The sequence below is a fragment of the Planococcus sp. TJ-201 genome (genome assembly GCF_058268495.1).
This window is the reverse complement of record NZ_JBZDOG010000002.1, coordinates 343,249-400,332: the sequence shown is the minus strand read 5'-3', so window position 1 is coordinate 400,332 and position 57,084 is coordinate 343,249. Positions and strand designations below refer to the sequence as shown.

At 44.5% G+C, this 57,084-nt stretch carries 63 protein-coding genes (1 of these 63 only partly in view); 54 read left to right on the top strand and 9 right to left on the bottom strand.

Annotated features, from left to right (window positions below; all coding sequences use genetic code 11):
• Nucleotides 1–21: 21 nt before the first annotated feature.
• The 5 genes from AC4EG4_RS07735 (at nt 22) to mtnN (ending at nt 3,504) form a co-directional block, all read left to right on the top strand.
• A complete protein-coding gene (locus AC4EG4_RS07735) occupies nt 22–627 on the top strand; it encodes an O-methyltransferase (protein ID WP_490978689.1) in 606 nt (201 codons plus the stop codon).
• 34 nt (nt 628–661) lie between these two features.
• Nucleotides 662–1,285 (top strand): uridine kinase, encoded by a 624-nt coding sequence (gene udk / locus AC4EG4_RS07730; RefSeq protein WP_490978688.1) that lies wholly within the window; start codon nt 662–664, stop codon nt 1,283–1,285.
• Between the two features lie 76 nt (nt 1,286–1,361).
• Nucleotides 1,362–1,838 carry a transcription elongation factor GreA gene (gene greA, locus AC4EG4_RS07725; protein WP_215098774.1) on the top strand — a complete coding sequence of 159 codons (477 nt, stop codon included), beginning with the start codon at nt 1,362–1,364 and terminating at the stop codon, nt 1,836–1,838.
• A gap of 131 nt (nt 1,839–1,969) precedes the next feature.
• Nucleotides 1,970–2,728, top strand: coding sequence for a DUF1510 family protein (locus tag AC4EG4_RS07720; RefSeq protein WP_490987449.1), 759 nt, complete (start codon nt 1,970–1,972; stop codon nt 2,726–2,728).
• A gap of 71 nt (nt 2,729–2,799) precedes the next feature.
• Nucleotides 2,800–3,504 (top strand): 5'-methylthioadenosine/S-adenosylhomocysteine nucleosidase, encoded by a 705-nt coding sequence (mtnN, locus tag AC4EG4_RS07715; RefSeq protein ID WP_490987448.1) that lies wholly within the window; start codon nt 2,800–2,802, stop codon nt 3,502–3,504.
• Between the two features lie 51 nt (nt 3,505–3,555).
• Here the strand turns inward: mtnN and pssA are convergent, their stop codons facing one another.
• A complete protein-coding gene (gene pssA / locus AC4EG4_RS07710; RefSeq protein ID WP_490978685.1) occupies nt 3,556–4,095 on the bottom strand; it encodes a CDP-diacylglycerol--serine O-phosphatidyltransferase in 540 nt (179 codons plus the stop codon).
• A 95-nt stretch (nt 4,096–4,190) separates the two neighbouring features.
• Here pssA and AC4EG4_RS07705 point away from each other — a divergent pair, with 95 nt between their 5' ends.
• The 12 genes from AC4EG4_RS07705 (at nt 4,191) to AC4EG4_RS07650 (ending at nt 13,619) form a co-directional block, all read left to right on the top strand.
• A complete protein-coding gene (locus AC4EG4_RS07705; RefSeq protein WP_490987447.1) occupies nt 4,191–4,964 on the top strand; it encodes a phosphatidylserine decarboxylase in 774 nt (257 codons plus the stop codon).
• Nucleotides 4,965–5,002: 38 nt separating this feature from the next.
• A complete protein-coding gene (locus AC4EG4_RS07700) occupies nt 5,003–5,524 on the top strand; it encodes a YqeG family HAD IIIA-type phosphatase (protein WP_490978683.1) in 522 nt (173 codons plus the stop codon).
• Complete coding sequence (gene yqeH, locus AC4EG4_RS07695; RefSeq protein ID WP_490978682.1) at nt 5,521–6,624, top strand: ribosome biogenesis GTPase YqeH; 1,104 nt, start codon at nt 5,521–5,523, stop codon at nt 6,622–6,624. The genes AC4EG4_RS07700 and yqeH overlap by 4 nt, the downstream gene beginning before the upstream one ends.
• An 11-nt stretch (nt 6,625–6,635) precedes the next feature.
• Nucleotides 6,636–7,463, top strand: a complete 828-nt coding sequence (gene aroE / locus AC4EG4_RS07690; protein ID WP_490987446.1) for a shikimate dehydrogenase — start codon at nt 6,636–6,638, stop codon at nt 7,461–7,463.
• A complete protein-coding gene (yhbY, locus tag AC4EG4_RS07685; RefSeq protein ID WP_142827770.1) occupies nt 7,450–7,749 on the top strand; it encodes a ribosome assembly RNA-binding protein YhbY in 300 nt (99 codons plus the stop codon). Before aroE ends, yhbY begins: the two co-directional genes overlap by 14 nt.
• The gene (locus AC4EG4_RS07680) at nt 7,746–8,324 is read left to right on the top strand and encodes a nicotinate-nucleotide adenylyltransferase (RefSeq protein ID WP_490987445.1); all 579 of its coding nucleotides are present in this window, start codon (nt 7,746–7,748) and stop codon (nt 8,322–8,324) included. The genes yhbY and AC4EG4_RS07680 overlap by 4 nt, the downstream gene beginning before the upstream one ends.
• The gene (yqeK, locus tag AC4EG4_RS07675; RefSeq protein ID WP_490987444.1) at nt 8,302–8,877 is read left to right on the top strand and encodes a bis(5'-nucleosyl)-tetraphosphatase (symmetrical) YqeK; all 576 of its coding nucleotides are present in this window, start codon (nt 8,302–8,304) and stop codon (nt 8,875–8,877) included. The genes AC4EG4_RS07680 and yqeK overlap by 23 nt, the downstream gene beginning before the upstream one ends.
• Entirely contained in the window at nt 8,874–9,212 is a 339-nt protein-coding gene (gene rsfS, locus AC4EG4_RS07670; protein ID WP_142827773.1) for a ribosome silencing factor, read from the top strand. Before yqeK ends, rsfS begins: the two co-directional genes overlap by 4 nt.
• The gene (locus tag AC4EG4_RS07665) at nt 9,209–9,934 is read left to right on the top strand and encodes a class I SAM-dependent DNA methyltransferase (protein WP_490987443.1); all 726 of its coding nucleotides are present in this window, start codon (nt 9,209–9,211) and stop codon (nt 9,932–9,934) included. The genes rsfS and AC4EG4_RS07665 overlap by 4 nt, the downstream gene beginning before the upstream one ends.
• A 201-nt stretch (nt 9,935–10,135) precedes the next feature.
• Nucleotides 10,136–10,693 (top strand): helix-hairpin-helix domain-containing protein, encoded by a 558-nt coding sequence (locus AC4EG4_RS07660; RefSeq protein ID WP_490987442.1) that lies wholly within the window; start codon nt 10,136–10,138, stop codon nt 10,691–10,693.
• Nucleotides 10,694–10,773: 80 nt separating this feature from the next.
• Complete coding sequence (locus AC4EG4_RS07655; protein ID WP_490978676.1) at nt 10,774–11,346, top strand: ComE operon protein 2; 573 nt, start codon at nt 10,774–10,776, stop codon at nt 11,344–11,346.
• An 83-nt stretch (nt 11,347–11,429) separates the two neighbouring features.
• Nucleotides 11,430–13,619: a DNA internalization-related competence protein ComEC/Rec2 gene (locus AC4EG4_RS07650; protein WP_490987516.1), complete on the top strand. Its 2,190-nt coding sequence runs from the start codon at nt 11,430–11,432 to the stop codon at nt 13,617–13,619.
• A gap of 77 nt (nt 13,620–13,696) precedes the next feature.
• Here AC4EG4_RS07650 and AC4EG4_RS07645 read toward each other — a convergent pair whose 3' ends face one another.
• Nucleotides 13,697–13,831, bottom strand: a complete 135-nt coding sequence (locus AC4EG4_RS07645; RefSeq protein WP_006828710.1) for a YqzM family protein — start codon at nt 13,829–13,831, stop codon at nt 13,697–13,699.
• A 157-nt stretch (nt 13,832–13,988) separates the two neighbouring features.
• On the opposite strand from AC4EG4_RS07645, the gene holA reads away from it, so the two are divergent.
• Nucleotides 13,989–15,017, top strand: a complete 1,029-nt coding sequence (holA, locus tag AC4EG4_RS07640; RefSeq protein WP_490987441.1) for a DNA polymerase III subunit delta — start codon at nt 13,989–13,991, stop codon at nt 15,015–15,017.
• A gap of 53 nt (nt 15,018–15,070) precedes the next feature.
• On the opposite strand, the gene rpsT is transcribed toward holA, so the two are convergent.
• Nucleotides 15,071–15,319 (bottom strand): 30S ribosomal protein S20, encoded by a 249-nt coding sequence (gene rpsT, locus AC4EG4_RS07635; RefSeq protein ID WP_006828708.1) that lies wholly within the window; start codon nt 15,317–15,319, stop codon nt 15,071–15,073.
• A gap of 216 nt (nt 15,320–15,535) precedes the next feature.
• Here rpsT and lepA point away from each other — a divergent pair, with 216 nt between their 5' ends.
• The 21 genes from lepA to recO all read left to right on the top strand — a co-directional run bounded on the left by lepA (nt 15,536) and on the right by recO (nt 35,876).
• The gene (lepA, locus tag AC4EG4_RS07630) at nt 15,536–17,365 is read left to right on the top strand and encodes a translation elongation factor 4 (RefSeq protein WP_490978673.1); all 1,830 of its coding nucleotides are present in this window, start codon (nt 15,536–15,538) and stop codon (nt 17,363–17,365) included.
• Nucleotides 17,366–17,424: 59 nt separating this feature from the next.
• On the top strand, nt 17,425–18,564 hold the full coding sequence (hemW, locus tag AC4EG4_RS07625) for a radical SAM family heme chaperone HemW (RefSeq protein WP_490987440.1): 1,140 nt from the start codon (nt 17,425–17,427) through the stop codon (nt 18,562–18,564).
• A 90-nt stretch (nt 18,565–18,654) separates the two neighbouring features.
• Complete coding sequence (gene hrcA / locus AC4EG4_RS07620; RefSeq protein WP_490987439.1) at nt 18,655–19,689, top strand: heat-inducible transcriptional repressor HrcA; 1,035 nt, start codon at nt 18,655–18,657, stop codon at nt 19,687–19,689.
• 17 nt (nt 19,690–19,706) lie between these two features.
• A complete protein-coding gene (grpE, locus tag AC4EG4_RS07615; protein WP_490987438.1) occupies nt 19,707–20,306 on the top strand; it encodes a nucleotide exchange factor GrpE in 600 nt (199 codons plus the stop codon).
• A 21-nt stretch (nt 20,307–20,327) separates the two neighbouring features.
• Nucleotides 20,328–22,154 carry a molecular chaperone DnaK gene (gene dnaK / locus AC4EG4_RS07610; RefSeq protein WP_490987437.1) on the top strand — a complete coding sequence of 609 codons (1,827 nt, stop codon included), beginning with the start codon at nt 20,328–20,330 and terminating at the stop codon, nt 22,152–22,154.
• Nucleotides 22,155–22,267: 113 nt separating this feature from the next.
• Nucleotides 22,268–23,377, top strand: a complete 1,110-nt coding sequence (dnaJ, locus tag AC4EG4_RS07605; protein ID WP_490978668.1) for a molecular chaperone DnaJ — start codon at nt 22,268–22,270, stop codon at nt 23,375–23,377.
• A 127-nt stretch (nt 23,378–23,504) separates the two neighbouring features.
• Nucleotides 23,505–24,446 (top strand): 50S ribosomal protein L11 methyltransferase, encoded by a 942-nt coding sequence (gene prmA / locus AC4EG4_RS07600; RefSeq protein ID WP_490987436.1) that lies wholly within the window; start codon nt 23,505–23,507, stop codon nt 24,444–24,446.
• A gap of 12 nt (nt 24,447–24,458) precedes the next feature.
• The gene (locus AC4EG4_RS07595) at nt 24,459–25,196 is read left to right on the top strand and encodes a 16S rRNA (uracil(1498)-N(3))-methyltransferase (RefSeq protein WP_490987435.1); all 738 of its coding nucleotides are present in this window, start codon (nt 24,459–24,461) and stop codon (nt 25,194–25,196) included.
• 121 nt (nt 25,197–25,317) lie between these two features.
• A complete protein-coding gene (gene deoC / locus AC4EG4_RS07590; RefSeq protein WP_490987434.1) occupies nt 25,318–25,986 on the top strand; it encodes a deoxyribose-phosphate aldolase in 669 nt (222 codons plus the stop codon).
• 95 nt (nt 25,987–26,081) lie between these two features.
• The gene (gene rpsU, locus AC4EG4_RS07585) at nt 26,082–26,255 is read left to right on the top strand and encodes a 30S ribosomal protein S21 (RefSeq protein ID WP_008431605.1); all 174 of its coding nucleotides are present in this window, start codon (nt 26,082–26,084) and stop codon (nt 26,253–26,255) included.
• A gap of 329 nt (nt 26,256–26,584) precedes the next feature.
• Nucleotides 26,585–27,910: an NfeD family protein gene (locus AC4EG4_RS07580; protein WP_490987433.1), complete on the top strand. Its 1,326-nt coding sequence runs from the start codon at nt 26,585–26,587 to the stop codon at nt 27,908–27,910.
• Between the two features lie 4 nt (nt 27,911–27,914).
• Complete coding sequence (gene floA / locus AC4EG4_RS07575; protein WP_490978663.1) at nt 27,915–28,901, top strand: flotillin-like protein FloA; 987 nt, start codon at nt 27,915–27,917, stop codon at nt 28,899–28,901.
• A gap of 30 nt (nt 28,902–28,931) precedes the next feature.
• Entirely contained in the window at nt 28,932–29,426 is a 495-nt protein-coding gene (locus AC4EG4_RS07570) for a YqfB family membrane protein (RefSeq protein WP_490987432.1), read from the top strand.
• Nucleotides 29,427–29,465: 39 nt separating this feature from the next.
• Nucleotides 29,466–29,660 (top strand): hypothetical protein, encoded by a 195-nt coding sequence (locus AC4EG4_RS07565; protein WP_490987431.1) that lies wholly within the window; start codon nt 29,466–29,468, stop codon nt 29,658–29,660.
• Entirely contained in the window at nt 29,657–30,616 is a 960-nt protein-coding gene (locus tag AC4EG4_RS07560) for a PhoH family protein (protein ID WP_490978661.1), read from the top strand. Before AC4EG4_RS07565 ends, AC4EG4_RS07560 begins: the two co-directional genes overlap by 4 nt.
• Before the next feature lie 227 nt (nt 30,617–30,843).
• The gene (locus AC4EG4_RS07555; protein WP_490987515.1) at nt 30,844–32,913 is read left to right on the top strand and encodes an HD family phosphohydrolase; all 2,070 of its coding nucleotides are present in this window, start codon (nt 30,844–30,846) and stop codon (nt 32,911–32,913) included.
• Between the two features lie 14 nt (nt 32,914–32,927).
• Nucleotides 32,928–33,410, top strand: a complete 483-nt coding sequence (ybeY, locus tag AC4EG4_RS07550) for an rRNA maturation RNase YbeY (RefSeq protein WP_490987430.1) — start codon at nt 32,928–32,930, stop codon at nt 33,408–33,410.
• Nucleotides 33,397–33,750 carry a diacylglycerol kinase family protein gene (locus tag AC4EG4_RS07545; protein WP_490978659.1) on the top strand — a complete coding sequence of 118 codons (354 nt, stop codon included), beginning with the start codon at nt 33,397–33,399 and terminating at the stop codon, nt 33,748–33,750. The genes ybeY and AC4EG4_RS07545 overlap by 14 nt, the downstream gene beginning before the upstream one ends.
• A gap of 19 nt (nt 33,751–33,769) precedes the next feature.
• Entirely contained in the window at nt 33,770–34,180 is a 411-nt protein-coding gene (locus AC4EG4_RS07540) for a cytidine deaminase (RefSeq protein ID WP_308788035.1), read from the top strand.
• Nucleotides 34,164–35,081, top strand: coding sequence for a GTPase Era (era, locus tag AC4EG4_RS07535; RefSeq protein WP_490978658.1), 918 nt, complete (start codon nt 34,164–34,166; stop codon nt 35,079–35,081). The genes AC4EG4_RS07540 and era overlap by 17 nt, the downstream gene beginning before the upstream one ends.
• A 12-nt stretch (nt 35,082–35,093) precedes the next feature.
• A complete protein-coding gene (gene recO / locus AC4EG4_RS07530) occupies nt 35,094–35,876 on the top strand; it encodes a DNA repair protein RecO (RefSeq protein WP_490978657.1) in 783 nt (260 codons plus the stop codon).
• 338 nt (nt 35,877–36,214) lie between these two features.
• Here recO and AC4EG4_RS07525 read toward each other — a convergent pair whose 3' ends face one another.
• Entirely contained in the window at nt 36,215–37,591 is a 1,377-nt protein-coding gene (locus tag AC4EG4_RS07525) for a glycine--tRNA ligase (protein ID WP_490978656.1), read from the bottom strand.
• 324 nt (nt 37,592–37,915) lie between these two features.
• Between AC4EG4_RS07525 and ccpN the strand changes: the two genes are divergently transcribed.
• The 8 genes from ccpN (at nt 37,916) to AC4EG4_RS07485 (ending at nt 46,364) form a co-directional block, all read left to right on the top strand.
• Nucleotides 37,916–38,554 carry a transcriptional regulator CcpN gene (gene ccpN / locus AC4EG4_RS07520; RefSeq protein ID WP_490978655.1) on the top strand — a complete coding sequence of 213 codons (639 nt, stop codon included), beginning with the start codon at nt 37,916–37,918 and terminating at the stop codon, nt 38,552–38,554.
• Nucleotides 38,555–38,564: 10 nt separating this feature from the next.
• Nucleotides 38,565–39,371 (top strand): pyruvate, water dikinase regulatory protein, encoded by an 807-nt coding sequence (locus AC4EG4_RS07515; RefSeq protein ID WP_490978654.1) that lies wholly within the window; start codon nt 38,565–38,567, stop codon nt 39,369–39,371.
• A gap of 198 nt (nt 39,372–39,569) precedes the next feature.
• Nucleotides 39,570–41,369 carry a DNA primase gene (dnaG, locus tag AC4EG4_RS07510; RefSeq protein WP_490987429.1) on the top strand — a complete coding sequence of 600 codons (1,800 nt, stop codon included), beginning with the start codon at nt 39,570–39,572 and terminating at the stop codon, nt 41,367–41,369.
• A 34-nt stretch (nt 41,370–41,403) separates the two neighbouring features.
• On the top strand, nt 41,404–42,558 hold the full coding sequence (rpoD, locus tag AC4EG4_RS07505) for an RNA polymerase sigma factor RpoD (RefSeq protein ID WP_480334763.1): 1,155 nt from the start codon (nt 41,404–41,406) through the stop codon (nt 42,556–42,558).
• A 149-nt stretch (nt 42,559–42,707) separates the two neighbouring features.
• Nucleotides 42,708–43,847 carry an acyl-CoA dehydrogenase gene (locus tag AC4EG4_RS07500; RefSeq protein WP_490978652.1) on the top strand — a complete coding sequence of 380 codons (1,140 nt, stop codon included), beginning with the start codon at nt 42,708–42,710 and terminating at the stop codon, nt 43,845–43,847.
• A gap of 249 nt (nt 43,848–44,096) precedes the next feature.
• Entirely contained in the window at nt 44,097–44,489 is a 393-nt protein-coding gene (gene cccA / locus AC4EG4_RS07495; RefSeq protein WP_490978651.1) for a cytochrome c550, read from the top strand.
• A gap of 62 nt (nt 44,490–44,551) precedes the next feature.
• Nucleotides 44,552–45,265 carry a tRNA (adenine(22)-N(1))-methyltransferase gene (locus AC4EG4_RS07490; protein ID WP_490987428.1) on the top strand — a complete coding sequence of 238 codons (714 nt, stop codon included), beginning with the start codon at nt 44,552–44,554 and terminating at the stop codon, nt 45,263–45,265.
• Nucleotides 45,252–46,364 (top strand): Nif3-like dinuclear metal center hexameric protein, encoded by a 1,113-nt coding sequence (locus AC4EG4_RS07485; RefSeq protein WP_490978649.1) that lies wholly within the window; start codon nt 45,252–45,254, stop codon nt 46,362–46,364. The genes AC4EG4_RS07490 and AC4EG4_RS07485 overlap by 14 nt, the downstream gene beginning before the upstream one ends.
• A 184-nt stretch (nt 46,365–46,548) precedes the next feature.
• On the opposite strand, the gene AC4EG4_RS07480 is transcribed toward AC4EG4_RS07485, so the two are convergent.
• Complete coding sequence (locus AC4EG4_RS07480) at nt 46,549–46,815, bottom strand: SunI/YnzG family protein (protein WP_490987427.1); 267 nt, start codon at nt 46,813–46,815, stop codon at nt 46,549–46,551.
• A gap of 166 nt (nt 46,816–46,981) precedes the next feature.
• Entirely contained in the window at nt 46,982–47,962 is a 981-nt protein-coding gene (locus AC4EG4_RS07475; protein ID WP_490978647.1) for a 4-hydroxy-3-methylbut-2-enyl diphosphate reductase, read from the bottom strand.
• Between the two features lie 130 nt (nt 47,963–48,092).
• Here AC4EG4_RS07475 and AC4EG4_RS07470 point away from each other — a divergent pair, with 130 nt between their 5' ends.
• The 5 genes from AC4EG4_RS07470 (at nt 48,093) to AC4EG4_RS07450 (ending at nt 52,517) form a co-directional block, all read left to right on the top strand.
• The gene (locus AC4EG4_RS07470) at nt 48,093–49,388 is read left to right on the top strand and encodes a DEAD/DEAH box helicase (protein WP_490978646.1); all 1,296 of its coding nucleotides are present in this window, start codon (nt 48,093–48,095) and stop codon (nt 49,386–49,388) included.
• Nucleotides 49,389–49,400: 12 nt separating this feature from the next.
• Nucleotides 49,401–50,300: a deoxyribonuclease IV gene (locus AC4EG4_RS07465; RefSeq protein WP_490978645.1), complete on the top strand. Its 900-nt coding sequence runs from the start codon at nt 49,401–49,403 to the stop codon at nt 50,298–50,300.
• Between the two features lie 191 nt (nt 50,301–50,491).
• Nucleotides 50,492–51,259: a metal ABC transporter ATP-binding protein gene (locus AC4EG4_RS07460; RefSeq protein ID WP_490978644.1), complete on the top strand. Its 768-nt coding sequence runs from the start codon at nt 50,492–50,494 to the stop codon at nt 51,257–51,259.
• A complete protein-coding gene (locus AC4EG4_RS07455) occupies nt 51,256–52,110 on the top strand; it encodes a metal ABC transporter permease (protein WP_490978643.1) in 855 nt (284 codons plus the stop codon). Before AC4EG4_RS07460 ends, AC4EG4_RS07455 begins: the two co-directional genes overlap by 4 nt.
• Complete coding sequence (locus tag AC4EG4_RS07450) at nt 52,107–52,517, top strand: Fur family transcriptional regulator (protein WP_490978642.1); 411 nt, start codon at nt 52,107–52,109, stop codon at nt 52,515–52,517. Before AC4EG4_RS07455 ends, AC4EG4_RS07450 begins: the two co-directional genes overlap by 4 nt.
• Nucleotides 52,518–52,550: 33 nt before the next feature.
• Here the strand turns inward: AC4EG4_RS07450 and AC4EG4_RS07445 are convergent, their stop codons facing one another.
• The 3 genes from AC4EG4_RS07445 to AC4EG4_RS07435 all read right to left on the bottom strand — a co-directional run bounded on the left by AC4EG4_RS07445 (nt 52,551) and on the right by AC4EG4_RS07435 (nt 54,976).
• Entirely contained in the window at nt 52,551–53,141 is a 591-nt protein-coding gene (locus tag AC4EG4_RS07445; protein WP_490978641.1) for a hypothetical protein, read from the bottom strand.
• Nucleotides 53,142–53,154: 13 nt separating this feature from the next.
• The gene (gene ispG / locus AC4EG4_RS07440) at nt 53,155–54,276 is read right to left on the bottom strand and encodes a flavodoxin-dependent (E)-4-hydroxy-3-methylbut-2-enyl-diphosphate synthase (protein ID WP_142827814.1); all 1,122 of its coding nucleotides are present in this window, start codon (nt 54,274–54,276) and stop codon (nt 53,155–53,157) included.
• A 181-nt stretch (nt 54,277–54,457) separates the two neighbouring features.
• The gene (locus AC4EG4_RS07435) at nt 54,458–54,976 is read right to left on the bottom strand and encodes a DUF1189 family protein (RefSeq protein ID WP_490978640.1); all 519 of its coding nucleotides are present in this window, start codon (nt 54,974–54,976) and stop codon (nt 54,458–54,460) included.
• A 168-nt stretch (nt 54,977–55,144) separates the two neighbouring features.
• Here AC4EG4_RS07435 and AC4EG4_RS07430 point away from each other — a divergent pair, with 168 nt between their 5' ends.
• The gene (locus AC4EG4_RS07430; RefSeq protein WP_490987426.1) at nt 55,145–56,776 is read left to right on the top strand and encodes a Na/Pi cotransporter family protein; all 1,632 of its coding nucleotides are present in this window, start codon (nt 55,145–55,147) and stop codon (nt 56,774–56,776) included.
• A 128-nt stretch (nt 56,777–56,904) separates the two neighbouring features.
• Nucleotides 56,905–57,084 carry the 5' end (the start) of a DUF456 domain-containing protein gene (locus AC4EG4_RS07425; RefSeq protein ID WP_490978638.1) on the top strand. Its footprint extends 300 nt past the window's final position, so the window shows 180 of its 480 coding nt (coding positions 1–180); its start codon is at nt 56,905–56,907; the stop codon falls past the right edge of the window.

Sequence of the window (57,084 nt, the reverse complement as noted above, 5' to 3'; positions counted from 1 at the left end):
GCCGAAAAGGAGCACTGCAGTATGGTGAACGAACAATTATTAGCGACGCTCGAAGCGATTCGAGCATATGCTGTTGAACAACACGTACCGATTATGGAAGAACAGGGGATTCATGAACTGATTGAGCTGCTTAAAGTACAACAGCCAGAAAAAATTCTGGAAATCGGATCGGCTATTGGCTTTTCAGCAATTAAGATGGCTGAAGCACTGCCAGCAAGCGCAATAGACACGATTGAACGTGATGACTCCCGGTACCAAAAGGGAGTGGAGTTTATCGGACAATCAGGACTTGGCCATCGAATCCGCATATTTCATGCAGACGCCCTAGAGCTTTCGCTGGCTGATTTGAAGAAACAGTATGATGCTATCTTTATCGACGCAGCAAAAGGACAATACGAACGCTTTTTTGACAAATACGAAGAACTTTTGCCGGTAGGTGGAATCATCTATTGCGATAATATGGCCATGCATGGGCTTTCAGATTTGCCGTTATCGGAAGTGCCGAGAAGAAAGCGGACCATGATCCGCAACTTGGCGGCCTTTAAAGAGCATATGCTCAACCATCCTCGTTATGATACGGAATTATTGTCATCGGGAGACGGCATTATGATCTGCAAAAAGAAATGAAACACCAAAAAGAGGTTGCAAGGAGCTAAACAACATGTCTAAAAAACGGCCGGTCGTTATTGGGATCGCAGGGGGTTCGGGCTCGGGGAAAACGAGTGTTACGAATTCCATTTATGAAGTATTTAAAGAAAACTCGGTGGTAGTGATTGAGCAGGACTATTATTACAAAGACCAAAGTCATTTGGCTTTTGATGAGCGTCTGGAAACGAACTACGACCACCCATTGGCATTTGATACGGATTTGCTGATTGACCATATCAACAAACTGATTGATCGTCAGCCGATTGAAAAACCGGTCTATAATTACGCTGTACATACGCGTGCAGAAGAAACTGTATTGATTGAGCCCAAAGACGTTATTATCCTGGAAGGGATTTTGGTGCTTGAAGATGTTCGTTTGCGCGAATTGATGGACATCAAACTATTTGTCGATACAGATGGTGATTTGCGCATAATTCGCCGACTGCTGCGCGATATTAACGAACGGGGACGGACCATCGATTCAGTTATTGAACAATATTTGACTGTCGTCCGTCCCATGCACAACCAATTTATTGAGCCGACTAAACGCTATGCGGATGTTATCATCCCTGAAGGCGGCCAAAACGAAGTAGCAATTGATTTGATGGTTACAAAAATCAAAACAATTCTTGAATAGATTGCCAGATTATAATATGATGATACGAGACTGACGGATGCAGGCATCCAGGTCAGCAGTTGAAGGAGTGGGAACAATGGCTAACGAAAAACAATTTCCAATGACAGCTGCAGGAAAGCAGAAGTTAGAGGATGAACTAGACTTTCTGAAAACGATTAAACGAAAAGAAGTGGTTGAACGAATTAAAATCGCACGTGATTTCGGCGATTTGTCTGAGAACGCTGAGTACGACTCTGCAAAAGAAGATCAGGCTTTCGTAGAAGGCCGCATTTCAACACTTGAATCGATGATCCGTAACGCGGTAATCATAAATGAAAATGAATCCAATAAAGACATCGTTCGCTTAGGAACGACGGTTACATTTATAGAAGTTCCAGATGGCGATAAAGAATCATATACAATCGTTGGGTCTGCGGAAGCCGATCCATTAGAAGGCCGCATTTCAAATGATTCTCCAATTGCGAAAAGCATGATCGGCCGTACGATTGGCGAAAACGTCAAGGTTCTGACACCAGGCGGAGAAATGGAAATTAAGATTCTTTCAATCACGTGATCAAGCGGCCATTCTATTAAAAGGATGGCCGTTTCTCTTTAATCCGACTTTTAATGAAACGAAAATATCGCTGAAACGTCAAATTTGTCATACTGGATTTATGGTAAACTATTGAGAAAGGGGGACATTACATGTCTAACGAAGAAAAACCGTATCCCTCTCGTTTGAAAAAAAAGAAAAACCGGTCTAATTCCATTTTGAATATTATGATCGGCTTGGTATTTGCATTGATTCTCATCATAGGGGTATCGATGTTGTTTAGTGGAGGGGACGATCAGGCTCAAGATCCTGAGGCAGTCACAATTTCACCTGAAACCGAAGACCAAACGAGCGGTTCGGAAGACAGTGAAGGCGAAAGTGCCAACACTGAAGAACAACCAGAAGAAGATGCTGAATTTTCTGATGAAGAACTAGCGGCAGCAGAAAAAGCTGAAAAAGAAGCTGAAGAAGCAAAAAAAGCTGAAGAAGAAAAAGCTAAAGCAGAAAAAGCTAAAGAAGAAAAGGCTAAAGAAGAAAAAGAAGGATCTGTCACAAAAGGCGGAACCATTACACGTGAAGACTCGAATGATCCAATCGTGGAAGAAACAGTCATCAACACGAGCTGGGAACCGGTCGGCACGAAACAAAAAGGCGATCACGTCTCTGTCTACCAGAAAGATTCGGTAGATTGGAACGAAAAGGTCAATGCTGTTTCCTATGCGACTGGCCTGGATGCCAATAATATGTATGTCATGATGATTAAAAATGGCGGGGGTCCGCAAAAATCAATTGCGACTGTCCAGTCTAAAGATGAATCCGAAAAATACCGTGTCCACATGGAATGGGTAGATGGCGAAGGCTGGAAGCCAGTGAAGATGGACGTGCTAAACACGCTGCAAGGCGCCTATTGATAGAGGCGTCTTTTTCTTTGATATAAACTGAAACAGTGAAGCTAACTGACTATGGAAAGAGGAATGACAAAATGAAAATCGGTGTAATTGGTGCGATGGAAGAAGAAGTTCAATTGTTGAGAGGCAGACTGGAAAATCCTCAGACAGAAGAAATAGCAAAATGTGAATTCACAATGGGTACATACGAAGGGCAGGAAATCGTTCTGCTGAAAAGTGGCATTGGCAAAGTGAATGCAGCTATGTCAACGACGATCCTTCTTCAGCATTATAAACCGGATATTGTCATTAACATTGGTTCTGCAGGTGGTTTTGATGAAGAGCTTGAAGTGGGAGCAGTGGTTATATCAGACGAAGTTCGCCACCATGACGTGGATGTCACCGCCTTTGGTTATGAAATGGGTCAAGTTCCTCAGTTGCCAGCAGCGTTCACTTCTAACGAAGAATTGATTGAACTGGCAGTCAAAGCTGTCAAAGAAATGGGTCAGCATGAATACGCAGTCGGCTTAATTGCTACTGGAGATTCTTTTATGAACGACCCGGTGCGCGTAGCTCGTGTACGTGAACATTTCCCAACGATGAAAGCAGCTGAAATGGAAGCAGCGGCGGTTGCGCAAGTTTGCTATCAATTTGACGTTGCATTCGTTGTGATCCGTGCGTTATCGGATATTGCCGGGAAAGAGTCTTCTGTATCGTTTGACGAATTCTTGCCAATCGCTGCACAGCATTCAACTGAGATTGTCTTTAACGTAATCAGCCAGTTGGCAGCACGTATTTAACCGGCAGCAAACAAAAAAGCTGAGTGACGTTTTTCAACGTTCCTCAGCTTTTTATACTTTTTTTAAGGTGAAGGTACTGACCATTAGCAGCGAACAAATCACGAATAGGAACATATAAACGACCGGTGAAAGAATCGGCAGTCCGAAGTATGAAAGCGTAATGATTGTTCCTGCTGCAGTGATGGGCAAACCGGTAAAATACCCGGTGGCATCTGAGATATTGAAGCGAGCCAGCCGAAATCCTCCACATGAAATATAAAGGACAGTAAAAACCATGCCGATAAATCCGAAGTCTGTCAGAACAAGCTGGTATATTAAAATTGCGGGTGCGACACCGAATGACAATATGTCACTCATCGAATCGAGCTGTTTTCCTAAAGCGGATTCCTGATTGAACTTTCTTGCCACCATACCGTCAAAGCGGTCCAGAAAAGCCGCGATAAATATAAATAGCACGCTATAGCTATAAGATTCATTTAAAGTGGCCATAAGAGAAGCACCGCCAAACAGCATATTGCCGATTGTGAGGGTATTAGCGGTCTGTGACCTCAGCTTTTTGATGGTGTGATCCATTCTTTCTGTAATTAACAATGGAAAACACTCCTTCTTTTTTGTAAACTTGTTCACTCTAGTATACTGTGAAAGGTAAAAAAATGGTAGACTATTTTAGCGACGGAGGCTGTACTATGAAAAAATACCTGTACCAACGTTCAATCGAATTGACGAACGGAGCTTTCACTTCGAATTTGATCCGACAATTTGCTCAATCCAAAAGCAGCCGCAGGTTCATACCCGGCTATATTAAAGCCTATCAGATTTCAGTAGATGAAGTCGAAGAACCAGTAGCATCTTTTCCAACTCTTCATGAATTTTTTGTCCGAAAATTGTCGGAGTCCAGTCGGCCTGTTTCTCATGCACCAATAGTTTCTCCCGTGGATGGAAAAATTGAGATCATCGGCGACCTGAAAGAAGGCACGCAATTTCTAGTGAAAAACCAATATTATTCGTTGGAAGATTTGTTGGGCAATAGAGATTTGGCTAAGCGGTTCGAGGCTGGCACATATGCAGTGCTCTATTTATCACCTGCTGATTACCACCGAATCCACAGTCCGGCTGACGGCAAAGTGAAAAACCAATATGTCCTTGGAAAAAAATCCTATCCGGTTAACGCGGCTGGTCTGCAGTATGGCAAAGCGCCCATCAGCGGAAATTACCGCATGATTACAGAGTTGGAAACACCATCTGGCAGAATGCTGGTCGTCAAAGTCGGCGCGATGTTCGTGAATTCCATCCAACTGACTGAAACTGGAGATAACTGGAAAAAGGGAGCTGAAGTAGGCTATTTCAGTTTTGGCTCCACCGTTGTTTTGTTTTTTGAGAAGAATTCCATCAAGTTTGTCGAAGATATGTCTGCAGGACAGCGGATCAAGGTGGGAGAAGCATTAGGAAATATGATATAATCAATAGCATTAAGTTCGGGAAACAGGAGTGAGTTGTATTGTATCAAAATTTTGTACCAAGCCAATATGTAAAAGAAGTTTTTGACATTAAGCCGGAGATGCTGATCGAAAAAAATATTAAAGGCATTATCACGGATTTGGATAATACCCTCGTGGAATGGGATCGCCCAGACGCGACGCCAAAATTGATTGAGTGGCTGAAATCAATGAAGGATGCGGGCATCCAAGTCGTGATCGTTTCCAACAACAAGGAACTGCGGGTCAAGTCATTCGCAGATCCTTTAGGAATTCCGTTTATCCACCAGGCACGCAAACCGATGGGACGGGCTTTCCGCAAAGCGCTTCGGATCATGGAAGCAAAGCGCGAACAAGTGGTAGTAATTGGTGATCAGATGCTGACGGATATTTTCGGCGGCAACTTGAACAAGATGCACACAATCCTCGTGTTGCCGGTAGCTCAGTCAGATGGTTTTTTCACGCGATTTAACCGGAGAGTGGAACGCAGAATCATGAAGAGATTGAAAGATAAAGGACAATTGATGTGGGAGGAAGAAAAGTGAGTGAAATGCCAACTTGCATCGGATGCGGTGTACAGATTCAAACTGAAAACAAAGAAGAGGTAGGGTATGCTCCACCATCTTCATTGGAAAAAGAAGAAATTATTTGCCAGCGCTGTTTCCGCCTAAAAAACTACAATGAACTTCAGCCCGTATCTTTAACGGATGACGATTTTCTTCGTATTTTAAATGGTCTTGGGGAACGCGATGGCCTGATTGTGAAAATTGTCGATATTTTTGATTTTAACGGCAGCTGGCTTCCGGGCCTTCACCGTTTTGTCGGAAACAACGACATCTTGTTGATTGCCAATAAAGCCGATTTGCTGCCAAAATCGGTCAAACAGCATAAATTGATTCATTGGATGAAGCAAGAAGCCCGCAAACTGGGGTTGCAGCCGATTGATATCTTGACAGTCAGTGCGCACAAAGGAACGGGAATTGCAGAAGCCATGGAAGCAATTGAAAAATACCGCAAAGGCAAAGATGTCTACGTGGTCGGCTGTACAAATGTCGGCAAATCGACGTTCATCAACCGCGTGATTAAACAGGCCACTGGACAAGCAGATGTTATCACAACATCGCATTTTCCAGGAACAACATTGGACATGATTGAAATTCCGTTGGATGACAAACGTTCATTGTTCGATACACCGGGCATCATTAATCACCATCAATTAGCACACCATCTTCAAACGGCAGATTTAAAACAGATCATGCCTAAAAAAGAAATCAAGCCGCGGGTATTCCAATTGAATGCAGAACAAACGCTGTTCGTTGGCGGCTTAGCTCGTTTTGACTTTATCCAAGGAGAGCGCTCATCATTTACTGTCCACATCGCGAATGATCTGCCGATTCACCGAACTAAGCTGGATAACGCAGATGCCTTGTATGAACAGCATTTGGGTGATATGCTGGCACCGCCTTCAGCTGAGTACAAAGATGATTTCCCTGAGTTGGTGCGCCATGAGTTCAGCATCAAAGACGCAAAGACCGATATCGTTTTTTCTGGACTTGGCTGGATTACCATTCAACACGGCAATGCTGTCATAGCTGCCCATGCACCTAAAGGTGTAGAAGTCATAGTTCGCCCATCTTTGATCTAGGAGGTTTTTGGATGAAGAAATGGTACGCGGTGATCGGTGATCCGATTGCCCATTCCTTATCCCCATTTATGCATGAATCATGGTTTGACGAGCACGGTATCGATGCTGCTTATATTCCGATTCATGTGGAACCGTCTCAGTTGAAAAAATCATTTGATGCGATGAAGACTTTAGGTATCAGCGGCTTTAATATTACGCTTCCGCACAAGCAGTCCATTGTGCCGATTCTTGGCAAATTGGAAGAAAGCGCGATGCAGATGAATGCTGTCAATACGGTGAATTTTGATGGTACGCACTACAGCGGTTCGAATACGGATGGTGATGGTTTTGTACGTTCTATGCTCGTGTATAACGTGGAAAAAACATCAAAAGTATTGCTTATCGGAGCTGGTGGTGCAGCGAGAGGCATCGCTTTTGCTTTAAAACGGGCAGGATTCACGGATGTGACCATCACCAACCGGACTTTCCGCCGGGCAGAAGAACTGGCTGCTGAAACCGGCAGCTCGGCCATAACGCTCGCGTCTTCAGAAGAGAGCCTGTCCGAATTTGCGGTTGTTATTCAAACGACATCTGTTGGTTTGGCTAAGGATGAAGCATTGCCAATTTCTCTGGAGCTAGTAAAGCCCGGAACTTTAGTGGCGGATATTATTTACAATCCGCTCGAGACACCCTTTTTGAAAAAGGCCAAAGAGAAAAAATGCGTGACATTAAACGGTGTTGGCATGTTTGTTTATCAAGGTGCAATTGCCTTTGAAAAATGGACAGGCGTACAGCCGGATACTGAAAAAATGATCCGATTGATCACAGAAAAACTAGGAGGCACTTATGTTAACAACTAAACAAAAAAGCTTTTTGAGAAGCGAAGCGCATCATCTTGATCCAATTTTTCAGGTAGGCAAAGGCGGCGTCAATGAAGCCATGCTCGTGCAGATCAAAGAAGCATTGGAAAAACGTGAGTTGGTCAAAATCAGCATTCTTCAAAACAACGAAGACGGCAAAGATGAAGTAGCAAAAGCTTTGGCCAAAGGCACAAAATCACAATTGGTTCAATTGATTGGCCACACTGTGATTCTGTACAAGCAGTCAGTCAACAACAAAAAAATCGAGTTGCCGGTCAAAAGATGAAAAAAGTAGGGATATTGGGCGGAACTTTTAATCCGCCTCATCTCGGCCATTTGATTATGGCTAATGAAGCGTACTATTCAGCTGAATTGGACGAAGTGCGCTTCATGCCTAACTTTATTGCACCTCACAAAGAAGTAGAAGGAGCCAGTGCCCAACAGCGATTGATGATGACCCAACTGGCGATTTCAGGACATCCGCATTTTAAGGTGGAAGAATTTGAAATTAACAGTGGCGGGGTATCCTATTCTTTCGATACGCTGACAAAGCTGATTGAACAGGAACCTGACACAGAGTTCTTTTTCATTATTGGTGGAGATATGGTGGAGGGGTTGCCTACATGGCATCGGATTGACGATTTAGTGAAGTGCATTCGCTTTATCGGAGTTAAACGGCCGGGGCATAATACAGAAACACCTTACCCGGTCATGATGATCGACTCGCCTGAATTGCTGCTGTCATCGACCATGTTGAGACAACGCGCTGCCACTGACCGTCCACTCACTTTTTTGGTGCCGGAACAAGTGGAAAGGTTTATTCGAAAGGAGCGTTTGTATGGATCACAGCCAAATGCTTGAAATGGTTAAAGAACGGCTTCCTGAAAAACGCTTTACGCATGTGCTTGGCGTCGTGGACACGGCAATTGAGCTGGCAAGGGAATTTCATGTTTCCGAAGACCATGCAGAAGTTGCGGCAATTCTACACGATGTCGCCAAGTTTTCAGATCGGGACTGGATGAAGTCCGTTATTGTTGCTGAAAAGATGGATCCGCTATTGCTTGCGTATCATTCAGAACTTTGGCATGCCCCGGTTGGCGCGTATTTAGCGAAAACTGAGTTTGGCGTAGCAGATGAAGATGTTCTGAATGCCATTCGTTACCATACGACTGGACGTGAGGGCATGTCCGATTTGGAAAAAGTGGTGTATATTGCCGATTTGATCGAACCCAACCGCAAGTTTTCAGGTGTTGAAGAATTGCGACAATTAAAAGAACGGGGATTGGATGTTATGATGGAAGCCTCGGTCAAACATTCCATCGAATTTTTAGTATCGAAAAATCAACCGGTATTTCCGGATTCACTGAAGTGCTACAACGACTTCGTGCAACAGAAAGGGAAAGTGAAAGAATGACTAAAGAAACTTTACTACAAGTGGCGTATAACGCTGCAGAAGATAAAAAAGCAGAAGACATTGTTGTCTTGAATATGGAGGGAATTTCGCTGTTGGCTGACTTTTTCGTTATCTGCACAGGAAACTCCGATCGCCAGGTTCAATCAATTGCCAAAGAAATTATGGACAAAGCCCATGAAGAAGGCCATGAAGTGAAAAGTGTTGAAGGATTTGATTCGGCACGCTGGATCCTTGTCGATCTTGGCGATGTAGTGGCACACGTTTTCCATAAAGACGAACGCTCATACTACAACCTTGAACGCCTGTGGAGAGAAGCTCCGCAAATGGAAATATGAAATACGGAAAATTTGCCGCGGTCTATGATGGACTGATGGAAGATATTCCTTATGAAAAGTATGTGGAGTGGGTCGCTTCCCATGTCACATCCGGCAAATTGCTGGATGTGGCGTGCGGAACCGGCACATTGTCACAGCTTTTTGCTGAAATGGGCTATGACGTGACCGCCAGTGATTTATCAGAAGACATGCTGACGGTTGCCAATCAACGTTTCCAGGAAGCGAATCAATCGATTCCGGTGCTTCAATTGTCTATGGACAACTTGGAGGGGCTGGAAGGATTTGATATTGTCACCATTGCGATCGATTCGTTGAATTATTTGCAGAGCGGCCAGCAGGTCCAGCAGACATTCAAAGAAGTTTGCGGTGCATTAAACTCAGGCGGCCATTTTTTCTTTGATGTGCATTCTGTTTTTAAAGTGGATGTGCTTTACATGGATAGCCCGTTTGTCTATGATGCCGAAGAAATCGCGTATATTTGGCATACTGAGCCAGGGGAAGCGGAACACAGCGTAATTCATGACATGACGTTTTTCGTTCGCCATAATGAGTTGTTCGAACGCTTTGAAGAAACGCATGAGCAGCAGACCTTCCCGGTCGAAGTTTATGTGAAATGGCTTGAAGCTGTCGGATTTTCTGTGGAGTCGATTACCGCAGATTTTTCAGATGACGTTCCGGATGAAGAAAGTGAACGTATCTTCTTTCATGCCAGAAAAAAATAAAATTAGCCTAAACCATCTGCATATTGCAGGTGGTTTTTATGTATTTAAAAATGATGGACAAGCATCTTCTAATTATTATATAATTCAAACAGCTTCTATTTAATTGCCTTCTGAAGAAATGAGGAATGCCAGCTGAAACTTTCCGATCTTCAGAACAAACCCGCGTGGCTGCTGATCCCCGCTGCTGCCATTGCGCTGCTGTTGATTTACTTCTTCTTTCCACAAGAGAAGCCGGAGACAACTCCTGCTGCTTCGCTCGAATTGATCAACGCTGAATCCCCTCAGCAGACAGAAACCCCTGAACCCGAAAATCCCGAAATAGCTGCAACATTGATGATCGATATAAAAGGCCAAGTGGCAAATCCGGGTGTTTATGAACTCCCGGCAGGATCCCGCATGCAAAATGCCATTGATGCCGCAGGTGGATTTACATCTGAAGCAGACAGCCGTGCCATCAATTTGGCATTGATTGTCATGGATGAAACGAGTCTATATGTGCCTGCAGTTGGAGAAGAAGCCGTTGCGCCCGCTGCTGCAGCTCAAACGGCCTCAGCAGGCGGCAGCGCCCTGATCAACATCAATGTGGCAACAGAAACTGAGCTAATGGAACTGCCAGGCATTGGCCCGTCGAAAGCCGCAGCCATTCTTGCGTACAGAGAAGAAGCCGGAAAATTTAAAACACCCGAAGAACTGATGGAAGTGTCCGGAATTGGCGATAAAACGTTTGAACAATTAAAAGATTTGATCACAGCCAAATAAAAAGAGTAGAACAAAAGACGGTTGACGAAAACCTTGCCTCTGCTACACTTATTTTAACTACACAAGCAGGAGGCAATTAAATGAAGCGAATAACTTGGGACCAATTCTTCATGGCGCAAAGCCATTTACTGGCACTTAGAAGCACTTGCACACGCTTGGCTGTCGGAGCGACCATTGTGCGTGACCGGAGAATTATGGCGGGCGGCTACAATGGATCCATCTCCGGAGGCGACCACTGCATCGACAAAGGCTGCTACGTAGTCGATGGGCATTGTGTCCGAACAATTCATGCAGAAATGAATGCATTGCTGCAATGTGCAAAATATGGCGTCAGCGTCAGCGGGGCCGATATGTATGTCAGCCATTTTCCATGCCTCCAGTGCACAAAATCAATCATTCAGGCAGGCATTTCCCGGTTGTACTATGCCACCGACTACAAAAATCATGAGTACGCCATTGAGCTCTTGGAACAGGCAGGGGTAGAAGTGGTGCAAGTGGTATTCGATGAGCGGAAAATCGACTTTTTAAGTGTTGAAAAGTCGGCTCTTTACATCGAACTGTTAGAAAAATTGCGAGAAAAAGGCGGCAGCGAAGAAGAATTGGCCTATTACAATGAACGGGTGAGCCAATTATTCGGAGAAATCGAAGTGTAACAGCCACACATTTTTTATATGTGGCAACGGCAACAGCTCTTGCCACATATGCAGCGCATGAAACAGCGGTTCAACTCGTGTTCATGTTGCTGCTTTTTTGTTGGATGGGCTGGAAAAAAGAACGTATTCCGGTGATAATGGGCATTTTTATAATTGCTTGTGCAGTTTATTTGGTGCAGGATTTCCGAAGCCAAGACCATTTTGATTATTCACAGCCCTATTCCGGTCAACTGATATTTCGAGCAGGCGCAGTTATTGACGGTGACAGCTTAAGAGGGTTTGCAGCGTTGGCAGATGGAACGATTGTTTATGCCCGCTACCGTGTAAGCTCAAAGGAAGAAAAGGTAGTAATGGAAAAATTAGTAGATCAATCAATATTTCAAGTGTCAGGCATTTTCGAAGAGCCGTCTCCACCCTCACACCGCTACGCATTTCATATGGCCGACTACTTGAAACACAATGGTGCTGCCTCGTTATTGGCGATTCAGTCGATTGATGGTGCAAAGGCGAATAATACGTGGACCAATCAATTGTTGAGCAGACGGGATGCTTTAAAGCATCATATTCGAGCGCATTTTCCTGAAAGCCTTGCCGCAGAAGCGGAAGCTTTGCTGATTGGGGAGCGGGAAGATATGGATCCAGAAGATCAGCGGGTGCATCAAACACTTGGCATCTCTCATTTATTCGCGATATCCGGTTTGCATGTAGGAATAGCGTCAGGCTTGCTGTATGTAATTCTTATCCGTTTCCATGTCCGAAAAGAGACAGCGATTGTCGTTTTGCTTATAGTTCTGCCGCTTTATGCGGTAATAGCGGGAGGTGCGCCTTCTGTTTGGCGAGCGGTCAGCATGGTTTCTGTAGTATTGGCAGGCAAGCTATTCGGTTTTAAGTTGCCTATTGCTCCTATTATGTTAACTAGTATGATCGTTTTTATGCTATGGAATCCGTACGCCATGTACAAAATTGGTTTTCAGCTGTCTTACGGCGCGACATTTGGCATTATATACTCGTTAAAGTTTCTGGCAGGCATTCAGTCTTCTGTGAAAACAGGATTTATCATTACCTTCATTTCGCAAATGACTTTGTATCCTTTGCTGCTGTTTCACTTTTATGAGTTGTCGTTGTCGGCATTTGTGGTCAACAGCATATTTGTTCCTTTATTCACATTGCTGATCTTGCCAGCCAATTTTTTGCTGCTTTTTCTGACGGTATTATTTCAGCCGGCTGCAGACTTTGTGTTTTATTTTTATGAACCATTGCGGGGAGAAATCGATCGTTTTATGAGTTGGCTGGCTGAATTGCCCTATCAATTATGGAATCCTGGCAAACCTGATTTCTTTATGGCAGCGTTGCTGACAGCAAGCGTCTATTTGTTTTATTGTGCTGCTGAACGGCAATTCCGTCTGCGGCAGCTGCTGATTCTTTTGGTGCCGGCTATCGTGTTTTCGGCATTGCCTTATCTGGATCCACGCTTGAAGGTAACTTTTATAGACGTTGGCCAGGGGGACAGTGCGCTGATCGAAATGCCATACCGAGAGGCGGTTTACTTGATTGATAGCGGAGGGGTGCTAAGATTTGATACGGAAGCTTTCAAAGAGAGGAAGCAACCTTATGAAATCGGGCGTCAGGTTGTGGCACCCTATTTGAAAGGCAGTGGCATTTCGTCGATCGATACGTTTATTATTTCCCACCCGGATGCGGATCATGCCGAAGGGGCGGAGGAGATTTTCCGGTTATTTTCGGTAAATGAACTCCATTTGACACCGGGGTCTGCATCAAATGCATTAATGGTGGAGCTCACCCCTGATGCTGTTGAAGCCGAAGTGGCTTTTCCAGGTGCGGGATCAAATTGGACGATTGGAGACACACAGTTTACTTATTTGTCTCCTCTGGATGCGGAATATGAAGGAAATAATGATTCGCTTGTTCTGTTGATGAAAACCAGGGATTATCGTGTTTTATTCACGGGAGATTTGGAAGCGGATGGCGAGAAAGAGCTGCTTTCGCCTTATGGCAATGAACTTGCCGGACTGACGGTATTGAAAGTGGGACATCATGGCAGCAAGACTTCCAGCAGCGAAGAGTTTTTAAGGCTTCTGGAACCCAAACTTTCAATTTTTTCCACAGGTGCAGACAATCGTTATGGCCATCCGAGTGCAGAAGTCGTGGAACGGTTTGGTAAGCTTCAGCTGAATACGCTAAACACGGCAGAAAATGGGACCATCCAGCTGCTTTACGAAAAAGGAAAAATTGAACTTGAGACCATGAGATGATAGAAGAGAAGTTTGTCTTGATATAAGCAACAAAAAAAGGTTCCACGTCGTTAGACATGGAACCTTTTTTGATTTAATTACCGTGCTGCGAATTGTACAACTCCAGCAATGATAAAGATAAGGGCGAAAAATCCAAAGGATACGACAAAGCCCATACCTGCGTCAATTGCATCGTTACGCTTGGACTGTACATTCTGTTCAAATTCATTCATTGAAATCCCTCCTAATTCCTTCTAATTATAAGCGAAGCCAACGCAAAAATCTAGATTGAAGTAAACATAAAGAGGGGAATTTACGTGCCGACACATAACTGTCAAATACCCAAAGCGGTAAAAATCCGATATAGTAGAGAGAAGGGAGGCTGATACGATGATTACTTCCGTGTGGAAATCTATACGCAGCGGACAAATAGACCCTGTTTATCTCATTGTAGGAACAGAAAGCTATTTTATTGAAAAAACCTTGGACTTATTAAAAGATAAATTAACAGATGGCGGCGAACTGGAACTGACTTTTTTTGATTTGGATGAAGTCCCTGTTGAACATGTCATCGACGAAGCGGATACCATCCCTTTTTTCAGCGACCGCAAGCTGATCATTGCGCGGAATGCGTCGTTTCTGAAAGCGGCAGAACGCGGCAAAGAAAAAATTAACCATGATTTGAAAGCGCTGGAAGCTTGGCTGGAACATCCGCCGGGAAGTTCGGTGACGATTTTCGTGGCGCCTTATGAGAAGCTGGACGAACGAAAAAAAGTAACCAAACTGATCAAGCAACATACTGTATTGGTGGAAGCTAAACCGCTGCAGACAAATGACTTGGAAAGTTGGCTGATGCACGAAGCAAAAAGTTTTGGCAAAGGCATTGACCTGAAGGCGGCTCAGAAGCTCATGGAGATGGCTGGCACCAACTTGACGCTGTTGTCGTCGGAAATTGAGAAGATGTCTCTATACCTGGGATCTGCAGAGGAAGACATTACGGTTGAGCTTGTGGAAAACATGACGGCTCGGACACTCGAACAGGATGCTTTTAAAATGCTGCAATCATATCTCGACGGCAATATTAGCGGAGCGCTCAGCGTGTATTATGGCCTGCTGCGGCAAAAAGAAGAGCCGGTTGCATTGACAGCCTTATTGGCATCGCAGATTCGGTTTATGATCCAAGTGTATTATTTGCAGAAAAAAGGCTATCACGCACAGCAAATCTCCAAACAATTAAAAGCCCATCCATACCGTGTCAAGTTGTTGGTGGAAAAACGCCAGCAGATTTCTGAGAAACGATTGTTGCAAGTGCTCGGTGATTTGGCTGAAATTGATTTGCAGCTGAAAACACTCAGCGGCAATCGCGACCGCATTCTGGAATTTTTTCTGATGAAGCGCGGCGGGCAAGCGCAGCGTTAAAAAAGTATAGAAAAAAGCCGGTTCCCTTTAGAGGAACCGGCTTTTTACATGTTTTACGCTTGTTTCATCAAGCGAGCTTTTTTACGAGCTGCAGTGTTTTTATGGATCAAGCCTTTAGAAGCCGCTTTTTCCACCTGTTTAATCGCCGCTTTTACAGTATCGCTAGCGTTATCGTCTTTGTTAGTCAAAGCTGTTTCAGCTTTCTTAATAGAAGAACGCATTGCTGATTTTACATGTGAGTTTTGAGCGTTTTTAGTGTCGTTCGTGCGCACACGTTTGATTGCAGATTTAATGTTTGGCATATCTTTCACCTCCTAGACAAGTAAGAAAGAGAAGAAATCATTTCAACTCTTTAATGTCTCTATACAACAACAGTTATTTTATCAAATCGGGGGAAGGAATGCAATAGATACATGCAAAGAAGTTTTCCTTGACAGTTAAATGATTTCAGGAGCTTTCATTGCTCAATGTCTGCTGTACTGCTATAATTCATAGTAGTTTATATAGGAGTGAAGAGAATGAATAATGAGGAAAGATTATCCCGGCAAAGCAAAATCCGCAACTTCTCGATTATTGCGCACATTGACCATGGTAAGTCTACGCTTGCAGACCGAATTTTAGAAATGACGGAAGCACTAACTTCCCGAGAAATGAAAGCACAGTCACTGGATTCCATGGATCTTGAACGGGAACGTGGCATTACCATTAAATTAAATGCCGTTCAGCTTAATTACAAAGCGAAAGACGGAGAAATCTATATTATGCATTTGATCGACACACCGGGACATGTCGACTTCACTTACGAGGTATCACGAAGCCTTGCTGCTTGTGAAGGCGCTGTACTCGTTGTCGATGCAGCCCAAGGAATTGAAGCGCAGACACTGGCAAACGTTTACTTGGCTTTGGATAACGATTTGGAAATTCTGCCGGTTATCAACAAAATTGATTTGCCTGCAGCCGATCCGGAACGTGTCCGCCACGAGATTGAAGAAGTTATCGGGCTGGATGCTTCTGAAGCCGTATTGGCATCTGCAAAAGCGGGAATCGGCATTGAAGATATTCTGGAACAGATTGTTGAAAAAGTTCCAGCGCCAACGGGTGATCCGAACGCACCGCTAAAAGCGTTGATCTTTGATTCTCTTTACGATCCGTACCGTGGCATTGTCGCATATATCCGCATTGTTGAAGGAACTGTGAAACCTGGAGACCGCATCAAAATGATGGCTTCCGGAAAAGAATTTGAAGTCATTGAAGCAGGAGTTTTCACCCCGCATGCCATTTTGCGTGACGAATTGACGGTTGGCGACGTTGGTTTCCTGACAGCGGCCATTAAAAATGTTGGCGATTCAACAGTTGGTGATACGATTACACTGGCTAACAACCCTGCAACAGAAGCATTGCCGGGCTACCGCCGTTTGAATCCGATGGTTTATTGCGGTCTGTACCCAATTGACACCTCAAAATACAACGATTTGCGTGATGCACTGGAAAAACTGGAATTGAACGATGCCGCACTTCAGTTTGAACCGGAATCTTCCCAGGCACTTGGTTTTGGCTACCGTTGCGGTTTCCTTGGCCTGTTGCATATGGAGATTATCCAGGAGCGCATTGAGCGTGAATTCAATATTGATTTGATTACAACTGCACCAAGTGTAATTTATGATGTCCACATGACAGACGGGGAAGTTTTGAAAATCGATAACCCTGCCATGATGCCGGATGCACAAAAAATCCAGATGGTTGAAGAACCTTATGTTAAGGCCACTGTTATGGTGCCGAATGATTATGTCGGTGCAGTTATGGAAATCTGCCAGAAAAAACGCGGCAATTTCATGACCATGGATTATGTTGATGACAGCCGTGTCAGCATCATTTATGAGCTGCCGCTTGCTGAAATCGTTTATGATTTCTTTGACCAGTTGAAATCAGGCACAAAAGGCTACGCTTCATTTGACTACGAACTGATCGGCTACAAAGAATCCAAGCTCGTGAAGATGGATATTTTGTTGAACACCGAGCAAGTGGATGCGCTGAGCTTTATTGTTCACCGTGACTTTGCCTATGAACGAGGAAAAGTAATTGTTGATAAATTAAAAAACTTGATTCCGCGCCAGCAGTTTGAAGTGCCAATCCAAGCCGCTATCGGACAGAAGATTGTGGCTCGACAAACCATCAGTGCCATGCGCAAAAACGTTCTTGCCAAATGCTACGGTGGAGATATTTCCCGTAAACGGAAACTTCTCGACAAGCAAAAAGAAGGCAAGAAACGGATGAAGCAAGTTGGATCTGTTGAAGTACCTCAAGAAGCATTTATGGCGATCCTGAAAATGGACGACCAATCAAAATAAACGAAAAAAAGGAGGCGGGAATTTCAGCCTCCTTTTCTTATTAGAAAAGAGGAAATAAAATGGTTAAAGGATTGTATATCCATATTCCATTCTGCCACCAAATTTGTTTTTACTGCGATTTCAATAAAGTGTATTTCAAAGATCAGCCGGTAGATGCTTATATTGATTCCGTAGGCAAAGAGCTGGCGCTATGGAAACAGCAAGGGGCGCTCGATCATCCGCTGGAAACCATCTTTTTGGGAGGCGGAACCCCGACTTCTCTAACTCCTGCACAATTGGAGAAGTTGCTGGGCTATATTCATCGCTACGTACCGATGGCGGCAAACCTCGAGTGGACGTCGGAAGCAAATCCGGACGAATTGACGAAAGACAAAATGCAAGTGTTGTTTGACGGTGGCGTCAACCGCCTGAGTATGGGTGTCCAGTCGTTCGATGAGGATCTGCTGAAACGATTGGGGCGTACCCACAGCAATTCAGACGTGAAACGCGCCGTCGATTCAGCCCGTCTGGTCGGTTTCGAAAATTTGAGCTTTGACTTAATGTACGGATTGCCTGGGCAAACGATGCAGCAATGGGACGATACGCTTGAGCGAGCCTTTGCATTTGACCTGCCGCATTTTTCTGCCTATTCGCTGATCATCGAACCAAAAACCGTGTTTTATAATTTGATGACAAAAGGCAAGTTGAATACGGTGACAGAAGATCTGGAAGCCGATATGTACGACAAGCTGATGAATGAAATGGACATCCGCGGGTTGAAACAATATGAAATTTCCAACTTTGCGCGTCCTGGACTCGAATCGCACCACAACCTTTTGTATTGGGACAATGTCGAATACATCGGTGTTGGAGCCGGAGCACACGGCTATGTGGATGGCGTCCGCTATTCAAATGCCGGGCCATTGAAAAAATATATGGCACCGTTAGACGCAGGTGAGCGGCCAATTTTGAATACGCATGAAGTGCCGGTTCATGAAAAAATGGAAGAAGAAATGTTTCTGGGTCTGCGAAAAACTTCGGGTGTGTCGCTCATTCATTTTCAGGAAAAATTCCAAAAGCCGATACAGGATGTTTATGGCAACATACTCGATAAAGAAATATCCAAGGAAAACTTGGAGATCTCGGAAGGCTTTGTTCGTTTGACCAAGAAAGGCCGATTTGTCGGCAATGAAGTGTTTGAACAATTTTTATTGGCTTAAAGCACTTCCGTTGACAAGGGTCATTATATTTGTTAATTTTAATGTAGTATTAGCACTCGGGTACGTAGAGTGCTAACAGAGGTGATGATCATGTTAACAGAACGGCAACTGCTCATCTTAAAGGTGACGGTAGATGATTACATTCAATCAGCGCAGCCGGTAGGATCGAACCAACTCTCCAAAAAAGCCGGAATTTCGTTTAGTCCGGCGACCATCCGCAACGAAATGGCGGATTTGGAAAGCATGGGCTTTCTGGAAAAAACCCATACGTCTTCCGGACGCATTCCTTCAGAGAAGGGATACCGTTATTACGTCGACCACCTGCTGACACCAAGGCCTTTGCCACAGCAGGACATTGTGCAATTGCGCTCGGTTTTTGAGGAGAAATTGACAGAGACGGAGCAAGTCATCAAACGCTCTGCAATGATTCTTTCGGAACTGACCAATTACACGTCCATTTTATTGGGTCCTGATGTGCGCCGGCACATTGTCAAAAAGCTGTCGATTGTTCCTTTGGCGCAAGACACGGCGGTTGCAATCATCGTAACCGATTCAGGGCATGTGGAAAATCGTGTGTTTTCCATTCCGCCGGGCCTCAATCCGTCGGATATTGAGAAAATGGCCAATATCCTCAACGAAAGGCTTGTCGGCGTGTCGCTGAACAACTTGCACTTGCGGCTAGAACAAGAGACGCTGACCATTTTAAAACAGCACGTTGAGCGTTACGGTGAATTGTTCCATACTTTCAGGAATGCGGTATTGCTGCCGCATGACGACGAAAACATTTATTACGGCGGCAAGCTGAACATCCTGAAGCAGCCGGACTTCCATGATCTTCAAAAAATCAGGGATTTGATGGATGTCATGGAAGAAGCCAAGCACATTCCGCTGATCTTGCCAGTAGGAAGCCAAGGCCTCCATATTCGCATCGGCTCGGAAAACGCGCTGTCGGCAATGGAAGATTGCAGTGTCATTACGGTATCGTATAATATCGGTGAAGAACAGACAGGGTCAATCGCCATCATCGGTCCGAAACGAATGGATTACAAACGCATCGTTTCGATATTGGATTTATTGAGCGGCGATTTGTCGAAAGAACTGACCCGTATGTTTAAAGGAACGTGAACAAAGGAGGAATAGATTTGCCTAAAAAAAATAAATCCCTAAAAACTGAAGAACAAACAGCGGCTGATCAAGTTGAAGCAACAGAGCCTGTCTTGGAAACAGAAGAGCAGGCAGAATTTGCGGATACAGAGACACCAGAAGTTGGCGTTACAGCCGAAGAGGAAGCTGTTGATGAAACTGAAGAGCTTCGCAAGCAGCTTGAAGCTGAACAAAACAAATATTTGCGCCTTTTGGCTGACTATGATAATTTCAAACGGCGTACTCAAAAAGACAGAGAAATCGCCAATAAATTCCGTTCTCAATCCTTATTGGCGGATCTTCTTCCAGTGCTGGACAACTTTGAGCGGGCATTATCGCTTCAAACAACCAGCGAAGAGTCGGCTTCCTTGCTAAAAGGTGTCGAAATGGTACAAAAATCCTTGACTGAAGCTGTAAGCCGTGAAGGACTTGAAGAAATTAAAGCGGTTGGCGAACCCTTCGACCCGAATTTCCACCAAGCCGTCATGCAGGAAAAAGATGATTCTGCTGAAGCGGGAACAGTCCTGCAAGAATTGCAAAAAGGCTACATCCTAAAAGGCCGCGTTCTTCGTCCGGCTATGGTAAAAGTAAACGAATAAAAATATTGGAGGAATTTAATCATGAGCAAAATTATCGGTATTGACTTAGGTACAACTAACTCAGCAGTCGCAGTATTAGAAGGCGGCGAACCAAAAATTATTCCAAATCCAGAAGGCAACCGTACAACTCCTTCTGTAGTAGCTTTTAAAAATGGGGAGCGCCAAGTCGGCGAAGTGGCAAAACGTCAGTCGATCACAAACCCGAACACGATTCAATCTGTAAAACGTTTAATGGGTACACAGGAAAAAGTAACAGCTGAAGGCAAAGACTATACGCCTCAAGAAGTTTCTGCAATGATTCTTCAATACATCAAAGGTTATGCCGAAGACTACCTTGGCGAAAAAGTAACAAGAGCGGTTATCACTGTACCAGCTTATTTCAATGATGCACAGCGCCAAGCAACTAAAGATGCTGGCCGCATTGCGGGTCTTGAAGTGGAACGCATCATCAACGAGCCGACTGCAGCTGCGCTTGCATATGGTTTAGACAAAACGGATACAGACGAAACGATTCTTGTTTACGACCTTGGCGGCGGTACATTCGACGTTTCAATCCTTGAACTGGGCGATGGCGTTTTTGAAGTAAAATCTACTGCCGGCGACAACCGACTGGGCGGAGATGATTTCGATAAATTGATCATCGATTATTTAGTACAAGAATTTAAAAAAGAAAACGGCGTCGATTTGTCTAAAGACAAAATGGCGACACAACGCCTGAAAGACGCTGCTGAAAAAGCGAAAAAAGATCTATCCGGTGTTTCTTCTACTCAAATCTCATTGCCGTTTATCACTGCAGGAGAAGCGGGACCGCTTCACTTGGAAGTTACAATGAGCCGTGCAAAATTTGATGAATTGACTTCTTCATTAGTTGAACGTACGATGGGGCCAACTCGTCAGGCATTGAAAGATGCTGGCATCTCAGCTTCTGAACTTGACCGCGTTATCCTTGTTGGTGGATCTACACGTATCCCAGCTGTACAAGAAGCTGTTAAGAAAGAAACTGGAAAAGACCCACATAAAGGCGTTAACCCGGATGAAGTTGTCGCAATGGGTGCGGCAGTACAAGGCGGCGTATTAACTGGCGACGTGAAAGACGTTGTATTATTGGACGTAACGCCATTATCACTTGGTATCGAAACAATGGGCGGTGTATTCACAAAATTGATCGAGCGCAACACAACGATCCCAACTTCAAAATCCCAAACTTTCTCAACTGCTGCTGACAACCAGCCAGCTGTAGATATTCATGTATTGCAAGGTGAGCGTCCGATGGCAGCAGCCAACAAAACGCTTGGCCGTTTCCAGTTGGCAGATATTCCACCAGCACAGCGTGGCGTGCCTCAAATCGAAGTAACATTCGATATCGATAAAAACGGTATTGTTAGCGTTAAGGCGAAAGATCTTGGAACTCAGAAAGAACAGACAATCACTATTCAGTCCAACACATCGTTGACTGATGAAGAGATTGATCGCATGATTAAAGAAGCGGAAGAAAATGCAGATGCGGATGCGAAAGTAAAAGAAGAAGTTGAACTTCGCAACGAAGCCGATCAAGCTGTCTTCACAACTGATAAAACAATCGCTGATCTTGGTGAAGTGGTATCAGAAGAAGAGAAAAAACAAGCGGAAGATGCACGCGATGAACTTAAAGCGGCATTGGAGTCAGACAACATTGACGACATTCGCGAGAAAAAAGACAAGCTTCAGGAAATCCTGCAAGGTCTGTCAATGAAAGCTTATGAGCAGGCAGCAGCAGCTCAGCAAGCATCCCAAGAAGAAGGCGCGGCGCCAGGCAACGACGATGTAGTGGACGCTGAGTTTGAAGAAGTAAACGACGACAAAAAATAAACGGGTCATTGAAAAGTCAAAGCAAAGCAACATGCTTTGGCTTTTTCAATGTCTTTGCAACAGCGATTTAAACCGTGTACAATTACAGTTGATTGCTAGAGGGAGAGTGACTTATGAATAAACGAGATTACTATGAAGTATTAGGCGTATCCAAGTCTGCTTCTAAAGAAGAAATTAAAAAAGCATACCGGACCTTATCAAAAAAATTCCATCCGGATATCAATAAAGAAGCCGATGCTCCTGCGAAGTTTCAGGAAGTTAAAGACGCTTACGAAGTATTGAGTGACGAGCAGAAACGTGCACAATACGATCAGTTTGGCCATCAAGATCCAAATCAAGGCTTTGGGGGCGGCGGAGACGGATTCGGATTCGACGACATCTTCAGCACCTTCTTTGGCGGCGGTACGAGACGCCGTGATCCAAATGCTCCGCGCAAAGGCGATGACCTTCAATATTCCATGACCATCGATTTCATGGATGCCGTGTTTGGAAAAGAAACAGAAGTAGAACTTCCAAAAGACGAAACATGTGAAACATGTGACGGTTCGGGCGCAAAGCCGGGAACCAAGAAAAAAACATGTCCGTACTGTGAAGGTTCTGGCCAGATGAATGTGACACAGGACACGCCTTTTGGTCGCATGGTCAATCGCCGTGCCTGCCAGCATTGCGAAGGAACTGGACAGATTATCGAAGAAAAATGTACAACTTGCCGCGGTGAAGGGAAAGTCCGCAAAGTGAAGAAAATCAAAGTTACCATCCCAGCCGGTGTTGATGATGGCCAGCAATTGCGTGTCACAGGCCAAGGTGCACCAGGTGTCAATGGGGGACCAAGCGGCGATTTATATGTCGTGTTCCGCGTAAGACCGCATAAGCAGTTCCAGCGTGAAGGCGATGATATTTACTTGGATATTTCCATTACCTATCCACAAGCAGCATTGGGTGATGAAATTGAAGTGCCAACCATCTCCGGAAAAGTGAAGTTGAAAATCCCTGCCGGCACGCAAAGCGGCGCACGTTTCCGTCTAAAAGGCAAAGGCGTGAAAAATGTTCACGGATACGGAACTGGCGACCAGCATGTGATTGTCCGCATCAAAACTCAGACAAAACTCAGCGAGAAACAAAAACAACTTTTGCGTGAATTCGCTGAAATCAGCGGAGATATTCCGGAAGAGCACAGCAGCTCACTTTTTGACAAAATCAAACGCACCATCAAAGGTGAGTAAAAGAGCAGAAGCAGTGGACGTACTTGATTTGTTGTTTATCAATGCAATTCAATTTTTACAAACGGCAGACTCTTGCAGGAAGCAGGAGTCTTGCTGCCTGTAAAAATGAAAAAGGAGCTGGGCACAATTGAAATGGTCAGAACTGGCGATCCATACGACAAATGAGGCAATTGAAGCGGTTTCCAACATCATGCACGAAGCAGGAGCCAGTGGAGTTGTCATCGAGGACTCAGAAGATTTGACAAAAGAAAGGGAATATCGTTTTGGCGAAATTTATTCGCTGGATCCGGACGATTTTCCAGTAGATGGGGTTATTCTAAAGGCCTATCTGCCGGTCAACAGTTTTCTCGGAGAGACCGTCGAGGCCATTAAACTGGCCATCAATAACCTGGTCTCATTCGACATTAACATTGGCAAAAACGAAATAACCATCAGTGAAGTCAATGAAGAAGAATGGGCAACTTCCTGGAAAAAATATTACCACCCTGTCAAGATTTCCGAGCGTTTCACCATTGTTCCGACGTGGGAAACTTACAATCCAGTTTCGAGTGATGAACTGATCATTGAATTGGATCCGGGAATGGCTTTTGGGACAGGAACCCATCCAACAACGGTGATGAGTCTCCAAGCTCTGGAGAAAACCGTTCGTGCAGGCGACCGGGTCATTGATATCGGAACAGGATCTGGTGTACTGGCGATTGGAGCAGCATTGCTGTCCGCTAAAGAAGTCTATGCACTTGATTTGGATGACATCGCTGTAAAAGCAGCAACCATCAATGTTAAGTTGAACAAAGTGCAAGATACAGTGACAGTGGAAGAAGGCAATCTGGTTGACAAAATTGACCAGCCAGGTGATGTAGTAGTCGCCAATATTTTGGCTGAAGTCATTATGTCGTTCACAGATGATGCCTTCAATATTGTTAGGCCGGGTGGTCGCTACATTACTTCAGGCATTATCGCAGCGAAAAAAAATAACGTCAAAGCGGCACTGGAAACTTCCGGTTTTGTGATTGAAGACATTATGATGATGGAAGACTGGGTTACCATCATTTCAAAAAAACCTGAATAACGGGGTGCCACGATGCAACGATACTTTATAGAAGGACAGCTTCCTGAAAATCAAATAGTGGCGATAACTGGCGATGATGCAAAGCACATCGCCAAAGTTATGCGTCAAACCGTTGGAGAAAAGCTGATTGCGGTTATGGAAGGCAAGGCTCACTTGGCAACGATCCGTTCAACTGAATTTGAGGTGGAAGTAGAGCTTGGAGAAGTTTTGGAAACGCAAGTAGAGCTGCCAAAAAAAGTGACCATTGCTTGCGGGCTTCCAAAAGGCGACAAGCTGGATTTGATTGTTCAAAAAGCGACCGAGCTTGGGATGTTCGCGCTGCAGCCATTTGCTGCAGAACGGTCCATCGTAAAATGGGACAGTTCCAAGAGTGAGAAGAAAATTGGGCGTTTGCAAAAAATTGCCAAGGAAGCTGCTGAACAGTCTCACAGGACACATGTTCCTGAAATTCACAGCATCTATAGTTTTAAGCAGCTGCTAAACCAGGCTGAATCGTATGATATGGTGATTGTTGCGTACGAAGAAGAGGCGCGGCAAGGCAGCAGAAAGCGGTTTGCTGAAACTTTGAAATCGTTGTATGATAAAGATTCAGTCCTGATTGTGTTTGGTCCTGAAGGCGGCATTTCTGATGCCGAAGTGGAAGCACTGAAAAATATTGATGCCACCTTTACTTCTCTCGGACCACGAATTTTGCGGACAGAAACGGCGCCTTTGTATGCACTGGCTGCTATTTCCTGCGAATTCGAATAAAGCTGAGAGTGTACTCTAAAGACTATCAACATACAGGGCACTGAGCTGCAGCGACATTTCCCGGTTGGGGGAAATTACCTGGTAAACAAAATGACTTTTTAATAGAATGGAGATTTTATTCATGACAAACATTGCATCTTATATTGACCACACCTTATTAAAGCCCGAGTCGACAGAAAGCCAAGTTGTTCAATTGTGTAAAGAAGCGGCCGAGTTTAAATTCGCATCTGTTTGTGTCAATCCGACTTGGGTTGAAACAGCAGCAACAGCATTAACGGGCAGTGGTGTGAAAGTATGCACGGTTATCGGATTCCCGCTGGGGGCATCTACACCTGAAACAAAAGCATTCGAAACGACAGATGCCATTTCAAAAGGCGCTGGCGAAATTGATATGGTCTTAAATATTGGCGCCTTAAAAAGCGGCAATAATGATCACGTCAAAAAAGACATTGAAGCAGTCGTCAATGCAGCAAAAGGCAAAGCGATCGTAAAAGTGATCCTTGAAACTTGCTTGCTTACAGACGAAGAGAAAGTAACTGCTTCACAACTGTCTAAAGAAGCAGGAGCAGACTTTGTCAAAACGTCTACCGGTTTTTCTACGGGCGGAGCAACAATTGAAGATGTAAAATTGATGCGCCAAACAGTCGGTGCCGATTTGGGCGTCAAAGCATCTGGGGGCGTTCGCAGCCTGGAAGACGTAGAAGCGATGATTAAAGCAGGAGCTACACGTATTGGTGCCAGCTCTGGCGTGAAAATCATGCAAGGGTTAACTTCAGATTCTGATTATTAACTATTGACCTTTCTTTGAGAATACGATATAATTTTTGAGTATATAACACTTGTTGTTCTTCGCTTCAACGTGTGTTCGGAGGGAGGGAAAAAGAGATGACAAAAACTACCGTTCGTAAAAACGAATCGATTGAAGATGCTCTTCGCCGCTTCAAACGTACTGTTTCTAAATCCGGAACAATGCAAGAGGTAAGAAAGCGCGAGTACTATGATAAGCCGAGCGTGAAACGTAAACTAAAATCAGAAGCTGCGCGTAAACGTAAATTTTAATTGACTTTAACGAGTATAATGACTTTTAAAAAATATGAACGACCAGCCTAAACCGCCAACACGGATCTTCGTGTTGGCGGTTTTTCTAATTGTCACATTTGTAAGCGCATTACTTCGTTATTGAAGAAACTTTCCTTTATAATAAAAATAGATATACTTTAGGCAATATTTAAAAAATTTCTGTTTATAGGCTTTAATTAGTAAGCAGTGGAACAGGACAGGAAGAAAAGTGTTCATTCATCAAGTATATCCTAGAAAAATGAAACCTAATTCCTGTTCATCCGTATATATACAAACAGTAAATCTGTAACGTGAAAGGAGAGGTCCCATTGAGCAGAGTCAAAGTCTATTTAGGTTTTGGACTTTTACTGTTATCGTTTCTGCTCATGCTCCCGGCTATCCAGGCTGACACTTCGACAGTTTATGTCATACCAATCGAAGATGAAGTTGAAAGAGGACTGCAGGCTTTTATCGAACGGGGCATTGAAGAAGCGGAAGAAGCTGGAGCTGAAGCCATTATTTTTGAAATTGATACACCGGGTGGATTTGTCGATGCAGCAGATGGGATAGCGCGTTCGCTGAATAAAACTTCGCTCGAAAAACTGGCTTTTATCAATCAGGATGCACTTTCTGCAGGGGCTTTCCTGGCTTTGCATAATGATGAGATATACATGCATCCCAATGGCCGCATGGGCGCGGCACAAGTGATTGATCAAAGCGGAAATGCAGCTGCAGACAAAGCCAATAGTGCTTGGCTCGCATCCATGCGAAATGCGGCTGAGACAGCCAAACGTAATCCTATCTATGCTCTGGCAATGGCAGATACTTCGGCTACTATCCCTGAGTTGGGAGTGGATGAAGGGGAATTATTGACTCTCGGTGCATCAGAAGCTTTAGAGGTAGGCTATTCGGAAGGAAGCGTTTCTTCTCTTGATGAGCTGCTTGCATTAAAAGGCTTAGAAGATGCCACTGTTGTGATGGTTGACGAAACTTTTTCGGAAAGTCTCGCTCGTTTTCTGACCAATCCGTTAGTTGTGCCAATTCTTTTGTCATTTGCAGGGCTTGGGTTGCTGCTTGAATTGTTTACGCCAGGTGTCGGAATTCCTGGAATTATCGGCCTGACATTCCTGATGCTGTTTTTTTACGGGCATTTGGTTGCCGGGTTGGCAGGGTACGAGTCCATCATTTTGTTGGTGATTGGATTTGGCCTGTTGGTCGCAGAATTTATCATTCCAGGTGGTGTTGCCGGGTTCCTGGGAATAGCGGCCATTATCGGCAGCGTTTTGTTAGCGGGTGGAGACCTTAAGTCCACTGCCATAGCAGTACTTATTGCAATGATAGTAGCAACAGTAGGGATGGTGATTGTAGTGAAATTCTTTGGTAAACGGCTGGATTTGTTCAAACGGATTATCTTGACTGATGCCACCGATACGGAACATGGCTATGTATCGACTACAAATCGCCCGGAGCTTGTTGGCAAAATTGCGCTAACGGTGACGGCGCTTCGTCCGTCCGGTACCATCAAGCTGGACGACGAACGTATAGATGCTGTATCTGAAGGCAGGTTCATTGATGGTGGAAAAGATGTTAAGATTATCAAGGTAGAAGGTTCGCGTATCGTTGTTCGGGAACTTGAAAAATTAGAGGAGGAATAAAACAATGGGACTTGAAACAATTGGTTTAGGTGCAGCAATAATAGGTATCATCATCGTTTTGGCAATTTTCTTCACATTCGTGCCAATTACATTATGGATTTCAGCATTGGCCGCTGGAGTGAAAATCAGCATCTTTACACTGATCGGTATGAGATTACGCCGAGTTATTCCATCACGGATCGTAAATCCATTGATTAAAGCATCAAAAGCAGGGTTGACAGTAACCATCAATCAACTGGAAAGCCATTACTTAGCTGGTGGTAATGTTGACCGCGTAGTGAATGCATTGATCGCAGCTCACCGTGCCAATATCGAATTGCCGTTTGAACGCGCAGCAGCGATTGATCTTGCAGGTCGTGACGTGCTGGAAGCGGTTCAAATGTCAGTAAACCCGAAAGTTATTGAAACACCATTTATCGCAGGTGTTGCGATGGACGGAATCGAAGTAAAAGCAAAAGCTAGAATTACCGTTCGTGCTAACATCGACCGTTTAGTCGGTGGTGCAGGTGAGGAAACAATCGTTGCCCGTGTTGGTGAAGGGATTGTCTCAACACTTGGTTCGAGCACAAGCCACAAAAAAGTTCTTGAAAATCCTGACTTAATCTCTCAAACAGTTCTCTCTAAAGGATTGGATTCAGGTACAGCTTTTGAAATCTTATCGATCGATATTGCCGACGTTGATATCGGCAAAAACATCGGTGCAGAATTGCAGACAGAACAAGCAGAGGCAGATAAGAAAATTGCACAGGCAAAAGCTGAAGAGCGCCGTGCAATGGCTGTAGCTAGCGAACAGGAAATGAAAGCGAAAGTTGTCGAAATGAGAGCGAAAGTTGTCGAGGCCGAAGCAGCAGTGCCATTGGCGATGTCCGAAGCTCTCCGTTCTGGCAACATTGGTGTCATGGATTACGTCAATTACAAAAATGTTCAAGCAGATACAGGTATGCGGGAGTCCATCTCGAAAACAGGCATGGACAAATCCGACGATAAATAATCGGCGGTAGCCATAAGGGAGGTTTGTCGTATGGAGGCTCTCATATTTGGACTGGTGATCATGGCGGTAAGTGCTTTTTTCAATAAAGGCAAAAAAGATTCAGCCGATGATGCTCCGGCTAAACCTGTCTCGACAAGATCAACAACTGGTACAGACAGGCGGTCCGGACAAAAAACGTTCAAACGAGTGGAAGATTATGCGAAAGAAATTTATGGGGAACTGCAGAATCAAAAAGCTCAACGACCAGAACTTGCAGAAAAAGCCGAAAGAAAAATCGAAGAAGCAGTCAATCGCACCCCTTTACGGGAAGTGCGCCAAGAAGTGCAACGCCGAGTTCCGCCGAGAGAAACACGGAACGAGATACACGACCGCATAAAGGAAACTGAAGCTCGTGTACTGCGAAGCGGTGGTTCTGCTCCTGTAGTTGAGAAAGATATGGATGAATTACTGCCACTGAGCAGTGATGACATTCGAAGAGGCATCATCATGGCGGAGATCTTATTGCCGCCAAAGTCCAAAAGATAGCAGCAGCCGGCCAGTGAAAACACTGGGCGGCTTTTTTATTTGAATAATATTATTATGTCAACTTCTTTGGGTAAAACAGTCCATTTAGATTTTTCTGCTTTTTTAAAAATACCAAATCCTGAAAGGGGAATTGCCGTGGTTAAGCAATACAAGGTAAATATTTTACAAGTGATTATCTTTAATGATAGAGTGAAATTAGCAGTAAATACTCGATTCCAAGGAGCGTCCACATGACAGAAAACAACTTACTAGAATTACATGTGAAAGACCCAAATGAAGCGGTTCAGCTGCTCGGGATATCAGACAATCACTTAACATTAATTGAAGAAGCTTTTGATATTCAAGTTATCACCCGTGGGGAAGTCATTAAGCTGTCGGGTTCTGAAGAAGGCAAGCATATAGGGAAATTATTAATTGAACAATTGCTGCGGGTCATCCGTAAAAATATTAATATCGACCAGCGGGATATTGTCTCAGCTATTGAAATGGCGAAAAATGGAACAATTGAATATTTTGCAGAACTTTATGACGAGGAAGTCGCGCGCAATGCGAATGGAAGATCGATTCGCGCGAAAACCATTGGCCAGCGCCATTACATCCAAGCTGTGCGCAGCAAGGATCTCGTGTTCGGCATTGGGCCCGCTGGTACAGGCAAGACCTATTTGGCAGTCGTTATGGCCGTGCAGGCTCTTAAAAACGGCCAAGTAAAGAGAATTATTTTGACGCGTCCGGCTGTGGAGGCGGGAGAAAGCCTAGGGTTTTTGCCAGGTGATTTAAAGGAAAAAGTAGACCCGTATCTTCGCCCGTTATACGACTCCCTGCATGACGTGCTGGGATTGGAACAGACCAATCGCTTTATCGAACGCGGCACCATTGAAATCGCTCCGCTGGCTTATATGAGAGGGCGCACGTTGGATGAAGCATTTGTTATTTTAGATGAAGCACAGAACACCACAAAAGCTCAGATGAAAATGTTTCTGACACGCCTTGGTTTTGGTTCGAAAATGATTATTACCGGTGATAAGACGCAGATTGATTTGCCGAGAGGCGCCGAATCTGGATTGATCGCAGCCGAAACCATTTTAAAAAGTGTCCGCAATATCCATTTTCAGTATCTCGAAAGTGGGGACGTCGTCCGCCATCCACTCGTGGCAAAAATTATTGAAGCTTATGAAGGGCAGCCAACATAATAATGAAATTCACAAAAGGTGCGGAAGTTTATATTTCCGCACCTTTTGTATTGGAGAAACTCATATTAAAATTCTGACTCATTTAATTGGAGATAATTTCAAATTTTTAGAAATTCACGGTGAAATCCATTTCTGTAATTGTTATGATGGATGTATGGAATGCGGGGTGTAGAGACGTGCGTCAAAAAGCACTAGCGATTTTTAGAAAATTGGGCTATCGAAAATTAATGATGATGGGAATTTTATTAGCTGGCTTGATCTTATATGCTTTTTTATTGGACTCAGTTCGGGGAAATACATACGATATAAACTTGTTTCAGCTGTCCCCAGAAACGATACGCTCTGAAAAAACAGTAGAAGATCCGATTAAAACAGAGCTTGAAAGGCAGCGGGTGTCCGAAGAAGTAGAACCAAGCTATCAGTTTGTTGAGGAAATTGCCGACAATCAATCTGCGGTGGTTGAATCTCTTTTTGGCTATTTGCTGGATGCCAAAAAAGTACCGGAAGAGGACGAAAGTGGGCCATCTTCTGAAGCACTGCTGGCGCAGCTGCGCGAAGATCTTCGGCTCATGGAAACCAGTGAAAATGGTTTGCGTTTAACAGATGAAATGCTGAATGCTTTATTGTCGCTTTCTACAAATAGTCTGCTGAGTGTTCAAGAAGAATTAGACCGTTTTCTCCAGAATTATTTGGAAGAACCGCTGCGGGTAGAAGGAGTGGCGCGAATTCGGACTGAAATCGAACAAGATATTCGCAGAAGCGAACAAATTCCCGATAATGTGGTACTGGCGGCCGTAACCATTGGTAGATTTGGAATTATTCCAAACGAGCTGATCAATGAAGAATTAACCGCAGAGCAAGTGGAACAGGTTCGCAACAGCGTGGAGCCTACTCGCATTCTTCAAGGTCAAGTACTAGTCCAAGAAGGTCAGGTGGTTGACCGAGAAGTTTATCGCCAACTCGAACTTGCTGGAATGACGGAAGAACAGCGAAACTACAGGCCGCTTCTTGGGTTGTTGATTTTTGTGGTCATCGCAATGGGCCTTTTGGCGGCAGTGATGTCACGATCAACCAAAGATGAAAGAGGAAAAGCAACTGAATTTCTAGTCATGCTTGTGGTCATTACCATTTCATTGGCGCTTATGAAATTAATATACGCTGTCAGTGAAAACTTTGAATTGGTGATTGCTTTTCTTTTTCCAACAGCGTTAGCTGGTATGCTTGTCAGGTTGCTGGTCAATGAACGGGCAGCTGTCTATGTGACGATTCTGATTAGTGCGGCCGCGGGCATCATGCTGCAAAGCGTTCATACCTCTTCATTGCAAGTAGATGTAGCGCTGTACATTCTTTTAGGAGGGCTCGCGGCCGTTTACTTGATTGACCGGGATGGGGGCCATGGGCGCATCATGCAGATCAGTTTGGCAGTTGCTGGCGTGAATGTATTGTTTGTTGCTTTTTACCTGCTAATTGGCCAAACACAATACAGCTGGTCAGAGATTGGCTTTTATTTCGCAGCTGCAGTTGTTTCAGGTTTAATGTCGGGTGCATTAGCAATCGGTATGCTGCCGTTTTTCGAATCGGCATTTGGGATGTTGTCGACGATGCGGTTGATCGAATTATCCAATCCCAACCATCCCCTGTTGAAAAAAATTCTGATGGAAACACCTGGCACCTATCATCATAGTTTAATGGTCGCCAATTTGGCCGATGCTTCGTGTGAGGCAATTGGAGCTAACGGATTACTGGCAAGAGTGGGCTGCTATTACCACGATATCGGCAAAACCAAACAGCCGCAGTTTTTCATAGAGAACCAAGTAAATATCGAAAACCCGCACGATCGCCTGCCGCCGGAAAAAAGCCGGGATATCATTTTGGCGCATGGGGTTCAGGGAGCTGAAGTTCTCCGCAAGTACAAAATGCCGAAAGAGATCGTGGATGTAGCCGCGCAACACCACGGCACCAGCCTATTGAAATTCTTTTATTACAAAGCAAAAGAAACCGATCCAGAGATCATAGAAGAATCTTTTCGCTACGCAGGACCAAAACCGCAAACCAAAGAAATCGCCATTATTTGCATTGCAGATAGCTTAGAAGCGGCCGTCCGTTCGATGAAAGAACCAACTTCAGAAAAAATAAAAAAATTGGTGGATGCCATTGTAGAAGATAAACTGAAAGATGGGCAATTCGAGGAATGTGATATATCCTTAAAAGAGCTGAAGAAAGTAAAGGCGGTAATGTGCGAAACCTTAAATGGCATTTTCCATTCCCGCATTGAATATCCGAAAGAAACCAATTGATAGGAGGAACTGCTATGATCGCCATCGATTTTATGGACGAAACAGAAAGCCTGAACGAGCAGGAACTTGCGTTTGTGCAAAAAATATTGGAGCACGCTGCAAAAGAAGAAGGCTTAGGAGCCTCTGAAGTGTCAGTGACCTTTGTCACCAATGAAATGATTCGCGACATCAACCGTGAATACCGCGGCAAAGACCAGCCGACTGACGTTATTTCGTTTGCTATGGAAGAGCTGGGTGAAGGCGAAACGGCCATCATTGGTTCCACAGAACCGCGCATGCTTGGTGACATTATCATATCGCTCGACCGGACAAAAGAGCAGGCTGCGGATTATGGCCATTCATTCGAACGGGAATTGGGTTTTCTGGCCATTCATGGCTTTTTGCATTTGCTGGGCTACGACCATATGACAGATGAAGATGAAAAGAAAATGTTTTCCCGTCAAGAAGAAATTTTGGTTTCACTCGGCATAACGCGTGATCAACATGGCGGCGCGTAGGTTTTTTCGTTCATTCCAGTTTGCAGCACAAGGAATTGCTACGGCGTTAAAGCGAGAACAAAATATCCGCTTCCATGCAGCTGCAGCCGTGGTGGTAGTGCTTGCAGGATTTTTGACGGGTTTGTCCGACGTAGAATGGCTGGTGGTTATTCTGCTGATTGGCGGTATGATCGCCTTGGAAATGGTGAATTCCGCTATTGAGCGCGTCGTAGACCTGGCGACTTCTGAGCTGCATCCATTAGCCAAACAGGCAAAAGACATGGCGGCAGGTGCTGTTTTGGTATTTGCCGTGGCAAGTGCTATAATTGGGTTACTGATATTTCTACCAAAATGGTTATAAATTCGCAGAGGTGATAAACATGGAAAAAGAACAATTGATGGAGCAAGCGATCGCGGCACGCAGCAATGCATATGTGCCTTATTCAAAATTCCCTGTCGGCGCAGCGTTGCTGACAGCTGATGGAAAAGTGTATTTGGGCTGCAATATCGAAAACGCAGGCTATTCTATGACAAATTGTGCAGAACGCACAGCCGTCTTTAAAGCGGTGTCTGAAGGCGATAAGACCTTTACGGCACTTGCGGTATCTGCAGATACACCAGGCCCTGTATCGCCTTGTGGTGCATGCAGACAAGTGTTGGCAGAGTTCTGCTCACCGGATATGCCGGTTTATTTAACAAACTTAAAAGGTGACGTCCAGGAAACGACTATCAGTGAATTGCTCCCTGGCGCATTTTCAACGGAGGATTTAAAGTATGCAGCAAGAGAATAACGGCTTCAAATCAGGGTTTATTTCCATCATTGGCCGTCCAAATGTCGGCAAATCAACGTTTCTCAATCGAGTAGTGGGGCAAAAAATAGCCATTATGAGCGACAAGCCCCAAACTACACGCAATAAAGTACAGGGCGTTGTGACGACCAACGAAAGCCAAATGATTTTCATCGATACACCAGGGATCAACGAACCGCGCCATAAATTAGGCGATTTTATGCTGAAAGTGGCAAAAAATACGTTCCGTGAAGTGGATGTACTGCTGTTTGTTGCAAGCGGTATTGAACGTGTCGGCAAGGAAGACCGCTATGTACTGGAAATGCTGAAAGGCATTGATGTGCCAGTATTTTTGGTCATTAACAAAATCGATCAAGTGCACCCGGATAATTTGCCAAAAATTATTGAATCCTACCGCAAAGAATTTGATTTTGCAGAAGCGATTCCCATTTCAGCATTGGAAGGCAATAACGTCGAGACTTTGTTGGCGAAAATTAACGAGCGACTGCCAGAAGGGCCGCAGTACTACCCGGCTGACCAAATTACAGATCACCCAGAGCGTTTTATTATTTCTGAGTTGATCCGTGAAAAAGCTTTGCATTTGACGCGCGAGGAAATTCCGCATTCAATTGCCGTGGTCATTGAAAAAATTGCACCGGATTCTGAAAACAAAGACATGATTCGTGTTCAGGCCATCATTATGGTTGAGCGAGATTCCCAAAAAGGCATTGTCATTGGGAAAAAAGGGGTATTGCTCAAACAAATTGGTACACGCGCACGCCAGGATATCGAGAATCTCCTCGGTTCGAAAGTGTATTTAGAGCTTTGGGTCAAAGTGCAAAAAGATTGGCGCAACAAAGCGATGCATTTACGTGATTTCGGCTTCAGAGAAGACGAATACTAAGGAGTCCTTCCCATGCAAAATCAAGTAGAGGGAATTGTCATCCGTACGATGCCGTATGGCGAAACGAATAAAATTGTTACCTTGTTTACGAGAGAAGCGGGGAAAATCACCTGTATGGCCAGAGGGGCAAAAAAGCCAGCCAGTCGGCTAGCCGCGATTACCCAAGTGTTTACCCATGGCAGTTTTTCCATCTACAAAGGACGAGGCATGGGCACATTGCAGGCAGGTGATCCGCTGGAATCGCTGCGGCATATTCGGGAAGACATCATGTCGACCGCTTATGCCAGTTACGTGACTGAATTGGTTGACCGGTTAACGGAGCAGGATGAGCCGCAGCCGGTCATCTACGATATGCTGTATCAGGCACTTCATGCTATCGATGATGGCCATGATCCAGAAGCGATCACCTTATTTGTCGAGTGGAAGATGCTTCAGGTGGCGGGCCTTGCGCCAACGCTGCACGAATGTGCCAACTGCGGCGCGACTGAAGGAGAGTTTGCTTTTTCGTTTCAGGAACTCGGCTTTCTCTGCCATCGCTGCTTCCATATTGATCGCTATATTATTCGTTTGAGTCCGGCTTTAGTGAAACTGATCCGCACCTTCTACTTTGTGCCGATTGAACGAGTAGGCTCCTTGACCTTGAAAAAAGAATCCAAGACCTTGCTCAAACAAATCGTCCGCACGATTTACGAAGAAAAAGCAGGCATTCGCTTAAAGTCACGAAAATTCCTTGAACAATTGGAACGGACACCTGAATTTTTGCCGAAAAAAGAAGAGTTGCCGAAAGACGAATAGTCTTTTGGCAACTCTTTTTGTTTTGCTTTATTTAAAAAAAGTGTAGAAATAGCTTTGTACCTGTCAGAGCTGACCAGGCACTTCCGCTTTTCGGTGTCCAGACTCCAGCAGCCAGATTCTCGGGTCATAAGCCACTCTGGCTGTGCGGCAAAGAACGCCGCTTCGCCAGCGCGTCTTATGCCCGTCGACTCTACCCGGCTGCTTCCGCTTTTCAGTGTCCAGACTCCAGTGCCTAGCTCTTCGGGTCATAAGTCAACCCGGACTGTGTGGCAAAGAACGCCACACTGCCGGTCTGCCTTATGCCTGTCAGAGCTGATCAGGCACTTCCGCTTTTCGTATTAAAACTGGATATGCTTTTCGATGTAAGCTTGCACTTCAGCGATCGGCATGCGTGTTTGCTCCATGGAATCGCGGTGGCGTACGGTTACTTGGCCGTCTTCAACCGAATCAAAGTCGTAAGTGATGCAGAACGGAGTACCGATTTCATCCTGGCGGCGGTAGCGTTTGCCGATGGATTGAGATTCATCGTAATCCACCATGAAGTGTTTCGCTAAGTCAGCAAATACGCCAGTTGCGCCTTCTGCCAATTTCTTGGACAATGGCAATACAGCTGCTTTATAAGGAGCCAATGCCGGGTGGAATCTTAACACTGTACGTTTGTCGTCGTTTTCCAGCTCTTCTTCGCTGTAGGCATCTACAAGGAAAGCCAGTGTGACACGGTCAGCTCCAAGAGAAGGTTCGATGCAATAAGGTACAAAGCGTTCGTTGGTTGCCGGATCGATGTAATTGAAATCTTCTCCAGAATGCTCCATATGACGTTTCAGGTCAAAGTCGGTGCGATCTGCAATGCCCCAAAGCTCGCCCCAACCGAATGGGAATTTGTATTCGATGTCAACCGTCGCATTTGAATAGTGGGAAAGTTCGTCCTGGTCATGCTCGCGCAGGCGCATATTGTCTTCCGCCATATTCAAATCCAATAGCCATTTTTTGCAGAAGTCGCGCCAGTAAGCGTACCATTCCAAATCTTCACCAGGCTTGCAGAAAAACTCCAGCTCCATTTGTTCAAATTCACGCGTCCGGAACGTAAAGTTGCCGGGTGTGATCTCGTTGCGGAAGCTTTTTCCGATCTGGGCAATCCCGAAAGGCATTTTTTTGCGCATAGAACGCTGGACGTTTTTATAGTTGACGAAAATTCCTTGAGCCGTTTCTGGACGCAGGAAGATTTCGTTTGTTGAAGCTTCTGTGACGCCTTGGAACGTTTTGAACATCAAGTTGAACTGGCGAATATCCGTGAAGTCCTGTTTGCCGCATGTCGGGCATTTTACTTCGTGTTCTTGAATCAGTTCCGCCATGCGTTCGAACGACAAGCCGTCGACGATCAATTCAATGCCTTTTGCATCCAATGCATCTTCGATCAATTTGTCTGCGCGGTGGCGTGTTTTACAGCTTTTGCAGTCGATCATTGGGTCATTGAAGTTGCCGACATGTCCTGAAGCGACCCATGTTTTAGGGTTCATCAAGATGGCAGCGTCCAATCCCACGTTATAAGGGGATTCTTGAACGAATTTTTTCCACCATGCTTTTTTAATATTGTTTTTGAGTTCGACGCCGAGCGGGCCGTAATCCCATGTGTTGGCCAACCCTCCGTAAATTTCAGAGCCAGGGAATACAAATCCTCTGTGTTTTGCTAATGCTACTACATCTTCCATTGACATAAAATTACCTCCATAAAATAAAAAATCGCACCCATCCCCGGACATGTTAACATGTCCGAGGACGAGTACGTTAAGACCCGCGGTTCCACCTCGATTGACTGCAAAATGCAGTCCGCTTAAAATAGTAAATGGCTCTGGATCACCTTTTCCTGTAGTTGCAGGCTTACACCATCCCTGCTCGCTTTTGTTTACAGTACTTATCTATCCGTCGTTGCCTGTGTTAAGTTCCTACATATTGTATCACGGCAATGTTTTCTTCGCAATATCACGTTGATTAGTATATAATAATTGGTATTGAGTATCACATATTTATATTTTGAGGCGGTGAGTCCAATCGAACTCAATAAACGGCAAGAAGAAATTCTTCAAATTGTGAAAGGCAATGGTCCGATTACTGGCGAACAGATAGCGGATCGTTTGAGCCTAACTAGATCTACATTACGACCTGATTTAGCCATCCTGACAATGGCAGGCTTTCTAGATGCCCGTCCGCGTGTTGGCTATTTTTATTCGGGGAAAAAACCGGGACAGGATGTCACCGATACGATGAATAATATGAAGGTCAAGGATTTCCAATCGATTCCGGTTGTGGTCAGGGACGATGTCAGCGTTTATGACGCCATCAGCCAAATGTTCCTGGATGATGTCGGTACGCTTTTTGTTGTGGACAAAAAATCATATCTCACTGGCGTACTGTCAAGAAAAGATTTGCTGCGCGCAAGTTTGGGCAGCCAGAATCTATCTGCAATTCCTGTACATATCATTATGACGCGCATGCCAAACATTACGTATTGCGCAAAAAACGAATCACTCATCCAGGCAGCGCATCGCCTCATCAATCAGCAAATCGATGCCTTGCCAGTAGTGGAAGAACAGCCGGATGGCTTCAAGGTCGTCGGCAGACTAACAAAAACGAATATTACTCGTGCGTTTTTATCGTTATCGGAAAACCACGATTTGTGAGGTGCCAACTATGAATTCACTCCGCTTATTCATTGTCTCCGATTCGGTCGGAGAAACAGGGGAACTGGTCGCAAAAGCAGCGATCAGCCAATACTTGAACGCAGACCAAAATGCAATCCTCAAACGTTTTCCGTATATTGATTCGATCGATCATCTGCAAGAAATTGTGAAGTTGGCTGTCGCTCAAAAAGCATTTATCGTCTATACTTTGGTGTCTCAAGAACTGCGGGACTATATGCAGTCTGAAACAAAAAAGTTTTACGTTACAGCTGTAGATTTAATGGGGCCACTCTTAGATGCGTTAGAGAAAGAGCTAGATGCGCCGCCGCTCCAAGAAGCCGGTTTGGTCCGAAAACTGGATGATGATTATTTTAAAAAAGTAGAAGCAATTGAATTTGCGGTCAAGTACGACGATGGACGCGATCCACGCGGCATTTTGATGGCTGATATCGTTTTGGTCGGCATTTCGAGAACATCCAAAACACCGCTTTCTCAATATTTAGCACACAAGCGGCTAAAAGTTGCCAACGTTCCATTGGTTCCTGAAGTAGACCCGCCGGATGAGCTGTATCATGTGGATCCGGAGAAATGCTTTGGCCTAGTGATCTCGCCAGATAAATTGAATAACATCCGTAAAGAACGGCTGATTGCTCTTGGGTTAAACGATGATGCAAACTACGCTAAAATCGACCGCATTCACGAAGAAATTAGCCACTTTCACAAAGTAGTGGACCGCATCGGCTGCGAAATTGTAGATGTGACGAATCGTGCAGTAGAAGAAACGGCGAACTTAATCCTAAGCAAACTTCAAAAGTAACTTCGGGAAAACCACCTGCACAGGCGGTTTTTCTTTCTTTTTGCTAGATTTTTTGATATAAACGTTTTATAATGAAGAATTGTGGCTAAAGCTTACTATTGGATAAAATAGTTTGCTTTATCTTTTTGTCGAAAAATGAAGGATTTTGTCTTTCAATCACGAATAAAGTAAGATAAGCAAACAAAGATGGTGAGAAAAATGTCCAATCGAGTTCCTGAAGAAGTGATTGAAAAGATTCGGTCCAGCACAGATATTGTGGATGTCGTCGGTGAGTATGTTCAGTTAACCAAGAGAGGCCGCAACTGGTTCGGTCTTTGCCCTTTCCACGGAGAAAGCACACCATCTTTTTCTGTCACTGCCGACAAGCAGATCTTTCATTGCTTTGGCTGTGGAGCTGGTGGCAATGTCATCACATTTTTGATGGATATTGAAAATTTATCATTTCAGGAAGCCTTATCGAGACTCGGAAGCCGTTCAGGCATTGAGGTTGATATACAGAGTTCTGCTGAATCCGGTCCTGTGCAATCTAAAAGCGATCATCAATTGATCCTGATGCACGAGTTTGCTGCGGATATGTACCACCATATTCTGTTGAATACGGAAGAAGGCCAAGTGGCATTGGACTATTTGGAAAATAGGGGCTTTACACGGGAAATGATCGAAAAAAATAAAATTGGCTGGTCGCTCCCGGAATGGAATTACATGGCGTCTGCGCTCAAGCGAAAAGGCTTTAGCGAAGAAGAGTTGGAATCGAGCGGATTGGCAATCCCTCGTGAGCAGTCAAGCGGTTATTTTGATCGATTCCGCGGTAGAATCATGTTTCCGATCATGAACGAAACGGGCAAAGTCATTGCCTTTTCGGGTAGGGTCCTTGAACATACCAAACAAGAAGCGAAATATATGAACAGCCCGGAATCTCCGATTTTCCAAAAAAGCCAAGTGCTTTATAATGTGCATCATGCCAGAAGCGCCATACGCAAAAATCGGAAAATCATTTTGTTTGAAGGGTTTATGGATGTCATTGCAGCGGGTAAAGCAGGAGTTGACAATGCTTTAGCAACAATGGGCACGTCACTCACTGCACAGCACATTCGGCAAATGAAACGATTTGCACAGGAAGTTGTAATATGTTTTGACGGCGATGATGCAGGTTGGGAAGCTGCTAAAAGAGCAGCGATTTCCTTAAACGAAGATAATTTTAAAGTAGAAGTAGCCGTTTTGCCAGGCAAGATGGATCCGGATGATTTTGTCCGCGAAAACGGAGCCGAAGCTTTTAAAGAGCAGATTATCGGAAAGCCCCATGCTTTTATTGCATTCGCAATGATGCACGCCCGCAGGCACAAGAATTTTCAATACGAGAATGATTTGCTTCAGTATATTCAGGAAGTGCTGCAATTACTAGCCGGTAGGTCCTCGCCTTTAGAGCGGGATTTATATATAAAGCAATTATCAGAGGAAACCGGATTATCTCAAGAAGCGATTTTACAGCATTATCGAAAGCTTGAAAACAAAACGATTGAGCGAAACCGCCCTGAACCACCTGCAATCAAGGCGGTCAAAAAAGAGCAAAAGCGAGTCACTTCGTTGCACCGGGCGGAGCGGATGCTGCTGTCACATGCGTTGGCAGATCCAAGTGTTATGGATAAGTTAGCAGCCGAAGCCAGCGGCATCCCGTTTGTCAGTGAAGAATTCCAAGCGCTGTATGTTCAATTGCTCGGTTTTTATGAGGAATGGGACAAAGCTGATTTCCACAAATTCCTGGAGACCTTACAGGATGCAGAACTTCGCAAACTTGTTATGGAAACTGCATTGTCTGAACGTGATCCGGAACATGCAGATGAAGAAATTTCCGATTGTTTAAAGCACTTAAAAAAACATCGGGTCGAACAGCAAATCAATCTAAAAATCCAGCAATCAAAAGAAGCGGAAAAACAGCATGACTTAAAGCGCGCTTTGCTTCTTGCACAAGAAGTGATTGCTTTACGAAAATCATTGTAAGTTAATTCCGGTTTTTTTTAAAGGAGGAAGTCACATGGCAGAGAAGTCTGAACGCCAAACTGAAGTTGAAGCAAGCAATGTACCATTGACTACTGAAGGTCCGGAAGCAACTGTTGAGGAAGCCAAAAAACAGCTGATCGAAACAGGTAAAAAAACCGGAGAGCTAAATTACGAACAAATTGCTGACAAATTAGCGGTTTTCGAAATGGAATCCGATGCAGTAGAAGAGTTTATCGACCAATTAGAAGGACATGGCATCGAGTTGGAACGAAAATCCGATGACGAGGAACACTTAGACCGTTTGATGAAGCCAACTGAAGACAAGTTTGATTTGAACGATTTAAGCGTACCACCCGGCATTAAAATTAATGACCCTGTCCGCATGTACCTGAAAGAAATTGGGCGTGTTGACTTGCTGAAAGCGGAAGAAGAAGTCCGTTTAGCAAAATTGATTGAACAAGGTGATGAAGAAGCGAAAAAGCGTTTGGCTGAAGCTAACTTGCGTTTGGTCGTCAGTATTGCGAAGCGCTATGTCGGACGCGGCATGCTGTTCCTGGATTTGATTCAGGAAGGAAATATGGGCTTGATCAAAGCCGTTGAAAAGTTTGACTACTCAAAAGGCTTTAAATTTAGCACTTACGCCACTTGGTGGATTCGCCAAGCCATCACACGCGCCATTGCTGACCAAGCACGGACAATTCGTATTCCGGTTCATATGGTGGAAACCATCAATAAATTGATCCGAGTACAGCGCCAACTGCTTCAGGATCTGGGCCGTGAGCCTTCTCCAGAAGAAATCGGAGAAGAAATGGATTTGCTGCCTGAAAAAGTACGTGAAATCCTAAAAATCGCTCAAGAACCGGTTTCATTGGAAACACCGATTGGGGAAGAAGATGATTCGCATTTAGGTGACTTTATCGAAGATTCAGATGCGCAATCGCCTTCTGACCACGCGGCATATGAACTGTTGAAAGAACAATTGGAAGATGTCTTGGACACCTTGACGGACCGTGAAGAAAACGTTCTTCGTCTGCGCTTTGGCTTAGACGATGGCCGTACACGGACATTAGAAGAGGTAGGCAAAGTGTTTGGCGTTACACGTGAACGGATTCGCCAAATTGAAGCGAAAGCGTTGCGTAAACTCCGCCATCCTTCACGCAGCAAGCGTTTGAAAGATTTTCTCGAATAGAACTATTCGCTAAGCCACTTCCAGAAAATCTGGAAGTGGTTTTTTGTGGTGAAGAAAAAAAGGAAATCAGGTTAAAGCTTGAGTTTGACTTAATTTTCCCTATATAATGAAAAGTGTAAGCGTATTCATAACAAAGGGGATGTACACAAATGGATTTCGATTTGACACAAGAACAGCAGATGATCAAAAAGACCATGAAAGAATTTGCGGATAAAGTAGTGGCACCCGGTGCCATTGACCGTGACCGTTCCAAAGCATTTCCGACTGAAATTTTCAAACAGTTGTCCAACATGGGGATGATGGGCTTGCCATTTGATGAAAAGTACGGTGGTGCCGGAGCAGATACGACCAGTTTTGCGATTGTGACAGAAGAATTGAGCCGTGCCTGTGCGTCCACAGGAATCACGTATTCTGCACATATTTCTCTTGGCGGAGCGCCGCTGAATTTATTTGGAACTGAAGAGCAGAAAGAAAAATACTTGACGCCGATTTGTACCGGTGAATCGTTCGGTGCTTTCGGGTTAACAGAACCCAATGCCGGATCTGATGCTGGAGGTACGGAAACCCGTGCGGTCGAAGATGGCGACGACTGGGTCATCAACGGTTCGAAAGTCTACATCACCAATGCCAGCCATGCCAAGCACTTGGCGATCACAGCGATTACCGGAATGAACAACGGCAAAAAGGAGATCAGTGCCATTATTGTACCAACGGATGCCGAAGGGTTTACCATTATTGACAACTACGAGAAAATGGGGCTGCATTCCTCCAATACGACAGAATTGGTTCTGGAAAATGTCCGGGTGCCAAAAGAAAACTTGTTGGGCGTCCGTGGAGAGGGCTTTAAGCAGTTCTTAGTGACATTAGACGGCGGCCGCATTGGCATTGCAGCAATGGCCGTAGGGATCGCCCAGGCGGCATTTAATAAAGCCTTGGCTTATTCGAAAGAACGGAAGCAATTTGGCAAACCTTTGTCTGAATTCCAAATCACTCAGTTTAAGCTGGCGGATATGGCGATGAAAATTGAACTGGCCCGCAACATGGTTTACAAAGCTTCTTGGTTGAAAGACCAAGGCAGACCGTTCACAAAAGAAGCTTCCATGGCGAAATTGTACGCTTCGGAAATTTCTATGGAAGTAGCAGATGAAGCAATTCAGATTCACGGCGGTTATGGCTACATGAAAGAATACGAAGTGGAGCGTTATATGCGTGATGCCAAATTACTGGAAATTGGTGAAGGCACTTCTGAAATTCAGCGCATGGTCATTGCGCGCCAAATTGGCTGCTAAATAAAGGAGAGCGGGCCTTGCGAACTGCAAGGCCTTTCTGATGCAAAAGATTTTTTAAAATAAGTTTTATTGGAAATCCAGCGAGGAAACTTGTCTGTAGATGCACCTCAAGTCAATTTAATTACCGTTTTTGTCACAAACAAGGAAAAGTTATCTGATAAGACTTTTCGTTTCACGGATAATACAGTACAATAATGAATGATACGAATAATATCATCTAGCAGAACATAGTAGAGGGAGGGTTAACAGATGCAAAAAAATGCAATTGTACCTTATATCTTAATCATGGCGTTCGGTATTGGTCTCATTTTCTTCTTATCAGTACAAGGAGTTAGCGACGAAGCTGAAATCGCAGAAGAACAAGCGGCAGAAGAAGAAGGCGGCGGAGAAGCAGCCGAAGGTGAAGAAGGCGGAGAAGCAGCCGCTGGCGATTTCGATCCTGAAGCACACGCACAGGCAAACTGTATTTCTTGTCACGGTTCAAGCTATGAAGGCGGAGTAGGTCCATCATTAGTGGCTACTGAGCTTCCACAAGCAGACATCGAAGACATTTTGATCAATGGTAAAGGCACGATGCCAGGCGGACTTGTAGAAGAAGAGAACGCAGCAGCGATGGCTGAGTGGGTTCTATCACTCGAATAGCATCTAAAAACCCTTAGTTCTTCTGGAGCTAAGGGTTTTTCTGTCAAGTTAGGAGGATCTGAATGAATGCTCAACAATTATCACAACGGCTGACAAGAGTCGCCCATTACGTACCCAGAGGTGCAGCAGTTGCTGACATTGGCAGCGACCATGCTTACTTGCCTTGTCATCTCGTATTAAATGGCGTGGTGGATAAAGCCGTCGCAGGAGAAGTCGTTAAAGGTCCTTATGAATCCGCTCAAAAACAAGTTCAGCAGGAGGGGCTTGCTGAAAAAATTCAAGTCAGACTGGCAAGTGGACTTGATGCCATCTACCCGGCAGACAACATAACCGCTGTGACGATTGCGGGCATGGGGGGCCCGTTGATTTGTTCCATCTTGGAACAGGGGAAAGAGCGCCTTGCCGGCGTAGAACGCTTGATTTTGCAGCCGAACGTCCATGCGAAATCTATCCGTGAATGGGCAACTGCAAACAACTGGACCATTGTTGAAGAAGAAATTTTAAAAGAAAATGAAAAAATCTACGAAATTTTGGTGCTTGAAAAAGCCTCATCAACTGTCATATGGACACCGCAGCAATTATTGATGGGTCCAGAACTGCTGAAAGAACAAACAAAAATTTTCCATGAAAAGTGGGAACGCGAGAGCGGCCAATGGAAAAAAATTGTTGCTTCTATGGAATCCACTGCTCAAACAGAAGAGATCATGGTGAAAAAACAGGAATTGATTGAGAAAATCCAGTTAGTAGAAGAGGTGTTGCAGCGTGAAAATTCCTAACGGTCAAGAAATTATCGCAGAATTCGAGAAATGGTCGCCCAAATACTTAGCCATGGAAGGCGATCCGATTGGTTTGCATGTGGGAACCTTAAACAAAAAAATTGAACGGGTTCTGATCACCTTGGATGTCAACGAAGAAGTGGTCGATGAAGCGATAACCAAAGGGGCTGGACTGATCATTGCTCACCATCCGCCCATTTTTCGCCCATTAAAGAACTTGCAAACTGATTTCCCGCAAGGACGATTGATGGAGAAGCTGATTAAGGCTGATATTGCGGTTTACGCTGCCCACACCAATTTGGATGTGGCCACAGGCGGGGTCAATGATTTATTGGCAGGCGCTCTTGGGTTGATGAATACCAGTGTGCTAGTGCCAACATTTGAAGCGGAGCTGGTCAAGATTGCTGTATTTGTTCCAGAAAGCCACGAGGATGCAATTAGGGAAGCATTAGGCAAAGCAGGAGCAGGTGCCATCGGTAATTACGAATATTGCAGTTATACGCTGTCCGGAACTGGCCGTTTCCAAGCAACAAGTGAGGCCAATCCTTACATTGGGGAAGCTGGAAAAATGGAAGTAACGGCTGAATCGAAAGTGGAAGTCGTGGTCCGCAAAAACGAAAAAGACCGGATCATCAAAGCAATGCTCGCGGCACATCCTTATGAGGAAGTCGCATACGATGTCTTTACATTGGAAAACAAAGAAGTCGCGATGGGGTTGGGCCGTGTGGGAACACTTGAGGCCCCTATGACATTAAAGGAGTTTGCAGAATGGGCCAAGCAGCAGCTTGACGTGCCGGCTCTTCGTATGGTCGGAGATCCGAATGCCACCGTCAAAAAAGTGGCAGTATTGGGCGGGGATGGCAATAAATACATTCAACAAGCCAAACGTGCTGGTGCGGATGCCTATGTAACGGGTGATATGTACTTCCACGTTGCACAGGACGCACAGGCGATTGGCCTCAATATTATTGATCCCGGCCATCATGTGGAAAAAGTGATGATCCAAGGGGTAGTGGATCATATGGCGAAGCAACAGCCGAACTGGCAATGTGAATATTTGCCATCAAAAATCCATACAGAACCTTTCCGGTTCATTTAAAAAGAAGAGGCAGCGGCCTCTTCTTTTTGTTTTGGTCATTCAGAAATCAATTCGTTAAAGTATTTGGAGATTAGCGAACGGCCGTGAAGTGTTTAGAATGCTTTGGAAAGATTTTAAAAATGAATGCAGAAAGATGCCTTTGTTTACCAGAATTGATTGCCAACACATTTTAACAGCGCATTTATTAAATTGGGTTAATATACGAGTTTAGCTTTTGTTGTATCGACAGATAGTTGGTTGTAAATAAGATATACGTGCTTTTCTTTGTGACGATCACGACTCTATCTGTTGTGGCATACGGCGTTCCGATTCTGATTGCCTGTTTTTCTTTTCCGCCATACGTATCATCTGTGGTCACTGCTAAAATATCAGCTACTGGAATGGTGATCTTTGTTAATAGCCATCTAATCACGATATCAGAATTAACTTTTTTTACAAATACCTCAAACACAGTATCCCTCCATTCTATGAATTAACTTATTTTAACATATTAAGACAACTTTAACACTCGATTCCTTAACTCAACTGCCGTGCATGTTACATATTTAACCGGTTTACACATAAAGAAAAAGCTGCAGCCAAAAGTCAGGAAACTAACTTTTGGGGCAGCCTTCTTTTTATTCGCCTACAGGATACGGCTCGATGCGTTCTGAAGGTTTCGGGTGCTTGATTTTTGGAAGAATTTTGTTAAGCGGCACAGAGCGTGTCAATGCATGTGTCTCTGGGTCTGCCGGATCGAAAAGATCCAAAAATTTCATTACTTCTTTGACGATTGGTGTCGGTGTCGAAGCACCAGCTGTAATGCCGACTGTTTCAACGCCTTCCAGCCAGTCCAAGTTCAATTCCGACAAATCGGAAATGCGGTAAGCGGGTGTACCTGCGATGTCCTGCGACACTTGTGCCAGGCGGTTGGAGTTATTGCTCATTGGATCGCCAATGACGATCAATAAATCCGCTTCGCCAGCTTGTTGTGCTACAGCTTCCTGACGCACTTGAGTAGCCAGGCAAATTTCTTTGTGGACTTCAGAATGCGGGAATTTTTCTTTCAAGCGTTTCATCATGTCTACAACGTCCCATTGGCTCATTGTGGTTTGGTTGGTGACAATGATTTTTTCAGAATCCAATTCCAAACGGTTAACGTCTTCAACTGTTTCCACGAGGTGGACCATATCCGGAGCAACGCCAATTGCGCCTTCCGGTTCCGGATGTCCGCCTTTTCCGATATAGACGATTTGATAGCCGTCTGCTGTCTTCTCGCGGATCAAGTCATGCGTCACGGTGACGTCCGGGCAAGTTGCATCAATTGAGACAAGACCTTTTCGTTTTGCCAGTTCGCGTACTTGCGGAGAAACGCCGTGTGCCGTGAAAATCACAGTGCCGGTTTCCACTTTCTCCAAAATTTCAAGGCGGTTGGTGCCGTCCAACGTGATAATGCCGTCCTGTTCAAATGCATCTGTCACGTGTTTATTATGGACAATCATTCCTAGTATATAAATGGGGCGTGGCAACGTTTCATCCATTGCAGCGTTTTTCGCGATGACCATGGCATCGACCACTCCGTAACAATATCCTCTTGGCGATATTTTCATAACCTTCATCAAGTACCGCGCTCCTTTCAAAATCATACATTCATTATAACGGAGACGGCGCATGTTTACAAAAGTTGCATCGCGTAAAGGCATTATTTTATGCTATAATGTCTAGAGCGTAAGGAGGGAATTCTATCCCATGACAAAATTCAACGAATATCCATTCAAACCCTTCCTATTGGAAGCGGTAGAAAAACTCGGGTTTACAGAACCGACACCGATCCAAAAGGAAATGATGCCCCATATATTGAAAGGCTCAAGTGCGATTGGCCAATCCCATACAGGGACTGGAAAAACGCATAGTTTCATTATCCCGATCGTAGAACGCATCGACGTCAGTAAACAGGAAGTGCAGGCGGTAATTGCAGCACCAACACGTGAACTAGGAACGCAGATCTTCAATGAGCTGCAGAAACTGGTTGTCGGATCCGGCATTGAAGTGAAATCGTTTATTGGTGGAACAGACAAGCAACGTTCCATCAACAAATTGAAAACACAGCCGCATATTGTAATTGGGACACCTGGTCGCCTGAAAGATTTAGTCAAAGAAAATGCCCTTCTTGTCCACACGGGAAAAATCCTGGTAGTAGACGAGGCAGATCTGGCATTTGACCTTGGCTTTATTGAAGAAATCGATCAGGTAGCCGGCAAAATGCAGGATGACCTGGAGATGTATGTATTTTCAGCAACCATCCCGGAAAAATTAAAACCGTTCTTGAAGAAATACATGGAATCACCGGTCCATGTGAAAATTGGCGATAAACGCCCAACAGCAGACGGCCTCGATTTCTATTTAGTGCCTGTTCGCAGCAAAAAGAAAATGGAACGTCTACAAGACGTTATGAAAGTCATCAATCCGTATTTGGCGATCATTTTCGTCAATACACGCACCAATGCAGATTATGTGGCTGACCAATTGGCAAGAGAAGGCATTCGTGTCGGCCGTGTCCATGGCGATTTAGCACCACGCGAGCGCGTCAAAATGATGCGCCAGATCCGCGACTTGGAATACCAATACATCGTAGCGACAGACCTTGCAGCGCGCGGAATTGATATTCAAGGCGTCAGCCACGTTATTAACTACGAATTGCCGGAAGACCTGGAATTCTTTATTCACCGTGTTGGCCGTACAGCTCGCGCAGGGATGAAAGGCGTCGCCATCACATTGTTCAAACCGGAAGACGATGATGCCATTGTACGGATTGAAAAAATGGGCATTCCTTTCCAGCAAAAAGACGTTGTCAAAGGGGAATTTGTGGATTTGAAAGAACGCCACAGCCGGACAACACGTACAAGAAAAACGAACGAAGCAGATGCGAAAGCAAAAACAATGGTTCACAAGCCAAAAGCTGTAAAACCAATGTACAAGAAGAAGATGAAGTGGAAAATGGATGAAATTAAAAAAATGGAACGACGCAAAAATCGCAAAAAGTAAGGAGATAGTTTCATGCTATTAGGATCTCACGTATCAATGAGCGGCAAAGGAATGCTGCTAGCAGCAAGTGAAGAAGCCGCTTCTTACGGAGCATCGACATTCATGATCTATACCGGTGCCCCTCAAAATACGCGCCGCAAGCCACTTGAAGAGTTGAACATTGACGCAGGGCTTGCCCATATGGCTGCCAATAACTTAACAAATATCGTGGTTCATGCACCCTACATCATCAATTTGGGCAATACTCAAAAACCTGAGACCTTCGCGCATGGCGTTGAATTTCTTCAAAAAGAAATTGAGCGGACAGCAGCGCTTGGAGCAAAACAAATCGTTTTGCACCCGGGTGCTCATGTTGGAGCTGGGGCAGAAGCCGGCATAGCTAAAATCATTGAAGGCTTAAATGAAGTATTGACACAGGATTATCCCGTTAATATTGCACTTGAGACGATGGCTGGCAAAGGGACAGAATGTGGCCGCAGTTTTGAAGAAATCGCTGCGATCATCAATGGCGTTACCCATAACGAGCGCATGTCTGTGTGTTTTGATACATGTCATACACATGACGCAGGCTACAACATCAAAGAAGATTTTAATGGAGTGCTCGAAGAGTTCGATCGCATTGTCGGCATCGATCGCCTTCAAGTGCTGCACATCAATGACAGCAAAAATATTCGCGGAGCGGGCAAAGACCGTCACGAAAACATCGGCTTTGGTGAAATTGGCTTTGAAGCCTTAAACGGCATTGTTCATCACCCTGATTTGCTGCATGTACCGAAAATTCTTGAGACGCCTTATGTCGGTCTGGATGCCAAAAACAAAAAGCCGCCTTACGCATTCGAAATTGAAATGTTCAAAGCGGGCATCTTTTCCCCAGGCGCCATCGAAGAACTAAAATCGCCACTACAGGATTGAGAAGTTAAAGCTGGAGACGCACCCCATTTACGGGACTGTCTTCAGCTTTTTAGTTTTCATTTACGGCAAACTGAAAAAGATTAGTGGAAACGGAAAGGTATTTAAGCCCAATCTATTTACATTACTGGCGAAGTCTACTATACTTCCTTAAGGTAAATCGTAATCATTATTATTAGAAAAGAGGCGGCACAATGGTCGCGCCATTAATTGACATTAAAGACATTAGCTTTGAATATGAACAAACAAAAGCACTCGAGAACATTTCCATGAAAGTGGAAGAAGGGGACTTTTTGGCAGTGCTTGGCCCGAACGGTTCGGGAAAATCCACTTTGCTGAAAATCATGCTGGGACTCATCAAGCCGAGCAAAGGGAAAATCGAACTTTTTGGTGTGGATGCGAAAAATTTCAAAAACCGCGAATGGATCGGCTATGTATCCCAAAAATCCAATTCTTTCAATTCAGGATTTCCTGCAACGGTAGAAGAAGTGGTAGCAGGAGGATTGGCAAAGAAAACAGGTTTGTTCCACCGGTTGCCAAAATCCACTCATCAAGAAGTGGCAGAAGCGCTGAAGGCAGTTGGCATGCAGGACTTTATGGGCCGCAGTGTCAGTGAACTGTCGGGAGGTCAACAGCAGCGGATTTTCATCGCTCGTGCGCTGGTGGCAAAACCGAAAATATTAATACTGGATGAGCCGACTGTAGGAGTCGATCATCAAAATGTCCAAGCATTTTATGACATGCTGGCATCGCTGAATCGCGACAAAAATATCACGCTGGTGCTGGTGACGCATGATGTCGATACCGTGACTGACCGGATTACACACGTTGCCTGTTTGAACCAGACCATTCATTTCCATGGATTTAAAGAGCAGCTTCACACGATGAGCGACGAACAGCGCGAAGCGTGGTACGGCCATTCGGTCCGGAAAATTCACCATATCGGAGGAAGCCATGCATGATTGAAGCTATTTTATCTTATGAATTTCTACAAAACGCCTTTGCGGCTGGATTGATCATTGGGGTCATCGCTCCGCTTCTCGGTGTGTTTATCGTTGTCCGCAGGCTGTCACTGATTGCGGATGCTTTAAGCCATGTGACGCTTGCCGGCATCGCTGGAAGCTTGTATTTGAGCCAAAGCGTTGCATCGTTGGCTTTATTAAATCCATTGTTTCTTGGCATTGCAGCTTCGGTTGCCGGTTCGGTGCTGATTGAACGATTGAGAAGCCTGTACAAACATTACGAAGAATTGGCGATTCCGATTATTTTGTCAGCTGGAATTGGTTTTGGGGCCATTTTTATTTCCTTGGCACAAGGCTTTTCCAATGACTTGTTTGGCTATTTATTCGGCTCGGTGTCAGCAGTCAGCAGGCAAGATTTACTGATTGTGGCAGGAATTGCAGTTGTAGTATTGGCATTTATCTATTTTTTCTTCAAAGAATTATTTGTGTTATCGTTTGATGATGAGTATGCACGGGCTTCTGGCTTGCCTGCAAAGTGGATTCATTTTATGTTTATGATTGTTACGGCATTAGTCATTGCGGGTTCAATGCGCATTGTTGGTATTCTGTTAGTATCCTCGCTGATGACCATTCCAGTTGCAACGGCTATGCGAGTAACGAAAAGCTTTAAGCAAACGATTATTTTATCGATTATTTTCGGTGAAGTTTCTGTCATAACGGGCCTTGTTACCGCATTTTACTTTGATTTAGCACCGGGCGGAACCATTGTGGTTACATCCATTTTGTTATTACTCATAGTCCTGGCCTATAAAAAGATCATGGTTTCACTTAAAAAAGGAGCGATCGCATGAATTTAACCAATGCATGGAACATCCTGAAAGACAATGGTTATAAAGAAACGTCAAAACGCAATCAGATTTTAGAGTTGTTTTCCAACGATGAGCGCTATTTGACTGCAAGAGACTTATTGGATGTGATGCAGAAAGACTATCCAAGCATGAGCTACGACACGGTCTACCGAAACTTGGCAACATTTGTCTCACTGGGCATACTGGAGGAAACTGAACTATCAGGAGAGCGCCATTTCCGGATGCAATGCGAAAGTGATCATCATCACCATCATTTTATTTGTATGGACTGCGGCAAAATAAAAGAAATTCCGGTTTGTCCGATGGATATGTTGGGAGCGGCATTGCCGGCTTATGAAATTGCCAACCACAAGTTTGAAATATACGGGAAATGCCCCGCATGCAAATAAAAGCGAGAGTGGAAAATCCCACTCTCGCTTTTATTATTTGCTGCTCAATGTTTCTTGTGTACGAAACTCTTTTTTGACCCATTCATTTGCTTCCAACCAGTCGTAAACGCGAATAACTTTCGTAGGAATTGGCTGCCGGTTGTAAGGCGTATCGAACAGAATGACGGGTATGTCCAGTTCTTCAGCGATCTCCACAGCGTTGTCATGTTTGTCCTCAAAAAATAAATGGACATTGTGGCGCTTGGCTGTTTCGATTTTTTTGTGTGAACCGATCAATTCAATATGGTCGTAAGCGATGGCATGTTCCGCAAACCAGTCGACGGTGATGTCACGAACATTATCGCCTCTGGCAGAAATATAGTACAACTCGTACTCGTCTTTCCAGTCATTCAAAATCGTCTTGGCATTTTCGGAAACCGGGGAAGAAGCATAAATATGGTGCTCAGCATCCCGGAACCAAGAATAAAATTCGCCTTGTGCCAAATGGGGAAGGGCGGCGGTCAAATCGTATTCTTTAATATCGTCCAATGTCAGTTCACTTTTGAACTTTTCATTTATGTGAGGAATCAGCGATGTTGGAGATGTCACTGTTCCATCAATGTCTATTCCAAAACGGTATCTCACTCAGCTCACAACCTTATGCTTGTTGTTGTTCCAGTTCTTTCTTTTCTGCAGCTTGTTTAGCAAAGTATTCTTCTGCTAATTTATCGATTTCGACTTTTAACTCGTCAACCATTGTCGCTTCAGGAACTTTGCGGACGGTTTTGCCTTTCATAAACAGCAATCCTTCTCCACGGGCACCCGCGATGCCGATATCTGCTTCACGTGCTTCACCAGGTCCGTTTACTGCGCAGCCCAATACGGCCACTTTTAACGGTGCTTTGATGTGGGAAATGTATTCTTCCACTTCGTTGGCGATGGTGATCAAGTCAATTTCGATGCGTCCGCATGTCGGGCATGAAATCAAAGTTGCAGCATTGGAAGAAAGGCCGAAGATTTTCAGCATTTCACGAGCTACTTTCACTTCTTCAACTGGATCAGCACTCAGCGATACACGAAGCGTGTTGCCAATGCCTTTTGCGAATAATGCGCCAAGGCCAGCTGCACTTTTAACGGTACCCGAGAAGAGGGTGCCGGATTCCGTGATGCCGAGGTGCAATGGGTAGTCAAACGCTTTAGAAGCCAGTTCATATGCTTCGACAGCCAGGCTGACGTCTGATGCTTTCAGCGATACAATAATATCGTGGAAATCCAGGTCTTCTAAAATTTTAATGTGATGAAGGGCACTTTCAACCATGCCTTCAGCTGTTGGGTAGCCATATTTCTCGAGGATTTTGCGTTCCAGTGAACCCGCGTTTACACCAATACGGATCGGAATGCCTTTTGCTTTAGCAGCATTTACGACAGCTTCGACTTTTTCACGGCGTCCAATGTTGCCGGGATTGATGCGGATTTTGTCTGCACCTTGTTCAATGGCAATCAACGCCAATTTATAATCAAAGTGAATGTCGACTACCAACGGAATGTTGATGCGCTCTTTGATGGCTCCAATGGCATAAGCAGCGCGTTCGTCAGGGCACGCTACACGAACAATTTGGCAGCCTGCTTCTTCCAGGCGCAAGATTTCTGCAACCGTTGCTTCCACATCGTGGGTTTTGGTTGTTGCCATACTTTGTATAAACAATTCATTACTGCCGCCGATCGTCAAATCTCCGACTTTTACGGGGCGTGTGTTTGAACGGTGTGTCATTTCGCTCATGAAAAATCTCTCCTTTTTAATGATGGCCAATTTTTGCGGCTCATCTGTGTGCAGCTAACAATCGCCGGAAATTCCGAAAATTATTGCCTCTATTCTATTACCTATAGCCATTTTAGCAGTCCAGCGCTCCAAAAGACAAGAAAGACGGCTGATTCCTCGCGTTCTTTACATTAAATTAACTTTACAATTGTTTCTTTTGCATCGGCGGCTTTTTAGGGTAATAGCCGATAGCCAAGTACAAATAAACAATTGTTAACATACTGGTAGCCAATGAAACCCATAAGCCCAAATTAGAAAAGCTCAAAGCAAATGCCAGTAATGTCGGAACGGTTACACTGAGTGCAGTCGTTCTCCATAAATGGCGATATTCCCCCCGACGCTTTCTTGCATTCAAAAGGAGGAGGGCAATCAATGCAAACAAACTGATCTTAATGAAATGATAAAGCGTAGTGGAAACAAAAAGGAATACCAGCGCGAAAGGATACAGCAGCCATTCAATTTCATCCACAAATTCAATAAGACCTTCGATGCTTCCAGTGGCAGTGTCAAAACCAAAAATCCATTCGATAAAAGAAACAAGGGTCAAGAGTGCGATAAAGAGGAAGATATACTGCATGATTTTGCCGATCTGCATAATACGGACGGCAGCTTGTTTTTTAGGTTCCATTAAACTCGCTTTGAATAATTGAAAAATATTCACGATTCTCTTCCTTTCTTCTATACAATAATCGTACCACGCGAAGAGGCAAAAAAAATGGCGCTTTGTTACGGGAATGTAAATTTTAAATAAAGGTGTTTACAAATTCTTAGTAAACTCTTCATAATAGGTTAGGTGTGAATAAGAAAATTTAGGAGTTGAATATGTATCGTGGAAATGAACTGGCAAGAAATCCTCTTTTCCTTTTTCGGTGGATTAGGGATTTTCCTATTCTCTATTAAGTTTATGGGTGACGCTTTGCAGAAGGCTGCGGGCGATAAACTTCGCGACATCTTGGATCGTTTTACAACCAATCCGTTTATGGGTGTATTGGTCGGGATTATTGTAACCATCTTGATTCAATCAAGTTCAGGAACTACCGTAATCGTCGTTGGGTTGGTAAGTGCTGGATTTATGACATTGAGACAGGCGATTGGTGTCATTATGGGTGCTAACATCGGTACTACAGTAACTGCCTTTATCATCGGGCTAGATGTAGGAGCTTACGCTTTGCCGATCATGGCTGTCGGTGCCGGAATGATTTTCTTCATTAAGAAAAATCAAATCCAAAACATCGGCCAAGTCATTTTTGGTTTTGGCGGACTTTTCTACGGAATGGAATTAATGAGCGGAGGCATGAAGCCGCTGCGTGAATTGCCGGCGTTTATCGATTTGACAATCAGCTTGAGTGAATTTCCGATTCTCGGAGTTGTTGTCGGTACAGTCTTTACATTAATAGTTCAAAGTTCCAGTGGGACGATAGCGATCTTGCAGGGGCTATACGACGAAGAAATCTTGACGCTCGCAGCGTCACTTCCGATACTGTTTGGTGATAATATCGGAACGACCATCACTGCAGTGCTTGCAGCATTGGGAACTTCCATTGCGGCTCGCCGGGCTGCGGCAGTGCACGTGCTATTCAATATTGTAGGGTCAGTCATTTTCTTGATTTTACTGGTTCCGTTTACTGCTTATGTAGAATGGATCGCAAGGGTGTTATCGTTAGAACCGATGATGCAGATTGCCTTTGCACACGGATCCTTTAATGTAGCGAATACACTTATTCAATTCCCATTGATTGGTGCTTGGGCTTACTTGGTTACGAAAGCCATTCCTGGTGAGGAAGTACTGGTTGAATTTAAACCGAAGCATTTGGATATCCACTTTATTGAACAATCTCCTTCAATTGCGCTTGGCCAGGCTAAAGAAGAAATTTTGCGCATGGGTGCTTATTCTGTCCAAGGTTTGCAAGAAACGTATTCGTATTTAATGACGAAGAGCAAAAAACATGCGGAAATGGGTTACCAGTTGGAAGACGCCATCAATAATCTGGACAGCAAGATCACAGATTATCTGGTGTTGATTTCAGCTGAATCCATTTCAGCAGCAGATTCTACGCGCCACACAATGTTGATGGAAACCGTTCGTGATATTGAACGGATCGGCGACCATTTTGAAAATATCATTGAATTGGTTGATTACCAAGAAAACAACAAAGTGAAAATCACAGCAGAAGCAATGGAAGACTTAACCGAAATGTTTACATTGACAATTGCTACGGTTGAAAAAGCACTAAGTGCATTGAATACGACCAGCCACGAGCTAGCTCGTGAAGTAGCTGAACAGGAAGACCTGATCGACAAAATGGAACGCAAATTCCGCAAAAAGCATATTTTGCGCCTAAATGAAGGGGCATGTACAGCACAAGCAGGAATTGTGTTCGTTGATATCGTCAGCAACTTAGAACGAGTTGGAGATCACTCAGTAAATATTGCTGAAGCCATCTTAGGTAACCGTGCATAACTGCACCGTTTAACTAAAGGGATCGAAAGGCTGAACGAAACCCAAAAGACTCTCGTCTATCTAGCTTTACATTTTAAAAAATGTAAGGCACGATAGAAGAGAGCTTTTTTTTATTAGGGGGGATACAAATGGAAGTGATCGGTTGGATTGTTATCCTGCTTTTTTTCGTAATCGGTTTTGTCGGCTTGGTTTACCCCATTATTCCTGCGGTTTTATTTGTCTTTGGCGGTTTTATCATGTACGGCTTGTTTTTTAGCTTTAGTGATTTGCCTTGGTGGTTCTGGGCTATTCAAAGCCTATTCGTCATT

Excerpts from the sequence above, each read along its gene's own strand:
- era (WP_490978658.1), top strand. The coding sequence starts at position 34,164 with ATGCAGCAAGAGAATAACGGCTTCAAATCAGGGTTTATTTCCATCATT.
- lepA (WP_490978673.1), top strand. The coding sequence starts at position 15,536 with ATGAATAATGAGGAAAGATTATCCCGGCAAAGCAAAATCCGCAACTTC.
- AC4EG4_RS07525 (WP_490978656.1), bottom strand. The coding sequence starts at position 37,591 with ATGTCAATGGAAGATGTAGTAGCATTAGCAAAACACAGAGGATTTGTA.
- AC4EG4_RS07515 (WP_490978654.1), top strand. The coding sequence starts at position 38,565 with ATGAATTCACTCCGCTTATTCATTGTCTCCGATTCGGTCGGAGAAACA.
- rpoD (WP_480334763.1), top strand. The coding sequence starts at position 41,404 with ATGGCAGAGAAGTCTGAACGCCAAACTGAAGTTGAAGCAAGCAATGTA.
- holA (WP_490987441.1), top strand. The coding sequence starts at position 13,989 with ATGATTACTTCCGTGTGGAAATCTATACGCAGCGGACAAATAGACCCT.
- AC4EG4_RS07465 (WP_490978645.1), top strand. The coding sequence starts at position 49,401 with ATGCTATTAGGATCTCACGTATCAATGAGCGGCAAAGGAATGCTGCTA.
- recO (WP_490978657.1), top strand. The coding sequence starts at position 35,094 with ATGCAAAATCAAGTAGAGGGAATTGTCATCCGTACGATGCCGTATGGC.
- AC4EG4_RS07500 (WP_490978652.1), top strand. The coding sequence starts at position 42,708 with ATGGATTTCGATTTGACACAAGAACAGCAGATGATCAAAAAGACCATG.
- AC4EG4_RS07545 (WP_490978659.1), top strand. The coding sequence starts at position 33,397 with ATGGCGGCGCGTAGGTTTTTTCGTTCATTCCAGTTTGCAGCACAAGGA.
- udk (WP_490978688.1), top strand. The coding sequence starts at position 662 with ATGTCTAAAAAACGGCCGGTCGTTATTGGGATCGCAGGGGGTTCGGGC.
- AC4EG4_RS07455 (WP_490978643.1), top strand. The coding sequence starts at position 51,256 with ATGATTGAAGCTATTTTATCTTATGAATTTCTACAAAACGCCTTTGCG.
- AC4EG4_RS07555 (WP_490987515.1), top strand. The coding sequence starts at position 30,844 with ATGATGATGGGAATTTTATTAGCTGGCTTGATCTTATATGCTTTTTTA.
- AC4EG4_RS07475 (WP_490978647.1), bottom strand. The coding sequence starts at position 47,962 with ATGAAGGTTATGAAAATATCGCCAAGAGGATATTGTTACGGAGTGGTC.
- hrcA (WP_490987439.1), top strand. The coding sequence starts at position 18,655 with ATGTTAACAGAACGGCAACTGCTCATCTTAAAGGTGACGGTAGATGAT.
- AC4EG4_RS07450 (WP_490978642.1), top strand. The coding sequence starts at position 52,107 with ATGAATTTAACCAATGCATGGAACATCCTGAAAGACAATGGTTATAAA.
- ispG (WP_142827814.1), bottom strand. The coding sequence starts at position 54,276 with ATGAGCGAAATGACACACCGTTCAAACACACGCCCCGTAAAAGTCGGA.
- dnaJ (WP_490978668.1), top strand. The coding sequence starts at position 22,268 with ATGAATAAACGAGATTACTATGAAGTATTAGGCGTATCCAAGTCTGCT.
- yqeK (WP_490987444.1), top strand. The coding sequence starts at position 8,302 with ATGGATCACAGCCAAATGCTTGAAATGGTTAAAGAACGGCTTCCTGAA.
- AC4EG4_RS07570 (WP_490987432.1), top strand. The coding sequence starts at position 28,932 with ATGGAGGCTCTCATATTTGGACTGGTGATCATGGCGGTAAGTGCTTTT.
- AC4EG4_RS07705 (WP_490987447.1), top strand. The coding sequence starts at position 4,191 with ATGAAAAAATACCTGTACCAACGTTCAATCGAATTGACGAACGGAGCT.
- floA (WP_490978663.1), top strand. The coding sequence starts at position 27,915 with ATGGGACTTGAAACAATTGGTTTAGGTGCAGCAATAATAGGTATCATC.
- AC4EG4_RS07720 (WP_490987449.1), top strand. The coding sequence starts at position 1,970 with ATGTCTAACGAAGAAAAACCGTATCCCTCTCGTTTGAAAAAAAAGAAA.
- deoC (WP_490987434.1), top strand. The coding sequence starts at position 25,318 with ATGACAAACATTGCATCTTATATTGACCACACCTTATTAAAGCCCGAG.
- AC4EG4_RS07490 (WP_490987428.1), top strand. The coding sequence starts at position 44,552 with ATGAATGCTCAACAATTATCACAACGGCTGACAAGAGTCGCCCATTAC.
- cccA (WP_490978651.1), top strand. The coding sequence starts at position 44,097 with ATGCAAAAAAATGCAATTGTACCTTATATCTTAATCATGGCGTTCGGT.
- AC4EG4_RS07470 (WP_490978646.1), top strand. The coding sequence starts at position 48,093 with ATGACAAAATTCAACGAATATCCATTCAAACCCTTCCTATTGGAAGCG.
- yhbY (WP_142827770.1), top strand. The coding sequence starts at position 7,450 with ATGTTAACAACTAAACAAAAAAGCTTTTTGAGAAGCGAAGCGCATCAT.
- rpsU (WP_008431605.1), top strand. The coding sequence starts at position 26,082 with ATGACAAAAACTACCGTTCGTAAAAACGAATCGATTGAAGATGCTCTT.
- AC4EG4_RS07655 (WP_490978676.1), top strand. The coding sequence starts at position 10,774 with ATGAAGCGAATAACTTGGGACCAATTCTTCATGGCGCAAAGCCATTTA.
- AC4EG4_RS07460 (WP_490978644.1), top strand. The coding sequence starts at position 50,492 with ATGGTCGCGCCATTAATTGACATTAAAGACATTAGCTTTGAATATGAA.
- AC4EG4_RS07665 (WP_490987443.1), top strand. The coding sequence starts at position 9,209 with ATGAAATACGGAAAATTTGCCGCGGTCTATGATGGACTGATGGAAGAT.
- AC4EG4_RS07680 (WP_490987445.1), top strand. The coding sequence starts at position 7,746 with ATGAAAAAAGTAGGGATATTGGGCGGAACTTTTAATCCGCCTCATCTC.
- AC4EG4_RS07645 (WP_006828710.1), bottom strand. The coding sequence starts at position 13,831 with ATGAATGAATTTGAACAGAATGTACAGTCCAAGCGTAACGATGCAATT.
- AC4EG4_RS07735 (WP_490978689.1), top strand. The coding sequence starts at position 22 with ATGGTGAACGAACAATTATTAGCGACGCTCGAAGCGATTCGAGCATAT.
- aroE (WP_490987446.1), top strand. The coding sequence starts at position 6,636 with ATGAAGAAATGGTACGCGGTGATCGGTGATCCGATTGCCCATTCCTTA.
- AC4EG4_RS07560 (WP_490978661.1), top strand. The coding sequence starts at position 29,657 with ATGACAGAAAACAACTTACTAGAATTACATGTGAAAGACCCAAATGAA.
- mtnN (WP_490987448.1), top strand. The coding sequence starts at position 2,800 with ATGAAAATCGGTGTAATTGGTGCGATGGAAGAAGAAGTTCAATTGTTG.
- AC4EG4_RS07540 (WP_308788035.1), top strand. The coding sequence starts at position 33,770 with ATGGAAAAAGAACAATTGATGGAGCAAGCGATCGCGGCACGCAGCAAT.
- dnaK (WP_490987437.1), top strand. The coding sequence starts at position 20,328 with ATGAGCAAAATTATCGGTATTGACTTAGGTACAACTAACTCAGCAGTC.
- greA (WP_215098774.1), top strand. The coding sequence starts at position 1,362 with ATGGCTAACGAAAAACAATTTCCAATGACAGCTGCAGGAAAGCAGAAG.
- rsfS (WP_142827773.1), top strand. The coding sequence starts at position 8,874 with ATGACTAAAGAAACTTTACTACAAGTGGCGTATAACGCTGCAGAAGAT.
- AC4EG4_RS07650 (WP_490987516.1), top strand. The coding sequence starts at position 11,430 with ATGTTGCTGCTTTTTTGTTGGATGGGCTGGAAAAAAGAACGTATTCCG.
- ybeY (WP_490987430.1), top strand. The coding sequence starts at position 32,928 with ATGATCGCCATCGATTTTATGGACGAAACAGAAAGCCTGAACGAGCAG.
- rpsT (WP_006828708.1), bottom strand. The coding sequence starts at position 15,319 with ATGCCAAACATTAAATCTGCAATCAAACGTGTGCGCACGAACGACACT.
- hemW (WP_490987440.1), top strand. The coding sequence starts at position 17,425 with ATGGTTAAAGGATTGTATATCCATATTCCATTCTGCCACCAAATTTGT.
- AC4EG4_RS07595 (WP_490987435.1), top strand. The coding sequence starts at position 24,459 with ATGCAACGATACTTTATAGAAGGACAGCTTCCTGAAAATCAAATAGTG.
- dnaG (WP_490987429.1), top strand. The coding sequence starts at position 39,570 with ATGTCCAATCGAGTTCCTGAAGAAGTGATTGAAAAGATTCGGTCCAGC.